The organism is Stenotrophomonas sp. YJH_SMC_29, assembly GCF_059371235.1.
Window position 1 is genome coordinate 1 of the sequence record NZ_JCAFUK010000015.1, and the last position, 56,006, is coordinate 56,006.

Annotated in this window: 53 protein-coding genes, 1 tRNA gene and 2 riboswitches (1 of these 56 running past the window's edge); of the genes, 24 read left to right on the plus strand and 30 right to left on the minus strand. The window is 68.0% G+C overall.

Annotation, left to right across the window (positions count from 1 at the left end; all coding sequences use genetic code 11):
- From AC5P9I_RS15655 to dtd, 5 genes are all read right to left on the minus strand, one after another.
- On the minus strand, positions 1-188 hold a 188-nt coding region (locus AC5P9I_RS15655), incomplete at its 3' end, for a helix-turn-helix transcriptional regulator (RefSeq protein ID WP_495217372.1).
- A gap of 622 nt (positions 189-810) precedes the next feature.
- On the minus strand, positions 811-2,001 hold the full coding sequence (locus AC5P9I_RS15660; protein WP_065183240.1) for a tyrosine-type recombinase/integrase: 1,191 nt from the start codon (positions 1,999-2,001) through the stop codon (positions 811-813).
- Positions 2,002-2,182: 181 nt separating this feature from the next.
- Positions 2,183-2,258: transfer RNA gene (locus tag AC5P9I_RS15665), tRNA-Ile, on the minus strand.
- A gap of 935 nt (positions 2,259-3,193) precedes the next feature.
- Positions 3,194-5,047 carry an RNA polymerase sigma factor RpoD gene (gene rpoD / locus AC5P9I_RS15670; protein ID WP_049470997.1) on the minus strand — a complete coding sequence of 618 codons (1,854 nt, stop codon included), beginning with the start codon at positions 5,045-5,047 and terminating at the stop codon, positions 3,194-3,196.
- Positions 5,048-5,138: 91 nt separating this feature from the next.
- Complete coding sequence (dtd, locus tag AC5P9I_RS15675) at positions 5,139-5,579, minus strand: D-aminoacyl-tRNA deacylase (RefSeq protein ID WP_049470994.1); 441 nt, start codon at positions 5,577-5,579, stop codon at positions 5,139-5,141.
- A 61-nt stretch (positions 5,580-5,640) separates the two neighbouring features.
- Between dtd and AC5P9I_RS15680 the strand changes: the two genes are divergently transcribed.
- From AC5P9I_RS15680 to AC5P9I_RS15695, 4 genes are all read left to right on the plus strand, one after another.
- Entirely contained in the window at positions 5,641-6,561 is a 921-nt protein-coding gene (locus AC5P9I_RS15680; RefSeq protein ID WP_049470992.1) for a lauroyl acyltransferase, read from the plus strand.
- A gap of 73 nt (positions 6,562-6,634) precedes the next feature.
- The gene (ribA, locus tag AC5P9I_RS15685; RefSeq protein WP_049470990.1) at positions 6,635-7,771 is read left to right on the plus strand and encodes a GTP cyclohydrolase II RibA; all 1,137 of its coding nucleotides are present in this window, start codon (positions 6,635-6,637) and stop codon (positions 7,769-7,771) included.
- Between the two features lie 75 nt (positions 7,772-7,846).
- Positions 7,847-8,347, plus strand: a complete 501-nt coding sequence (locus AC5P9I_RS15690) for a PH domain-containing protein (RefSeq protein ID WP_049470988.1) — start codon at positions 7,847-7,849, stop codon at positions 8,345-8,347.
- Positions 8,344-9,882: a PH domain-containing protein gene (locus AC5P9I_RS15695; protein ID WP_049470986.1), complete on the plus strand. Its 1,539-nt coding sequence runs from the start codon at positions 8,344-8,346 to the stop codon at positions 9,880-9,882. Before AC5P9I_RS15690 ends, AC5P9I_RS15695 begins: the two co-directional genes overlap by 4 nt.
- Positions 9,883-10,006: 124 nt before the next feature.
- Here the strand turns inward: AC5P9I_RS15695 and AC5P9I_RS15700 are convergent, their stop codons facing one another.
- Positions 10,007-11,065 carry a CDP-glycerol glycerophosphotransferase family protein gene (locus AC5P9I_RS15700; protein ID WP_049470984.1) on the minus strand — a complete coding sequence of 353 codons (1,059 nt, stop codon included), beginning with the start codon at positions 11,063-11,065 and terminating at the stop codon, positions 10,007-10,009.
- Between AC5P9I_RS15700 and AC5P9I_RS15705 the strand changes: the two genes are divergently transcribed.
- Positions 11,064-11,870, plus strand: a complete 807-nt coding sequence (locus AC5P9I_RS15705) for a glycosyltransferase family 2 protein (protein WP_049470982.1) — start codon at positions 11,064-11,066, stop codon at positions 11,868-11,870. The two genes, AC5P9I_RS15700 and AC5P9I_RS15705, sit on opposite strands and share 2 nt — an antisense overlap.
- Positions 11,871-11,900: 30 nt before the next feature.
- Here AC5P9I_RS15705 and AC5P9I_RS15710 read toward each other — a convergent pair whose 3' ends face one another.
- The 5 genes from AC5P9I_RS15710 to def all read right to left on the minus strand — a co-directional run bounded on the left by AC5P9I_RS15710 (position 11,901) and on the right by def (position 17,933).
- Positions 11,901-13,157 (minus strand): O-antigen ligase family protein, encoded by a 1,257-nt coding sequence (locus AC5P9I_RS15710; RefSeq protein WP_049470980.1) that lies wholly within the window; start codon positions 13,155-13,157, stop codon positions 11,901-11,903.
- A 152-nt stretch (positions 13,158-13,309) separates the two neighbouring features.
- Positions 13,310-15,019: an ArnT family glycosyltransferase gene (locus AC5P9I_RS15715; RefSeq protein WP_057493870.1), complete on the minus strand. Its 1,710-nt coding sequence runs from the start codon at positions 15,017-15,019 to the stop codon at positions 13,310-13,312.
- A gap of 22 nt (positions 15,020-15,041) precedes the next feature.
- The gene (gene rsmB / locus AC5P9I_RS15720; RefSeq protein ID WP_049470979.1) at positions 15,042-16,373 is read right to left on the minus strand and encodes a 16S rRNA (cytosine(967)-C(5))-methyltransferase RsmB; all 1,332 of its coding nucleotides are present in this window, start codon (positions 16,371-16,373) and stop codon (positions 15,042-15,044) included.
- A 3-nt stretch (positions 16,374-16,376) separates the two neighbouring features.
- Positions 16,377-17,300 carry a methionyl-tRNA formyltransferase gene (gene fmt, locus AC5P9I_RS15725; protein ID WP_049470977.1) on the minus strand — a complete coding sequence of 308 codons (924 nt, stop codon included), beginning with the start codon at positions 17,298-17,300 and terminating at the stop codon, positions 16,377-16,379.
- 120 nt (positions 17,301-17,420) lie between these two features.
- Positions 17,421-17,933, minus strand: a complete 513-nt coding sequence (def, locus tag AC5P9I_RS15730) for a peptide deformylase (protein WP_049470976.1) — start codon at positions 17,931-17,933, stop codon at positions 17,421-17,423.
- A gap of 126 nt (positions 17,934-18,059) precedes the next feature.
- Here def and AC5P9I_RS15735 point away from each other — a divergent pair, with 126 nt between their 5' ends.
- The 9 genes from AC5P9I_RS15735 (at position 18,060) to AC5P9I_RS15775 (ending at position 27,660) form a co-directional block, all read left to right on the plus strand.
- On the plus strand, positions 18,060-19,190 hold the full coding sequence (locus AC5P9I_RS15735) for a LysM peptidoglycan-binding domain-containing protein (RefSeq protein ID WP_049470975.1): 1,131 nt from the start codon (positions 18,060-18,062) through the stop codon (positions 19,188-19,190).
- A 153-nt stretch (positions 19,191-19,343) separates the two neighbouring features.
- Positions 19,344-20,471: a DNA-processing protein DprA gene (gene dprA / locus AC5P9I_RS15740; RefSeq protein WP_235644598.1), complete on the plus strand. Its 1,128-nt coding sequence runs from the start codon at positions 19,344-19,346 to the stop codon at positions 20,469-20,471.
- A 43-nt stretch (positions 20,472-20,514) separates the two neighbouring features.
- A complete protein-coding gene (locus AC5P9I_RS15745; RefSeq protein ID WP_005419622.1) occupies positions 20,515-20,988 on the plus strand; it encodes a DUF494 family protein in 474 nt (157 codons plus the stop codon).
- 39 nt (positions 20,989-21,027) lie between these two features.
- A complete protein-coding gene (locus AC5P9I_RS15750) occupies positions 21,028-21,780 on the plus strand; it encodes a pilin (RefSeq protein ID WP_049470973.1) in 753 nt (250 codons plus the stop codon).
- A 49-nt stretch (positions 21,781-21,829) separates the two neighbouring features.
- Positions 21,830-22,759 carry an RDD family protein gene (locus AC5P9I_RS15755; RefSeq protein ID WP_049470972.1) on the plus strand — a complete coding sequence of 310 codons (930 nt, stop codon included), beginning with the start codon at positions 21,830-21,832 and terminating at the stop codon, positions 22,757-22,759.
- A gap of 193 nt (positions 22,760-22,952) precedes the next feature.
- Positions 22,953-25,436: a DNA topoisomerase I gene (locus tag AC5P9I_RS15760; protein ID WP_088476043.1), complete on the plus strand. Its 2,484-nt coding sequence runs from the start codon at positions 22,953-22,955 to the stop codon at positions 25,434-25,436.
- 152 nt (positions 25,437-25,588) lie between these two features.
- A complete protein-coding gene (tsaC, locus tag AC5P9I_RS15765) occupies positions 25,589-26,179 on the plus strand; it encodes an L-threonylcarbamoyladenylate synthase type 1 TsaC (RefSeq protein WP_080355598.1) in 591 nt (196 codons plus the stop codon).
- Between the two features lie 43 nt (positions 26,180-26,222).
- A complete protein-coding gene (locus AC5P9I_RS15770) occupies positions 26,223-26,912 on the plus strand; it encodes a DUF4124 domain-containing protein (RefSeq protein ID WP_049470968.1) in 690 nt (229 codons plus the stop codon).
- Between the two features lie 34 nt (positions 26,913-26,946).
- Complete coding sequence (locus AC5P9I_RS15775; protein WP_049471039.1) at positions 26,947-27,660, plus strand: hypothetical protein; 714 nt, start codon at positions 26,947-26,949, stop codon at positions 27,658-27,660.
- Positions 27,661-27,753: 93 nt separating this feature from the next.
- Here AC5P9I_RS15775 and AC5P9I_RS15780 read toward each other — a convergent pair whose 3' ends face one another.
- Positions 27,754-28,530, minus strand: coding sequence for an SDR family oxidoreductase (locus AC5P9I_RS15780; RefSeq protein ID WP_049470967.1), 777 nt, complete (start codon positions 28,528-28,530; stop codon positions 27,754-27,756).
- A 111-nt stretch (positions 28,531-28,641) separates the two neighbouring features.
- On the opposite strand from AC5P9I_RS15780, the gene AC5P9I_RS15785 reads away from it, so the two are divergent.
- On the plus strand, positions 28,642-28,854 hold the full coding sequence (locus AC5P9I_RS15785; RefSeq protein ID WP_049470965.1) for a hypothetical protein: 213 nt from the start codon (positions 28,642-28,644) through the stop codon (positions 28,852-28,854).
- Positions 28,855-28,953: 99 nt separating this feature from the next.
- Here AC5P9I_RS15785 and sppA read toward each other — a convergent pair whose 3' ends face one another.
- The 4 genes from sppA to AC5P9I_RS15805 all read right to left on the minus strand — a co-directional run bounded on the left by sppA (position 28,954) and on the right by AC5P9I_RS15805 (position 34,150).
- A complete protein-coding gene (sppA, locus tag AC5P9I_RS15790) occupies positions 28,954-30,876 on the minus strand; it encodes a signal peptide peptidase SppA (protein WP_049470964.1) in 1,923 nt (640 codons plus the stop codon).
- 114 nt (positions 30,877-30,990) lie between these two features.
- Positions 30,991-32,355, minus strand: coding sequence for an MATE family efflux transporter (locus AC5P9I_RS15795; protein ID WP_235644599.1), 1,365 nt, complete (start codon positions 32,353-32,355; stop codon positions 30,991-30,993).
- Between the two features lie 207 nt (positions 32,356-32,562).
- Complete coding sequence (locus tag AC5P9I_RS15800; RefSeq protein ID WP_049470960.1) at positions 32,563-33,147, minus strand: DUF3106 domain-containing protein; 585 nt, start codon at positions 33,145-33,147, stop codon at positions 32,563-32,565.
- Positions 33,140-34,150 (minus strand): hypothetical protein, encoded by a 1,011-nt coding sequence (locus AC5P9I_RS15805; protein WP_049470958.1) that lies wholly within the window; start codon positions 34,148-34,150, stop codon positions 33,140-33,142. The genes AC5P9I_RS15800 and AC5P9I_RS15805 overlap by 8 nt, the downstream gene beginning before the upstream one ends.
- A gap of 412 nt (positions 34,151-34,562) precedes the next feature.
- Here AC5P9I_RS15805 and AC5P9I_RS15810 point away from each other — a divergent pair, with 412 nt between their 5' ends.
- Positions 34,563-36,740 (plus strand): primosomal protein N', encoded by a 2,178-nt coding sequence (locus AC5P9I_RS15810; protein ID WP_130768225.1) that lies wholly within the window; start codon positions 34,563-34,565, stop codon positions 36,738-36,740.
- 74 nt (positions 36,741-36,814) lie between these two features.
- On the opposite strand, the gene AC5P9I_RS15815 is transcribed toward AC5P9I_RS15810, so the two are convergent.
- Positions 36,815-37,435: a glutathione S-transferase family protein gene (locus AC5P9I_RS15815; RefSeq protein ID WP_049470955.1), complete on the minus strand. Its 621-nt coding sequence runs from the start codon at positions 37,433-37,435 to the stop codon at positions 36,815-36,817.
- Positions 37,436-37,546: 111 nt separating this feature from the next.
- Positions 37,547-38,326 (minus strand): NYN domain-containing protein, encoded by a 780-nt coding sequence (locus AC5P9I_RS15820; protein ID WP_049470953.1) that lies wholly within the window; start codon positions 38,324-38,326, stop codon positions 37,547-37,549.
- 123 nt (positions 38,327-38,449) lie between these two features.
- Between AC5P9I_RS15820 and AC5P9I_RS15825 the strand changes: the two genes are divergently transcribed.
- The gene (locus tag AC5P9I_RS15825; RefSeq protein WP_053505340.1) at positions 38,450-39,730 is read left to right on the plus strand and encodes an NAD(P)/FAD-dependent oxidoreductase; all 1,281 of its coding nucleotides are present in this window, start codon (positions 38,450-38,452) and stop codon (positions 39,728-39,730) included.
- A 98-nt stretch (positions 39,731-39,828) separates the two neighbouring features.
- On the opposite strand, the gene AC5P9I_RS15830 is transcribed toward AC5P9I_RS15825, so the two are convergent.
- From AC5P9I_RS15830 to AC5P9I_RS15840, 3 genes are all read right to left on the minus strand, one after another.
- A complete protein-coding gene (locus AC5P9I_RS15830) occupies positions 39,829-40,284 on the minus strand; it encodes a hypothetical protein (RefSeq protein ID WP_130768226.1) in 456 nt (151 codons plus the stop codon).
- Between the two features lie 3 nt (positions 40,285-40,287).
- Positions 40,288-40,719 (minus strand): nuclear transport factor 2 family protein, encoded by a 432-nt coding sequence (locus AC5P9I_RS15835; RefSeq protein WP_495217373.1) that lies wholly within the window; start codon positions 40,717-40,719, stop codon positions 40,288-40,290.
- 71 nt (positions 40,720-40,790) lie between these two features.
- Positions 40,791-41,066, minus strand: a complete 276-nt coding sequence (locus tag AC5P9I_RS15840; RefSeq protein ID WP_130768228.1) for a GIY-YIG nuclease family protein — start codon at positions 41,064-41,066, stop codon at positions 40,791-40,793.
- 40 nt (positions 41,067-41,106) lie between these two features.
- Positions 41,107-41,196: riboswitch (glycine riboswitch) on the plus strand.
- 13 nt (positions 41,197-41,209) lie between these two features.
- Positions 41,210-41,313, plus strand: a riboswitch (glycine riboswitch).
- A gap of 84 nt (positions 41,314-41,397) precedes the next feature.
- On the opposite strand from AC5P9I_RS15840, the gene AC5P9I_RS15845 reads away from it, so the two are divergent.
- On the plus strand, positions 41,398-42,015 hold the full coding sequence (locus AC5P9I_RS15845) for a trimeric intracellular cation channel family protein (RefSeq protein ID WP_005411215.1): 618 nt from the start codon (positions 41,398-41,400) through the stop codon (positions 42,013-42,015).
- A complete protein-coding gene (locus AC5P9I_RS15850; RefSeq protein ID WP_262103194.1) occupies positions 42,012-42,134 on the plus strand; it encodes a hypothetical protein in 123 nt (40 codons plus the stop codon). The genes AC5P9I_RS15845 and AC5P9I_RS15850 overlap by 4 nt, the downstream gene beginning before the upstream one ends.
- Positions 42,135-42,199: 65 nt before the next feature.
- On the opposite strand, the gene AC5P9I_RS15855 is transcribed toward AC5P9I_RS15850, so the two are convergent.
- The 6 genes from AC5P9I_RS15855 to AC5P9I_RS15880 all read right to left on the minus strand — a co-directional run bounded on the left by AC5P9I_RS15855 (position 42,200) and on the right by AC5P9I_RS15880 (position 47,352).
- Positions 42,200-43,273: a 3-deoxy-7-phosphoheptulonate synthase gene (locus AC5P9I_RS15855; RefSeq protein WP_235644611.1), complete on the minus strand. Its 1,074-nt coding sequence runs from the start codon at positions 43,271-43,273 to the stop codon at positions 42,200-42,202.
- Positions 43,274-43,568: 295 nt separating this feature from the next.
- Positions 43,569-43,826: a hypothetical protein gene (locus AC5P9I_RS15860; RefSeq protein ID WP_130768230.1), complete on the minus strand. Its 258-nt coding sequence runs from the start codon at positions 43,824-43,826 to the stop codon at positions 43,569-43,571.
- Positions 43,827-44,003: 177 nt separating this feature from the next.
- Complete coding sequence (locus AC5P9I_RS15865; RefSeq protein WP_130768231.1) at positions 44,004-44,744, minus strand: DNA alkylation repair protein; 741 nt, start codon at positions 44,742-44,744, stop codon at positions 44,004-44,006.
- Positions 44,741-45,241, minus strand: coding sequence for a MarR family winged helix-turn-helix transcriptional regulator (locus AC5P9I_RS15870; RefSeq protein WP_049470940.1), 501 nt, complete (start codon positions 45,239-45,241; stop codon positions 44,741-44,743). The genes AC5P9I_RS15865 and AC5P9I_RS15870 overlap by 4 nt, the downstream gene beginning before the upstream one ends.
- A gap of 72 nt (positions 45,242-45,313) precedes the next feature.
- Complete coding sequence (locus AC5P9I_RS15875) at positions 45,314-46,612, minus strand: sensor histidine kinase (protein ID WP_130768232.1); 1,299 nt, start codon at positions 46,610-46,612, stop codon at positions 45,314-45,316.
- A 32-nt stretch (positions 46,613-46,644) separates the two neighbouring features.
- Positions 46,645-47,352, minus strand: a complete 708-nt coding sequence (locus AC5P9I_RS15880; protein ID WP_049470937.1) for a response regulator — start codon at positions 47,350-47,352, stop codon at positions 46,645-46,647.
- A 107-nt stretch (positions 47,353-47,459) separates the two neighbouring features.
- On the opposite strand from AC5P9I_RS15880, the gene AC5P9I_RS15885 reads away from it, so the two are divergent.
- Together AC5P9I_RS15885 and AC5P9I_RS15890 are read left to right on the plus strand one after the other, a co-directional pair.
- Positions 47,460-48,383 (plus strand): pepsin/retropepsin-like aspartic protease family protein, encoded by a 924-nt coding sequence (locus AC5P9I_RS15885; RefSeq protein ID WP_130768233.1) that lies wholly within the window; start codon positions 47,460-47,462, stop codon positions 48,381-48,383.
- 67 nt (positions 48,384-48,450) lie between these two features.
- Complete coding sequence (locus AC5P9I_RS15890) at positions 48,451-49,614, plus strand: serine hydrolase domain-containing protein (RefSeq protein ID WP_049470933.1); 1,164 nt, start codon at positions 48,451-48,453, stop codon at positions 49,612-49,614.
- A 118-nt stretch (positions 49,615-49,732) separates the two neighbouring features.
- On the opposite strand, the gene AC5P9I_RS15895 is transcribed toward AC5P9I_RS15890, so the two are convergent.
- The 3 genes from AC5P9I_RS15895 to AC5P9I_RS15905 form a co-directional block, all read right to left on the minus strand.
- A complete protein-coding gene (locus AC5P9I_RS15895; protein WP_053505355.1) occupies positions 49,733-50,344 on the minus strand; it encodes a DUF6445 family protein in 612 nt (203 codons plus the stop codon).
- Positions 50,345-50,478: 134 nt separating this feature from the next.
- Positions 50,479-52,128 carry a chaperonin GroEL gene (groL, locus tag AC5P9I_RS15900; protein WP_005411226.1) on the minus strand — a complete coding sequence of 550 codons (1,650 nt, stop codon included), beginning with the start codon at positions 52,126-52,128 and terminating at the stop codon, positions 50,479-50,481.
- Between the two features lie 81 nt (positions 52,129-52,209).
- Positions 52,210-52,497, minus strand: coding sequence for a co-chaperone GroES (locus AC5P9I_RS15905; protein ID WP_005411227.1), 288 nt, complete (start codon positions 52,495-52,497; stop codon positions 52,210-52,212).
- Between the two features lie 312 nt (positions 52,498-52,809).
- Between AC5P9I_RS15905 and AC5P9I_RS15910 the strand changes: the two genes are divergently transcribed.
- From AC5P9I_RS15910 to AC5P9I_RS15920, 3 genes are all read left to right on the plus strand, one after another.
- A complete protein-coding gene (locus AC5P9I_RS15910; RefSeq protein ID WP_130768234.1) occupies positions 52,810-54,600 on the plus strand; it encodes an endonuclease in 1,791 nt (596 codons plus the stop codon).
- A gap of 68 nt (positions 54,601-54,668) precedes the next feature.
- Positions 54,669-55,007, plus strand: a complete 339-nt coding sequence (gene cutA, locus AC5P9I_RS15915) for a divalent-cation tolerance protein CutA (protein ID WP_049470927.1) — start codon at positions 54,669-54,671, stop codon at positions 55,005-55,007.
- Positions 55,004-56,006, plus strand: partial view of a protein-disulfide reductase DsbD domain-containing protein gene (locus tag AC5P9I_RS15920; RefSeq protein WP_130768235.1) — the beginning only. The gene runs 1,376 nt beyond the window's last position; the window shows 1,003 of its 2,379 coding nt (coding positions 1-1,003); the start codon lies at positions 55,004-55,006; the stop codon falls past the right edge of the window. The genes cutA and AC5P9I_RS15920 overlap by 4 nt, the downstream gene beginning before the upstream one ends.

A 56,006-nucleotide genomic window follows, 5' to 3' on the forward strand; every position in this document is an offset into this window, starting at 1 on the left:
GGGGAAAGGGGGATCGATGCGGGGAACCGGCCGCGCTTCATCAGCCAGTACAGGTGCGAGCGGGAAATGCCGGTGCGACTGAGCACTTCGGGCTTGCGCAGGAAGCGTTCACCGCGTGCGGCGTCAGGCCGGGAATGATCGGCAGGCTGACCAGGTGCGGTCGCCTGAGGGGCTGGGGAACCAAGCATGTGAAAGGTCGCGGGGCTGACGTTTCGTCAACCGCCGCCCTGTGTTGTGGGCTTGGTTAGAAGGCTAGAGACAGCTGCCGCTCAACTCACGCAGCTCGATGTGTAGGAAAGATTTTTACAGTATTTTGTAAAATTACACATGACGAATCCCCCTTGACGGCGAAACCTTGCGCCGTTCCAGCCAACTGGCGGGAGATGACAAGCGAGCGCAGCAGTCAGGCCGCTCGACTGGTTGCGCAGGACAAACGGACGCGCCTGGCAATCTGCTGATCCAGGCCAGTAGCGCAAAATGTGCGACGAGCGAACTATCGTCTACTGGCGGGTTGGGTCTGGTCATCGGCCGTCATGGCGACCGCTCGGCGACCTTCAAAGCAACCCGCTGGCCGGAAAGAGGCTGCGGCAGAGCCATTCAATCGGCGCGCGCCATCGACCCGCATGTGTCTAACACGGATCGATAGGGCGCCGATGTAACCAGCGTAACCAGCTGTAACCAGTGAATGCGGCGCTCCGACGATGGACGCAACCGAATGATTTACAAGACATTTCGCAGCGGTGTAACCAGTGTTACCGCTGTAACCAGAAAAAACAGTAAGTCAGAAATGAAAGATGGAAGAACAGGAGGTCAGCGGGAGGTCCTCAGCCCGTCCAGATAGTCCGCCCAGGCCTGCATCATTTTCGCCCGTTCGACCAGGTGAGCCGTACGGTTGTATGCCCGTCCGTTTGGATCACGCACGGCGTGTGCTAGCTGGTGCTCGATGTAGTCCGGACGGAAACCCAGCACCTCATCCAGCACAGTTCGCGCCATAGCGCGGAAGCCGTGCCCGGTCATCGTGTCAGAGTCGTAGCCAAGGCGACGTAGCGCTGCGTTGATCGTGTTCTCGCTCATCGGGCGCCCCTTGCCGCGCATACTGGGGAACACGAACTCTTTCCGTCCTGTCAGCGGGTGCACCGACCTAAGTATCGCTACAGACTGCGAAGCCAGAGGAACAACGTGCGATTGGCCAGTCTTGCTTGCCGTAAAGCGCCATTCGCAACTTTCAAGGTCGATATCCGCCCATCGCGCACGACGAAGCTCACCGGGACGCACGAAGACCAGGGGCGCCAGGCGCAATGCAGCCATGACAATCGGCGAACCTTGGTAGCCGTCCATTGAGCGCAACAGGTCAGCAATCAGTTTGGGCTCTGTCATGCTAGCGAAGTGGCGCGCCTCGGGTGGAGCAAGTGCGCCTTTCAGATCTTCTGCCACATTCCTGTCTGCGCGGCCTGTCGCTATCGCGTATCGGATTACTTGGCTGACCAGCATCCGCGCCCGATGTGCTGTTTCGACAGCCCCCCGCCCTTCGATCTTGCGCAGCGTCTCCAACAGTTCACGTGCTGTGATCGCTGCAATGGGTCGTTGGCCGATGTAGGGCGTCAGATCCTTTTCGATCAAGCGTGTCTCTCGCTTCACCGACCCGGCAGACAGCTTCTTGGCTCTCATCGCCAGATGTTCACGCGCCAGCGCCTCAAACGTGTTGGTGGCCAGTTCCAGGCTGGCCACCTTCTGCGCCTTGCGCTGCTCACCGGGATCAACACCTTCCGCCAACAGCTTTCGCACAGCAGCATGGCGCTCGCGCACAGATGCCAGGCTGACCTCTGGATAGGTGCCAAGCGACAGCGTGTTGCGCTTGCCGGTCACAGGACGCCGATAGTCCCAGCGCCACCATCTGGCGCCATCAGGTTTCAGCAGGAGGTACAGGCCTCCACCGTCTCGCAGCTTCTGCACGACAGCGGTTGGCTTGGTCTTGCGAATGGCGGTATCGGTCAATGACATGTTGGCGGTAGCTAAGTTGGCGGTAACAGGTATGTAGCGGGTGGAGGTTACCGCCAAAGATACCGCCAGAGAAGTCTGGATTCTGCTGGATCGCATAGGACGCAATCAGACGCAAAAAAGGCCGAAACACCTGATTTTTCAGGATATTTCAGCCTTCATAGGACGACATAGGATCATCAGTTGGTGGGCCCACCAGGATTCGAACCTGGAACCAAGGGATTATGAGTCCCCTGCTCTAACCGTTGAGCTATAGGCCCCGCGCAGCGTCACAGTGTAGTGGAGCCTGCGCTCGATCGGCTACCCGGCAGCAGCAAGAACCTCGGCAACGCGCCCCAACCGCCTCTCCGCCACTTCCGCAAACCACGCCTGCCGCCGCAGGTGTGCCTGAAACAATGCACCGTCCTTCTGGCCTCTTCAAGCGCCTTCTGGTTGTCGCCCCTGAATCCGGCAAGCAATCCAGCACTCGGCTGCGTCAGCAACGCCAGTGTTGCTCGGCGGGCGAATCCCAGGGGGTCATCGCGCTCATCACGCATTACATCGTCCCAGTCCAACAACGGCGAGAAGTTGCAGTCACGTGCATCCGATCCATCCCTGGCGCATGCATCGACAACCATCTTCAGTTCCATACGCACTCTCCTACGATTTGTCGAACCTGTTGCGCCTCCTGTTGAGAGAGGCGACCGGGTGCTTCAACACGGTCGTAGGGCCGCCCGCAGCTTTCCCCCATGCAGGGTCTTGTATGGCTGCGCGCCACCCGGCCAGAAACGCTTGGACTCACCGGGATGACGAGTGATGCGGTTTGACCTTGGATTGCCTGCTGTTGCGGCAGACAGTCCGCCTACGAAGGTGTGTTGAGCACCTGAAGGGGACTGTGTGGAAGCGAAGGTAGTGGCTTCAATTGGCGAATGCGACATGGTCCATACCAATCACACACAGCAGGAAGCTCACAGCATTGAGCCACTTGGGATTTACGCTGGATGGTCTCCTCCTTTGCAGCGCAGTCCTCAACAATTCTCAGGCCAGTTGCGTCACAAGGTGCGGCAAGCAACCGTCACTCGTTGAGAAGATCTTCCGGATACGTCATCGCGAACAGCAGCCGAGCATGGCTCGGCTCTACAGAAAGCGCAGGCATCCGGAAAAGAAAAACCCCGCACCAGGCGGGGTTTCTCAACGCTTCAACAACCGCTGGAAATCAATCGATATCCAGGAAGCTGCGCAGCTGCTCCGAGCGGCTCGGGTGACGCAGCTTGCGCAGCGCCTTCGCTTCGATCTGGCGGATGCGCTCGCGGGTCACGTCGAACTGCTTGCCGACCTCTTCCAGCGTGTGGTCGGTATTCATGTCGATGCCGAAGCGCATGCGCAGCACCTTGGCTTCCCTCGGGGTGAGGCCGGCCAGCACGTCGCGCACGGTTTCAGACAGGTTGATGTTGGTGGTGTTCTCGATCGGGGACTCCACGTTGGTGTCCTCGATGAAGTCGCCCAGATGGGAATCCTCGTCGTCGCCGATCGGGGTTTCCATCGAGATCGGCTCCTTGGCGATCTTCATCACCTTGCGGATCTTGTCTTCCGGCATGTCCATTTCCTTGGCCAGCTCCTCCGGCGTAGCCTCGCGGCCGTACTGCTGGAGCATCTGGCGGGAAATGCGGTTCAACTTGTTGATCGTCTCGATCATGTGCACCGGAATACGGATGGTGCGCGCCTGGTCGGCGATCGAGCGGGTGATCGCCTGGCGGATCCACCAGGTGGCGTAGGTCGAGAACTTGTAACCGCGGCGGTATTCGAACTTGTCCACCGCCTTCATCAGGCCGATGTTACCTTCCTGGATCAGGTCGAGGAACTGCAGGCCACGGTTGGTGTACTTCTTGGCGATCGAGATCACCAGGCGCAGGTTGGCCTCGACCATTTCCTTCTTGGCCTTGCGCGCCTTGGCTTCACCATAGGCCATGGCACGGCTGATTTCCTTCAGCTCTTCCAGGTCCAGCTGGGTCAGCTTCTCGATGTCGATCGTCGCCTGCTGTTCGGCAATGATCTGGTCCTTCACGTCGCGCAGGGCCGACGACCACTTCTGCTTGCGCTTCAGTGCATCTTCCACCCACTCCAGGTTGGTCTGGTTGCCTTCCCAGGAACGGATGAAGTCCTTGCGCGGCATGCGGGCGGTGACGGTGGCCAGGTTCAGCACGCGGCGCTCATGGGCCTTGATCGAGGCCATGGTGTCGCGCAGCTGCTTGGTCAGCACGTCGGTCAGCGGCAGCGGCAGCTTCAGGGTGACGAACACCGCCGACATCTCTTCGCGCAGGCGCGGCAGGTTCTTCTTGTCGCCCTTGGTCGCCGCCTTCTTGAAGGCATTGAAGGCGTCGCTCAGCGCCTGCATGCGTGCAGCGACTTCCTCCGGATCCGGACCGGTCGGTGCGGCTTCTTCCTCGCCACCCTCGACATCATCGTCCTCGTCTTCGTCGGCTTCGGCATCGGCATCGCTGCTGTCATCGGCAGCGGCCACCGGCGGCGCCGGCTCTTCGTCGACCAGATCGTTGAAGCCGACGATCACTTCGGCCAGACGCTTCTTGCCTTCCTTGTGGGCTTCGTAGTCGTTCAGCAGCGACTCGACCGAAACCGGGAACTGGCCGAGGGCGGCCTGGACCTGCGAAAGGCCTTCCTCGATACGCTTGGCGATGGCGATTTCGCCTTCGCGGGTCAGCAGCTCGACGGTGCCCATTTCGCGCATGTACATGCGCACCGGGTCGGTGGTACGGCCACCTTCGGTGTCGAGCGCGCTCAGCGCAGCGGCGGCTTCTTCGGCCGCGGTGTCATCGACTTCGCGGTTGCCGGTGTTGCCGTCGTTGAGAAGCAGGGTCTCCACATCCGGCGCAACTTCATGGACATCGATGCCCATGCCGTTGATCATGCCGATGATGTCCTCGATCTGTTCCGGGTCGACCATGTCGTCCGGCAGATGGTCATTGACTTCGGCGTAGGTCAGGTAGCCCTGTTCCAGGCCCTTGCTGATCAGTTGCTTGATTTCGGATTGGGCAGGACGTTCGTTGGCCATGTAGTGCTCGCGCCACCGGCTGGGTAGGAAATAGGGAACGTAGCATTATACCAGCCCGGGGCCCCGCCTGCCGGGCGGTGGTCCCGCAGGCTCAGGGCCGGAGAAGGAAGGTCACAGGACCGTCATTGACCAGGCTGACGACCATATGGGCACCAAACCGGCCCGTTTCCACCCCTGGCGCGTGATTTTCACGACAGATCCCGACAAATCGATTGAACCCGCGTTCAGCCTCGTCCGGCGGCGCGGCGGTGGTGAAGCTGGGCCGCATGCCCGATCGGGTGTCGGCGGCCAGGGTGAACTGGCTGACCAGCAGCAGGCCGCCGCCGGTATCACGCAGCGAGCGGTTCATCTTCCCGGCCTCGTCGGCGAACACCCGGTAGCCCAGCAGGCGCTCGGCCATGCGCTGCAGCTGGGCCTCGCCGTCGCCCGGCTCCATGCCGACCAGGGCCAGCAGGCCGGGCCCGATCTGCCCCACCACCTCCTGGTCGACATGGACAGCGGCCTGGCTGACGCGCTGGATCAGGATGAGCATGGTGGTTTCCGGATGAACAGGGCCGGCCACGATAGCAGCGCCCTTGGCTAAACTGGCGCCGATGAATCCGCACCGCAAAGCCCGGCTGGTCTACCGCGCCACCACCCTGTTCGCCCGCCTGCCCTGGCCGCTGCTGCGGGCGTTCGCGCACGCCCTGGCATGGACATGGGTCCGTCTCAATGCCCGGGAGAGCCGCGTTACCCGGCGCAACCTCGAACTGGCCTACCCGGAGCTGGACGGTCCCGCGCGCGACCGCCTGCACCGCGAGCTGCTGCGCTCGACCGCCCTGCAGGCGATCGAGACCCTGCGTCTGTGGAGCCGGAAGCCGGCCGACAACCTGCGCCTGCACCTGCAGCAGCGCCACGGCGAATCCCTGTACGACGCGGCCTTGGCCAGCGGCAAGGGCGTGATCGTGGCCGCCCCGCACTTCGGCAACTGGGAGCTGCTGAACCAGTGGCTGGCCTCGCGCGGGCAGATCGCCATCGTCTACAAGCCGCCGGAGGACGAAGCCAGCGACGCCTTCCTGCAGCTGGTGCGCGGCGGCCAGAACGTGCAGCAGGTGCGCGCCGAGGGCCCGGCCGTGCGCCAGTTGTTCAAGGTGCTCAAGGAGGGCGGCGCCACCGGCATCCTGCCTGACCAGCAGCCCAAGGCCGGCGATGGCGTATTCGTGCCGTTCTTCGGCGTGCAGGCGCTGACCATGACCCTGGTCAACCGCCTGGCCGAGCGCACCGGCGCCACCGTGCTGTATGGCTGGTGCGAGCGCATCGGGCCGGACATGGAATTCGCCCTGCACATCGAGCCGACCGACCCGGCCGTGGCCGACCCGGACCCGCAGGTGGCCGCCACCGCGCTCAATGCCGGCATCGAGCGCATCGCCCGTCGCGACCCGGCGCAGTACCAGTGGACCTACAAGCGCTACACGCTGCGGCCCCCGGGCAGCGGCGAGGAAGACCCGTACGCGACCGAAGAACATCCGCATTGACGGCTGTCCGGTCGCCTGCGACCGGCGGCCGCACCACGTTGAATACGACGCCGCTGCCCCCATAGAGACTGCGATGTCCGCCTCCCCCGGTCCTGCCATGACTGCTGCCTCTTCCCTGTTCGGCGACCCCGCCGCGATCCGCTGCGAACGCGCGGTGGCCGAACTGCGTGCCGGTCGCCCGGTGCTGCTCCACGACGGCCAGGGCCAGCGCCTGGCCGTGATCGCGCTGGACAGCGCCACGGCCAGCAGCTTCGCCGCGTTCGCCAGTGCTGCACGCCAACGCCATTACCTGTTCCTGACCGCCACCCGCGCCCGCGTGCTCGGCGTGGAGGCTCCGCAGGGCGCACGCCTGCCCCTGGCCGGCGTCGCCTTCGATGCCCTGCCCTCGCTGGGCTACCTGCGCGAACCCGGCCCGATGCCCGAAGACTGGAGTGCCGGCGACGCCTTCGATGCCGGCGCGGTGGAGCTGGCCCGCCTGGGCCTGCTGCTGCCGGCGATGGTGGCGGTGCGCCTGGATGCGGAGGACACGACCTTTGCGGGTGCGGCCGAAGTGGCGTTGTGCGACCTGGCCGAGGGCGCGGCACACGCCGCCCACGATTACGAACTGGTCGCCCGTTCGCCGGTGCCGCTGCGCGACGTCGGCATGACCACCTTCGCGGTGTTCCGCGGGGGCGTGGCCCAGCGCGACCAAGTCGCAATCATCGTCGGCGAACCGGACCTGTCGGCAGTGGTGCCGGTACGCGTGCACTCCTCGTGCCTGACCGGCGACCTGTTCGGTTCACTCAAGTGCGACTGCGGCGACCAGCTGCGGCGTGGCCTGCGCAAGCTGAAGGAACTGGGCGGCGGCGTGCTGCTGTACCTGGACCAGGAAGGCCGCGGCACCGGCATCGCGGCCAAGATGCGCGCCTACGGCTACCAGCACGACGGCCTGGACACCATCGATGCCGATGCGCAGCTGGGCTTCGGCGCCGACGAGCGCCGCTACGGCAGTGCGGTGGCGATGCTGCACGGCCTGGGCATTTCGCGCGTGGCCCTGCTCAGCAACAATCCGACCAAGGCACAGCGCCTGCGCAACGCCGGCATCGAGGTGCTGGACTGCATTCCGGTCACCGGCGAGATCACTGCCGAGAACGAGCACTACCTGCGTACCAAGGCCGATCGTGCAGGCCATCTGCTGGATGTTGACGCGCTGATCCAGGCTGCCCAGTAGCGCGGCCGACCTGCTACCGTCTGCGCGGTGCGGCCAGCGCCGCCACCGCCCGCCCTGCCGCCTGACGGAGCCTGCGTGACCGACGTCGCCCCTACCGCCCCACCCACCGATGCCTGGCAGTCGCTGCCGCAACGCGCCGCGCGCCTGGCCGCACTGGAAGGCGCATTCGGCGGCGCGTTCGTGCCGGGCCTGCCACTGGCCGCAGCTGGCTGGTTCTTCGATCTGCCCGGCGGCCTGTGGACCGCTGCGATCGGTCTGCTGGCGGGCATCGCCTTCGGCGCATGGCTCGGCCGCCGGCGACTGACCCGCACCCGCTGGCGGCTGGATGCCCAGGGCCTGGGCCTGCGCCGCGACCTGATGTGGCAGCTGGAAACCCGCATTCCCATTTCGCGCGTACAGCACCTGGACCTGCGCAGGGGCCCGTTGGAACGCCGCGCCGGCCTGGCCACGCTGATCGTGCACACCGCCGGTACCCGCATGAGCGCGGTGACTGTCAGCGGCCTGGATGAAGTCGATGCCGAACGCCTGCGCGACACGCTTTCGCACCAGCTGGACCAGGACGCCGACGCCCTGTGAGCCTGCCACCGCCCCTGCCCGCATCGCTGCCTGACGGTGGCGAAGACCATCGCCTGCACCCGTGGTCGTGGCTGTTCGTGCTGCTGATGCAACTGCGCCACTACTTCCTGCCGCTGGTGGCACTGCTGGTGTTCGGCCAGCGCGGCGACCGCGATCCGATGTGGGCACAGCTGATCCCGTTGTCGGCGATTGCCGCGCTGGTGCTGGTCTCGGTACTGCAGTACCTCAGCTACCGCTACCGCATCGGCAGCGACGCGATCACTGTGCGCAGCGGGCTGCTGGCGCGAAACCGCCGCGAGATTCCGTTCGCCCGCATCCACAACGTGGAAGTGCGGCAGAACCCGCTGCACCGCTTGTTCGGCGTGGCCGAGCTGCGCCTGGAGTCGGCTGGCGGCGTGCGTCCGGAAGCCGAAATGCGCGTGCTGAAGCTGGACCAGGCGCTGGCGCTGGAACGTCTCGTGCGCCAGCGTGGGCAGGCACCGCAGGCCGCCGACGCTGTCGCCACGCCTGCGGACACCGCGGCCGGCACCGAACACGTCCTGCTGCGCCTGTCGGGCTGGGACGTGGTGCGCATGGGCCTGCTTTCCAACCGCGGCTGGGCGCTGGCGGTCGCCGCCTTCGGCGTGCTGTTCCAGACCGTGCCGCGCCCGGTGATGGACGCGGCCATCCAGCGTGGCGGCCGCGAGGCATTCGGTTATGCCAGCCACCTGCACCCCGGCGTGGCCGGCGCTTTCCTGCTGCTGGCAGCGGGCCTGCTGCTGGGCTGGCTGGGGCTGCGCCTGCTGTCGGTGGTGCTGACCCTGCTGCGCTATCACGGCTTCACCCTCAGCGAGCAGGATCGCCGGCTGACCGTCTCGGCCGGCCTGCTCAGCCGCACCCGCAGCAGTGTTGCGCGACGCCGCATCCAGGCCTGGACGCTGCGCGAAACCACCCTGCATCGCTGGTTCGGACTGCGCCAGCTGCGCATCGACAGCGCCGCCGGCGGTCCCTCGCGCGACGAGGATCGCGCCCTGCGCGAGCTGGCGCCGTTGGCCCACCGCGAGCACTGCACGCAGCTGGTGCGGCACCTGCTGCCCCGGCTGCAGTGGCCGCCGGCGCAGTGGCAGTCCATCCCGCAGCGTGGATGGTGGCGGCTGTGCCTGGGCGCGCTGGTGCTGGTCCCCCTGCTGGCTGTCGCCGGCTATTGGCGCTGGGGAACGTGGGGCCTGCTGGTGCTGGCCTGGCTGCCGGTGGCGCTGCTGGTCGCGCACCGGCAGATGGCGCGCATGGGCTGGTACCTGGATGACCACTACGTAGCCGTGCGCGGCGGCTGGTGGAAGCGCTGGTGGCGCTGGGCCGAGCTGGACAAGGTGCAGGGCCTGCGCCTGCGGCGCTCACCGCTGGACAAGCTGCTGGGTACCAGCAGCCTGCAACTGGATACCGCCGGCGCGCATGGCGATGTGGCGCTCACCCTGCACTACCTGCCGCGGGCGCAGGCGCACCAGGTGATGGAGCAGCTGGCCGCAGCGCTGGCGCGGCGCACGCTGCGCTGGTAAGCAATACAGGCAGTGCCGGCCGCTGGCCGGCAACCGCAGACATTGCCGAGGTTGCCGGCCAGCGGCCGGCCCTACCGCGAGCGGAGTCGTGCATCCACGCATGGCGTGGATCCGCATCAACCCATCAGCGCTGCGACGGCCCCCAATAGCCCAGGTCCTTGCGGATCTGCAGGTCGCGCACCCAGCTGCCGAACGGCTTGCGTCGCAACGCGCCCATTTCACCGGACAGGAAATCCTCGGTGGCCGCGATCACCCGTTCGCTGGACAGGCCGTCACGGTAGGGGTGGATGGCGTCGGCATAACGCACGATCTCCGCCTGCAGCGCCGCGTCCGGATGCAGCGCGCGCTGCAGCATCGCCGGCAGCTGCAGCGGGTCGTCGAAGTCGATCATGTGCGGCTTGGGCACGCGGTTGCGGAAGGTCACCACCGGCTTGTGCTGGACGGTGAACTCCGAAACGATCGACGAGGTATCCGACACCAGCACATCGGCAGCGCGCTGTGCGGCCATCACCTGCTCCGGCTCGATGAAGCGCGCATGGGCACCGGCCAGCGCGCGGTAGCGTTCGAACAGGTCCGGTGGGCACTTCGGGTGCAGTGTCAGCAGCCAGTAGCGCTCACCGGCCGCGATGTCGGCCGCGATCTGCGCATGCAGGTGCGGGGCGGCACTCAGGCGCTCGGTGAACGTCGAACCGAACAGGATCACCGGGCGCCCGCCCGCTGCTGCGCGCAGCGCGGCGCTCTCGCCACCGTCATCGCGGAACAGCGGATCCAGCTTCGGCCAGCCGGTCTCGGCCACGGCGAAGTGGCCCTGCTGGGCCGCGATCTCACGGAACGGCGCGGTGGTGGCCGGGCCCTGCGTGCAGTACAGGTCGAACATCCCGCGCACCCGGAAATGGCCGCGCGCACTGTCGCGCTTCTCCACGTTGAAGCCATGGAACAGCTGCACCTTGGCCCCGGACAGGAAGGTCGGCACCCAGTTGGCGGCGCTGAACACCGCGCGCGGCCGCATCGCCAGCGCCTGTTTCAGGCCGATGCTGGGCACCCCTGGCAGCTGGCTGCCGGCCGCGCCGTCCTCGAACCAGGCCGCCACCTCCTGCCCAGAGGCGTGCAAGGCCTGCGCCAACGGGGCGAGAATAGGCAGCGCATAGCGCTCCGTCGCAAACAACAGGTACCCGGCCATCATGTCCTCCACGACCGCTCCCATCGAACGGCCTCGCGTCTCGGCCTGCATTATCGCGTTCAACGAGGCGGGCCGCATCGGCGACTGCCTGGCCTCGCTGGCCTTCTGCGATGAGATCGTCGTCGTCGACTCGTACTCCACCGATGCCACCGTGGCCATCGCCGAGGCCGCGGGCGCCCGGGTGCTGCAGCGCCCGTTCGACGGCTTCCGCAGCCAGAAGGACTACTGCGTCGGGCAGGCCCGCCACGACTGGGTGCTGTGCCTGGACGCCGATGAGCGGATCAGCCCGGAACTGCGCGCGGCCATCGAACAGGCCCGTGAAGCGGGCTTCGCCGGTCATGCCGGCTACCGCTTCGCGCGCCTGTCGGAGTACTTCGGCAGGTTCCTGCGCCATGGCAACGCCTACCCGGACCGGGTGATGCGCCTGTTCGACCGCCGCCGCGGCGGCTGGCGCGGCAAGCGCGAGATCCACGAGGCGGCCAGCGTCGATGGCAGCGTCGGCACCCTGCGCGGCGACCTGATCCACTATCCCTACCGCTCCTTGCAGCAGCAGCTGGCCAAGACCGAGAAGTACGCACGGATGATGGCCGAGCACGAATTCGCGCGCGGCAAACGGGCCACGCTGGGCAAGCTGGTGCTGGCGCCGGCCTGGCGGTTCTGGCGCGGCTTCCTGTTCCGTGGCGGCTTCCGCGACGGCTGGCACGGCCTGGTCTACGCCTATGTGCGCGCCAACTACGTGCGCCAGAAGACCATCATGCTGTGGATGCTGGGCAACGGCCAGGCCGTGGCTGACCCGCCGAACCCCTGATCGCCCGGCCCTGTGCGGGGCGCCGCTGGATCACGTCCCGCTGATTGCCCGGTGGCGCGCGCCCTCGACGATCGACAGGCCGGTCAGCAGGCCGACCAGGGTCACGTAGAAACTGGCGGTCATCTGGTGCGCGAACATCGACTGGGTCAGGCCGCACAGTGCGTAGGTGATCACCAGCATGATGCCGGCGGCGGCCGGGCCCCGGAAGGTTGATCGTCCGCTGCGGCGATGCAGGCGCACGAACAGCCAGAGCGGGATGCCATACACCGCCAGCAACAGCAGCAGGCCAGGTGCGCCCTGGGTCGCTGCCCATTCAGCGACATCGTTGTGTGCATGCCCCAGGTGGCAACGCAACTCTTCCGGGTTCTCGCGGCAGACCGGCACGCGCAGCATCGCGCTGTCGAAATGACCGATGCCCACCCCCACCAGCGGATGGTCGAGGAAGGTCTGCCAGGCCACCTGCAGGCGCTCCACGCGGGCCCCGGCGGACGAGTCGCTGTCGCCCAGCTCCATCCGCTGCACGTCACTGTGCAGCTCGCTCAGGCGGACCTGGTGGCGCAGTTCCGGTACCGACAGCAGCAGGGTCGCACCGATCGCCAGCATGCCGGCCAGCACCGACAGGCGCGCCGCGCCAGTGCGCCAGCGCAGGCTCAGCGCAAGCACCACCAGCAGTGCCAGCAGGGCGGCAAACACGCCGCGGCTGCCAGTCAGCACGATGGTGCCGCAGCCAGCGGCCATGCCAAGGATCACCAGCGACCAGCGCCGCGACGGGCGGCAGAACACCAGCAGCACCATCAGCACCATCACGATGTCGGCCAGTACGATGGCGTTGGTGAACAGGTCCGCGCGCGGGGCGCCGCCCAGCACCTGCCACAGCGACATCACGAAGGTGGCGAGCAGGCCGGTCAACGCGCCGTACCAGAGCCAGCGCAGGTTGGGACGCAGCGCGCACACCCACAGCGCGATCCACGGGATCACCACGAACCGCGATCGGTTGTCGACGTCACGCAGGCCCTGCTCGAACAGCAGCACCGACAGCAGGCCGAGCGCCAGCACCGCCAGCATCAGCCAGGCCAGCACTTTCACCGGTTGGCCCGCCATGCCGCGCGCGCGCCACAGCAGCTCCGGCGCCAGCAGGGTGCTGAGCAGCAGCAGCAGGCCGTACGGCAACAGGTTGATCGGCACGGTCAGCACCAGGGCCGGCAGGCAGAACAGGCCCAGCTGGGCCAGGCCGTGGGCCACCCCGTGACGCCCGCCGGCGGGAACGCCCAGCGGATCGCCGGCCATGAGGTTCAGGTTGTCCGGTGAAGCTGGCACGTCGGGAAGTATCGCTGCAATCGGCTGGAAGAACGGGAACGGCCGATGCAGGCCATCCCGGCCTGCTGTTTTACTGCCTTTGGCCACGCTTGGGCAGACTGGACAAGCAGGAAGGGGGCGGGCTAGTCATGTTCCTGCAGACGCCGTTCACGTTCCCGCTCCTCCGCGGTGACCACGCAGGGCACCTTCACCGCCGCTGCCGGCACCAGCCACCAGCGCCGGCGGTTGGCCACGCCAGCCAGTTCGGAGCGGTTGCGGTCGATGCACGACAGCATCGCGTATTCATGGACCAGCAGCCAACGGCGATCGGGCGCCAGCCGCTGCCAGCGCGTGGCCGCCAGGAGCTGCTCGTCCCAATCGGTCTCGAAACCGAAGGTCGCCGCAGGGCGATCGGCCAGCAGCAGATGCTGTTCCTTCCAGGCCACCAGTCCCAGCTCGGCATCGGGGGCCAGGCGCGCGCCGACCGTGCGCATCAGGCCGCGGGCGGAACTGGAATCGTTCAGCAACGGGTAGCCGACCAGGCTGTACAGCACCCAGACCATCGCCAGGGTCGATACCAGCGCATGCTGCCGGCGGCGGCCACAGGCCAGCAGGCTCAGGCCGCCCCACAAGCCCATCGCCAGGATCGTCCAGGCCAGTGCATTGACCGCCCCGGGCGCCAGCCCGCGGCTATGGGTCAGGCGCAGCTCGAAGGCCGGGTCGCCCACCACCGCCATCGCGCCGGCCACGGCCAGGCCCAGTGACAGCAGGCCGGTGAACAGCCCCACCACGGCCTGCACATCGCGCCGCTTCAGCAGCCCCGGCAGCAACGGCGCCAGCGCCAGGCAGAACATCGGCAGCGCCGGCAGGATGTAGACATCGCGCTTGCCATCGGGGATCGAGAAGAACAGCACCACCATCAGCCACCAGGCCAGCGGCAGCAGATAGCGCGCGTCGCGGCGGCGCAGCCGGCGGCGCCAGGCCGGAATCGCCCAGGGCAGCGCCAGGAAGGCCGGGATCCACATCAGCGGCATCGTCGCCAGGAAGTACCAGCCGGGCTGGTGGTGGTCCCACGAATGCGTATAGCGCCGCGCCGTCTGCTGGAACAGGATGTCGTCCATGTACGCGCGGTATTCGTCCGAGCCGGTGGCAAAGCCGGCCAGCAGCATCGGCGCCAGCCACAGCGATACCGCCAGCAGGAACGCCAGCGGCGCCAGCCAGAAGCGCACGTCGCGCGCATGCAGGCTTACCCGGGGCCACTGCAGCGCCGCGGCGATCGCCGCTGGCACGATCATCAGCAGCGCCAGCATGCCCACGCCCTTGGTGATCACGCCGATGCCGGCGAAGAACCAGCCCAGCCACCACCAGCGCCACGCCGGCCCCAGCAGCAGGTGGCGCAGCAGGCCATAGTTGGCCAGGGTGATGAACAGCAGCAGCAGGGGATCGATCTGTGCCTTCTTCGCCTGGAAGGTGAACTGCAGCGCGAACAGCAGCGCCCAGCCGGCATACAGCCCCACCCGCCGCGTCCACAGGCGCCGGCCCAGATCGACCACGCACCACAGCGTGCCCAGTGCCGCCAGCAGCGACGGCAGCAGGAACGCCACGCGCCACTGCCCGACCAGCCCATACAGCGTGGCCTGCCACCACATCAGCATCGGCGGCTTGTCCGAGTACAGCTCGGTGCCGCGGTGCGGGAACAGCCAGTGGCCGCTGTCGATCATCTGCTTGGCCACCAGCGCGAAGCGCGGTTCGTCCGATGGCCACGGATCACGAAGGCCCAGCCCGGCCCCCAGCACCAGCAGGGCCATCACCACCAACAACCACGTCTCGCGCGATGCGCGGGATCTCAGCATGGGACTCGCAACGTCAGCAGGGTCAGGCTGTTTTTAGCAGACGCGCGTAAAAGAATCCGTCAGCATCGCTGTCACCGGGCAGTCGCTGGCGCGCAATGCCTTCGCAGTCCAGGCCGAATCTGTCATCCAGCGGCTCTGCCACCGCGTCCGGATGCCATTTCAGGAAGGCCCTTACCTGATCGATGTTCTCGGCACGCAGGATCGAGCAGGTGGCGTACAGCAGCACGCCGCCCGGGCGCAGCATCGACCAGCAGGCCTCCAGCAGGCGGGCCTGCACGCCGACCAGCGCATCGATGTCCTCGGCGCGGCGATGGAACATCACGTCCGGCTGGCGACGGATCACGCCGGTGGCCGAACACGGAGCATCCAGCAGGATCGCGTCGAACGGCGTGCCATCCCACCAGGCACCGGGGTCGCTTGCATCGGCCACCCGGGTCTGCGCGCCTTCGCCCACGCCAGTGCGGGTGTAGGTGTCGCGCGCACGCGCGAGGCGGCGCGCATCGATATCCAGCGCCAGCAGGCGCAGGCCCGGGTCACGTTCCAGCAGGTGCGCCGACTTGCCACCGGGCGCCGCGCAGGCATCCAGCACGCGGGCGCCGGCCGCCGGCGCCAGTGCGTCGGCGGCACATTGCGCCGACAGGTCCTGCACCGACAACGCACCGTCGGCGAATCCCGGCAGCTGGTTCACCGCGATGGGCGCCGCCAGGCGCAGCGCGTCGGCGCTGAGCGGGCTGGCTTCGGCGGCAATACCGGCCTCGGCCAGCGTGGCCAGCGCCTTGTCACGCCCCCCCTGCTGGCGGTTGGCACGCAGCCACAGCGGCGCCGGCTGCAGGCTGGCAGCAAAGATCGCCCCGGCCTGCGCCGGCCAGTCACGCTCGATGGCATCGGCCAACCACGCCGGGAAGGCGTCACGCGCAGGCTGCTCCGGGAAACCCTCGCGCTGCGCGCGGCGCAGGATCGCGTTGACCAGCCCGGCCTGGCGCTCACGGCCCAGCGCGCGGGCGGCGTCGACCGTGGCCGACAGGGCCGCATGCGCCGGCAGTTCCAGCACGTCCAGCTGCGCGAAGCCCACCATCAGCAGCGTGCGCAGGTCGGCGTCGCGCGCCGACAGCGGCTTCTGCATCCACGACTGCAGGGCCGCGTCATAGGTACTGCGGCGGCGCAGGACCGCAAAGCACAGTGCTTCCAGCAGGGCGCGATCGCGGCTGTCGGCCAGCTTGGGCAGGGCCCAGGCCAATTCCGCCTTCAGCGAGCGGCCACGGGTGAACACCTGCGCCAGTACGCGTGCGGCCAGCATGCGGGTGGCCGCGCCCGGCGCCGCCTTGGCGACGGAGAAATCATTCTGCTTCGACACCGCTTATGCCCCCACGTGCAGGTCGCGGCGTGCATTGAGGTAGTCGGCGGCGGTGATCGCCTTGCCGCCTTCGCGCTGCAGCGTTCGCAGGCGCAGCACGCCCTGGCCGCAGGCAATGTCGATGCCGTCGCGGCTGGCCGCCAGCACGGTACCCGGCGCCTGGCCATGGGCCACGTCCAGCGCCACCGCGCCATGGATGCGCACGCGCTCGCCAGCCAGCGTGGCCTCGGCGATCGGCCACGGGTTGAAGGCGCGCACGGTGCGCGCCAGCGCGTCGGCGTCCTGCGCCCAGTCCAGCCGGGCCTCGGCCTTGTCCAGCTTGTGCGCGTAGGTCACGCCCTGCTCCGGCTGCGGCCGCGCGATCGGCTTGATGCCGGCACGCAGCAGGCCCAGGCCATCAGACAGCACCTGTGCACCCAGTTCGGCCAGCTTGTCATGCAGCTGGCCACCGGTATCGGTCGCCGCGATCGGCAACGGCTGGTGCAGCAGCACCGGGCCGGTGTCGAGCCCTGCCTCCATCTGCATCAGGCATACGCCGGTCGTGGGGTCACCGGCCTGGATCGCGCGCTGGATCGGCGCGGCACCACGCCAGCGCGGCAGCAACGACGCATGCACGTTCCAGCAGCCGTGGGTCGGGATCGCCAGCACGGCCCTGGGCAGGATCAGGCCGTAGGCGACCACCACCATCAGGTCCGGCTGCAGGTCACGCAGCTGCTGCTGGGCAGCCGGGTCCTTCAGCGATTCGGGCTGGTAGACCGGAATGCCGCGGGCCACCGCCTCGAGCTTGACCGGCGACGGCGCCAGGCCACGGCCACGGCCGGCCGGGCGGTCAGGCTGGGTATAGACGGCCACGACCTCGTGGTGGCGCGCCGCAGCGCGCAGCGACGACACCGCGAATTCCGGCGTACCGGCAAAGACAATCCTCATGGCTACCCCACTTGCAGGATGGATTCGTGCAGGAAAGAAAACGGCGCCGTCGGCCGGCGCCGTAGAGCCCGCGCGCGTCGCGCAGGCACGGGCCACCCGAAGGGCGGCCCGGATCGGCGATCACGCCACGTGCTTGCGCTGCTTGGCCAGCTTCTTGCGCACCATCTCGCGCTTGAGCGGCGACAGATAGTCGATGAACAGCTTGCCGTCCAGATGGTCCATCTCGTGCTGGATGCAGGTCGCCAGGACTTCACCCGCCTCCAGCTGCTGTTCCTGGCCGTTGCGGTCCAGGTACTTCACGGTGATGGTGTCGGCACGGGTCACGTCGGCGAAGATGCCCGGCACCGACAGGCAGCCTTCCTGGTACACCCGGCCTCCTTCCTTGGCGACGATTTCCGGGTTGATGAACACATGCGGTTCATTCTTTTCTTCGCTGACGTCGATGACCATGAAGCGCTTGTGCACGTCCACCTGGGTGGCGGCCAGGCCGATGCCGGGCGCGTCGTACATGGTCTGGAACATGTTGTCGATCAGTTCCTGGAAGGCCGGCGTGGTGACTTCGGCGGCTTCGATCAACGCAGCCTTGGTACGCAGGCGCGGATCGGGGAACTCGAGAATGGGGAGAAGGGCCATGGCTGTTTCCGGGTAGGGGGCCGGCACGCCGGCATACGTCGCAGATTCTAGCTCCAACGCTTGCCTTGCGCCCCGGTTTCTGGACTATAGTGCGTGGACCTGTTGGGGAATCAGGGCTTCACACCTATGTTGCTTCGTTTTCGTACGGTCGTCGCCGCGGCGATGCTGACCGTGGCTGCCTATGCTACCGCCGTGGAAGTGAATGGCGGGCACCCGGACACCTATGTGGTCCGAAAAGGGGATACGTTGTGGGATATCGCCGCGCGTTTCCTGCAGAAGCCTTGGCTGTGGCCGGAGATCTGGCAGGCCAATCCGCAGATCGCCAACCCGCACCTGATCTATCCCGGTGACGTGCTGAGCCTGGCCTACCTGGACCGGGTGACCGTGTCCCAGGCCGGTCCGCGCCAGGAGGCCCCGATCGACGCCATTCCGCTGGCCCAGGTCGAGCCGTTCCTGAAGCAGCTGAGCGTCGTCGACAGCGTCAAGCAGCTGCCCTACGTGGTCGGCCTGGAGGACAGCCGCCTGCGCGCTGCGGGCGGTGACACCGTCTACGTGCGCCTGGCCGATGCCCAGGTGGGCCAGCGCTGGGCCGTGGTACGCCCGACCGTGCGCTACGCCCAGCCCAAGCCGACCGAGGACCTGACCGCCAATGGCGACGTCACCCCGGGCAGCGGCAACCTGTGGAAGGCCTACAACGCGCCCAACGCGCGCCGTGGCGTGCTCGGCTACGAGCTGGCCCAGGTCGCCACCGGCACCATCACCCGGATCGCCGGCGGCCAGGTCGAGGCCTCCACGCTGGTGCTGGACAAGAACGTCGGCGGCCGCGAAGTGCGCGCCGGCGACCGCCTGGTGCCGATCGAGGCGCGGCCGTACGACCTGCAGTTCGTGCCCCACGTGCCCGCTGCCGGCGTCGAGGGCGTGGACGTGCGCGTGCTGGCCGTCACCGACATGTTCAACGCCGGTGGCCCGCGCGACGTGATCGCGATCTCGGCCGGCCGGGCCCAGGGCGTGGACAACGGCACCGTGTTCTCGCTGTGGCGCCCGGGCCGCCATGTAGCGCACCGCATGAAGTACCCGACCTCCTCGCGCATGGACGATTCGCTCAGCACCGGCGCCGGCCGGGTCTCGCTGCCGGACGAATATGCCGCGCATGCGATGGTGTTCCGTACCTTCGACAACGTCAGCTATGCGCTGGTGATGCAGGGCGTGAAGCCGGTGCAGGTGGGTTACAACGCGCTGCACCCGGACGCAAAGTAGAGTCGGCTGCTTTTCGTCCAGATGCGCGAAAACGCCCGCGCTGCGCGCGATGCTCGACTGACAGTCGACCCTGCAGGGCGCTCCGGCAAACCCTGACGGTCACATGCGAAGGCGCCCTAGGGCGCCTTCGTTGTATCCGGCCGATAGTAGGGGATGACCACGCATGCATATGAGGCGCTGCTGCGCCTGTTGATGGCGGGAGGCGCACTGGCGCCACGACGGGCCCTGCTGCAGGCCGCGGGCGATGCGCAGGCCGCCATCGCGCAGGGCAGCGCGAACTGGCGCGCGCACGGCTGCACGCCGGAGCAATGCGCCGCACTGGAACGTCCTGACCGCCGGGCCTGGACAGCCACCCTGCGCTGGCTGGAACAGGACAACCATGACCTGCTGCCCTGCACCGATCCGGCCTTTCCGCCATCGCTGCTGGAGGTGCCCAACCCGCCGCTGGCGCTGTTCGTCGCCGGTGATCCCTGCCTGGCCTGGCGCCCCTCGGTGGCGCTGGTCGGCAGCCGTTCCCCCACCCCGGGCGGGCGCGCACTGGCCGCGCGTTTTGCGGGCTGTTTCGTCGAGGCCGGCCTGGCCGTGACCAGTGGCCTGGCCGCAGGCATCGATGCGGCCGCGCACCAGGCCACGCTGGACGCCGGTGGCTGCACCGTGGCGGTGATCGGCACCGGCCCTGACCGCGCCTATCCGGACAGCCACGCCCGGCTGCAGGCGCGCATCGCCGCCGAGGGCGCGGTGCTCAGCGAATACCTGCCCGGCACGGCCGCCCGCCCCGGCCACTTCCCTGCACGCAACCGGCTGGTGGCCGGGCTGGCGCTGGCGACCGTGGTGGTCGAGGCCGCCCAGCGCTCGGGCGCGCTGATCACCGCGCGGCTGGCCGCCGAGGCAGGCCGCGAGGTCTGCGCACTGCCCGGATCGGTGCTGAACCCGCGCGCGGCGGGCTGCCACCGCCTGATCCGTGAAGGCGCCGCGCTGGTCGAGCGCCCCGAGGACGTCCTGGAACTGCTGGCGCCCGCCCTCCGCCAGCAGCTGCCGGGCTTGCAATCGCGCCTGTCCACCCCCACTGAACAGGCACCGCCGGCGCTCCTGCCGGCGCGCTGGGCCGACGACCCTGACTACCAGTGCTTGTGGCGGGCGCTGGACCACAACCCAAGCGGTATGGATTCACTGATCACGCGTTGTGGATTGACGGCGTCACAGGTGTCCTCCATGCTGCTGGCCATGGAACTGGCGGGAATCGTGGCGTGCGTACACGGCCGCTACTGTCGAACTCCCTAGTTTCTTCACCTCCACAGCGTCGCGCGACGCAGGCCGAGGGGCAATGAAAGAGAGCATCCTGGATGTACTGCTGTACCTGTTTGAACACTATTTCAGCGAAGATGCGGACCTGATCCGTGACCGCGATTCGCTCCAGAACGGCCTGATCCAGGCCGGTTTCAGCCCCACCGAGATCAACAAGGCGTTCGACTGGCTCGATGCCCTGGCCGCGCAGCGGCCGAGCGTGGCCCAGGCGCGGGTCGATGGTCCCGTGCGCATCTACCATGGTCCCGAGCTGGACAAGCTGGACGTGGAATGCCGTGGCTTCCTGCTGTACCTGGAGCAGCACGGCATCCTCGACGCCGACCAGCGCGAGCTGGTACTGGACCGGGCAATGGCCCTGGACCAGGACGAACTGGACCTGGACGACCTGAAGTGGGTCGTGCTGATGGTGCTGTTCAACCAGCCCGGCTCCGAAGCGGCCTATGCCTGGATGGAAACGCAGATGTTCATGGACGAGCCAGAACCCCTGCACTGACCGTACACTTGGGGGCATAGCGCATTCAGGAGCGTCCCCGTGAGCGAGTGGTTCCATGCAGAAGGCAACCGGCAGCAAGGCCCGCTGCCGGCGGAACAGTTGGTCGAGCTGTTCCGCAGCAACCAGATCTCCCTGGACACATTGGTCTGGCGTGACGGCCTGCCGCAATGGCAGCCGTTGCGCACTGTGGTCGATGAGCTGGGCCTGATCGTGCCGGCGCTGGACGTGGCCGCACCGGTCGCCGAGCCCGAGCCTGAACCGGCCGTACCCCCGCCGCCGCAGCCGCCGGTGCTGCCGCCGTCCACGCCCTATGCCACCCCGGCCCCGGCCGGCGTCCTGCCGCCCCCGAAAAAGAAGCTCTCCGGCTGCGCCCTGACCGCGATCATCGGCGGCGGGCTGCTGCTGGTACTGGTGCCGATCGTGGCCATCCTCGCGGCGATCGCACTGCCTGCCTACAACGACTACACCGTGCGCGCCAAGGTCGCCACCGCGGTCAATGCCCTGCAGCCACTGAAGGACCAGGTGCAGCATTTCGCCGATGATGAAGGCCGCTGCCCGGGTGCCAACGATGCCGGTTTCCCGGCCCCGGGCGACTTCACCCAGGCCGGCCTGTCGGCGGTGAACATCGGCCGCTTCAACAATGGCCACTGTGGCATCGAAGCCACGCTGGCCGTGCCCGGCAAGAGCCTCGATGGCGACCTGCTGTGGCTGGAATACGACCGCGACAGCGGCCGCTGGCAATGCAGCGGCGAGAGCGACGACAAGTACCTGCCGCCGTCGTGCCGCGGCTGAACCCCGCGCACGGCTGCACCTCCAAGGACGACCCAACAGGGAACATGCAATGACTGAGTGGTACTACGCCGAAGGACAGCAACGCCAGGGCCCGCTGCCGGTCCAGGAGATCCGCCAGCGCTTCCAGCGCGGCCAACTGAACCTGGACACCCTGGTCTGGCGCGAAGGCATGGCCCAGTGGGCGGCCTTGCGCCAGGTGGTCGATGAGCTCGGCCTGCAGACGCTCGCCGACGCCAGCACGGCCACCGCCAGTGGCGGCTTCGACCTGCGCGGCGACTACGCCGCCATCGACAACGGCACTGCACCGCTGCCGGGCACCGGCGCGCTCAGCAGCTCGCCCTACAGCGCCCCGGGCACCGCCGCTGCCGGTGGCCCGCAGCCGGTGGTGGGCGGGGAAGTGGTCTACGCCGGCTTCTGGAAGCGGGTGGCGGCCTACATGATCGACTACTTCGTGCTGGCCGTGCCGGGCGGCATCATCGGCGCCATCATCGGCGTGGTGCTCGGCGCCAGCATGGGCGCGGTGGGCAGCGGCGAAAGCTCCATCGAGATCGTCGCGCAGCTGGCCAGCGCCCTGATCAACCTGGTGATCGGCGTGGCCTACTACACCTGGTTCCATTCCTCGCAGGGCGGCGCCACGCTGGGCAAGATGGCGGTCGGCATCAAGGTCGTGCGCAGCAACGGCGAACGCCTGACCAGAGGCCGCGCCTTCGGTCGCTACTGGGCCATGCTGCTGAGCAGCTTCACTCTCGGCATCGGCTTCCTGATGGCAGCCTTCACCGAGCGCAAGCAGGGCCTGCACGACATGATCTGCGACACCCTGGTGGTCGACCGCTGGGCCTACACCGACCAGCCGCACCTGCAGCGCCGCGAGCTGGGCACGGTCACCATCGTGATCCTGGTGCTGACCGGCCTGCTGATGCTTGCGGGCCTGGCGCTGCTGGTCGCCGCGGTCGGCTTCATCGCCAAGATGGCCTCCTGAACGGCCATCCTCACGCCTGGCTGCTTGACAGCGGCTGGCCGGGCGTGATTCCTCTAATAAGGTGAAACCTGAACGCCCGGCACACTACCGGGCGTTCAGCGTATTGATTTGTCCGTGGCCGCTTCACTAATGCGGCCGTTTGCTCCACCCTAGCGGCCCCTCCCCTGCGGCTCGCCCCACAGACACTGCTGCCATGCCCAAGCACCTGCTCATCGTTGAATCGCCGGCCAAGGCCAAGACGATCAACAAATACCTCGGCAAGGACTACACCGTCCTGGCCTCGTATGGGCATGTGCGCGACCTGATTCCGAAGGAAGGCGCGGTCGACCCGGACAACGGGTTCGCCATGCACTACGACGTGATCGACAAGAATGAAAAGCATGTCGATGCGATTGCCAAGGCCGCCAAGGGCGCCGACGACATCCTGCTGGCGACCGACCCGGATCGCGAGGGTGAAGCGATCAGCTGGCATATCGCCGAGATCCTGAAGGAACGCGGGCTGGTCAAGGACAAGCCGATGCAGCGCGTGGTGTTCACCGAGATCACCCCGCGCGCGATCAAGGAAGCGATCAGCCAGCCGCGCGCGATCGCCAGCGACCTGGTCGATGCCCAGCAGGCGCGCCGCGCGCTGGACTACCTGGTCGGTTTCAACCTGTCGCCGGTCCTGTGGCGCAAGGTCCAGCGCGGCCTGTCCGCCGGCCGCGTGCAGAGCCCGGCGCTGCGCATGATCGTCGAGCGCGAGGAAGAGATCGAAGCGTTCATCGCCCGCGAATACTGGTCGATCGCCGCCGAGTGCGCCCACCCGTCGCAGCACTTCAACGCCAAGCTGGTCAAGCTGGACGGGCAGAAATTCGAGCAGTTCACCATCACCGACGGCGATACCGCCGAAGCCGCCCGCCTGCGCATCCAGCAGGCCGCGCAGGGCTCGCTGCATGTCACCGACGTTGCCAGCAAGGAGCGCAAGCGCCGCCCGGCGCCGCCGTTCACCACCTCCACCCTGCAGCAGGAAGCTTCGCGCAAGCTCGGTTTCACCACCCGCAAGACCATGCAGGTGGCGCAGAAGCTGTACGAAGGCGTGGCGATCGGTGACGAAGGCACCGTCGGCCTGATCTCGTACATGCGTACCGACTCGGTGAACCTGTCGCAGGACGCGCTGGCTGAAATCCGCGACGTGATCGCCCGTGACTACGGCATCGCCTCGCTGCCGGACCAGCCCAACACCTACCAGACCAAGTCGAAGAACGCCCAGGAAGCGCACGAAGCGGTGCGCCCGACATCGGCCCTGCGCACCCCGGCCCAGGTGGCGCGCTTCCTGACCGACGACGAGCGCCGCCTGTACGAACTGATCTGGAAGCGCGCCGTCGCCTGCCAGATGATCCCGGCCACGCTCAATACCGTCAGCGTCGACCTGTCCGCTGGCAGCGAGCACGTGTTCCGTGCCAGCGGCACCACGGTGGTGGTGCCCGGTTTCCTGGCCGTGTACGAGGAAGGCAAGGACAGCAAGAGCGCCGAGGACGAGGACGAGGGCCGCAAGCTGCCGGCGATGAAGCCCGGTGACCGCGTGCCGCTGGAACGCATCCAGGCCGAGCAGCATTTCACCCAGCCGCCGCCGCGCTACACCGAAGCGGCGCTGGTGAAGGCGCTGGAAGAGTACGGCATCGGCCGTCCGTCGACCTACGCGTCGATCATCCAGACCCTGCTGTTCCGCAAGTACGTGGAAATGGAAGGCCGCAGCTTCCGTCCGTCCGACGTCGGCCGCGCGGTGTCCAAGTTCCTGTCCAGCCACTTCACCCAGTACGTGGACTACGACTTCACCGCCAAGCTCGAAGACGAACTCGACGCCGTCTCGCGTGGCGAAGAAGAGTGGATCCCGCTGATGGCCCGCTTCTGGGAGCCGTTCAAGGAGCTGGTGGAAGACAAGAAGGAATCGGTGGACCGCGCCGAGGCCAGTGGCGCGCGCGAGCTCGGCACCGACCCGAAGACCGGCAAGCCGGTCAGCGTGCGGCTGGGCCGCTTCGGGCCCTATGCGGCCATCGGCAGCACGGCGGAGGACGCCGAGGAAAAGCCCAAGTTCGCCTCGCTGCGCCCGGGCCAGTCGATGCACACCATCTCGCTGGAAGACGCGCTGGAACTGTTCCTGATGCCGCGTGCGCTGGGCGAGGACAATGGCGAGCCGGTCAGCGTCGGCATCGGCCGCTTCGGTCCGTTCGCCAAGCGCGGCAGCACCTACGCCTCGCTGAAGAAGGAAGATGACCCGTACACCATCGACCTGGCCCGCGCCGTATTCCTGATCGAAGAGAAGGAAGAGATCGCGCGCAACCGGATCATCAAGGAGTTCGAAGGCAGCGACATCCAGGTGCTGAACGGCCGCTTCGGCCCGTACATCAGCGACGGCAGGATGAACGGCAAGATCCCCAAGGATCGCGAGCCGGCATCGCTGACCCTGGCCGAAGTGCAGCAGCTGATGGAAGAAACCGGCAAGCCGGTGCGCAAGGGCTTCGGTGCGAAGAAGGCCGCTGCGAAGAAGGCGCCGGCCAAGAAGGCGGCGGTGAAGAAGGAAGCGGCGCCGAAGAAGGCCGCGGCCAAGAAAGCGCCTGCCAAGAAGGCGGTAAAGAAGGCGGTAAAGAAGGCCGCCGCGAAGAAGGCCCCGGCCAAGAAGGCCGCTGCAAAGAAGTAGATGCACGCCATGCGTGGATGCTGTGTCACGCCATGCGTGGATGAGGGGTAGTGCCGGCCGCTGGCCGGCAACCCCAGAAGCATCAGACGCCGGCCAGCGGCCGGCACTACCGGGTGCCAGGGTCCACCCCTTCTGCACGCCGCAGGAGGATAATGAAGGCCCACGTCGGGCCGGTCGCCGCCATGAAAGAACTCACCCTGGACTCCGCTGTCGCCACGCTCCGCGCCGGTGGCGTGATCGCCTATCCGACCGAAGCGGTCTGGGGCCTGGGCTGCGACCCCTCGCATGAGGCGGCGGTGCACATGGTGCTGCGGCTGAAGCAGCGCCCGATCGAGAAGGGCATGATCCTGGTGGCCGCCGACCTGTCGCAGCTGGAGGGCTGGGTGCGCCTGCAGGCACTGCCCGACGCCCGCCAGCGCGCGGTGCTGGCCAGCTGGCCGGGTGCCAACACCTGGATCCTGCCGACCGGTCCGCGCGCCAAGCCCTGGGTCACCGGTGAGCACAGCGGCATCGCCGTGCGCATCAGTGCCCACCCGCTGGTGGCTGCACTGTGCCGCGCCTGGGGCGGTCCTCTGGTCTCCACCAGCGCCAACCTGGCCGGTGAGCCGCCGGCCCGCAGCCGTGCCGAACTCGATCCGCGCCTGCTGCGCCTGCTCGATGGCCTGCTCGACGGCGAAACCGGCGGCCTGGCCCAGCCGACCCCCATCCGCGACGCGCTCAGCGGCAACGTGCTGCGCTCCTGAGCGGGCGATTGCACTGCCGCGCACAATCGCGCACCCTGCCGCCATGAACCTGCCGCGCACCGCCCTGGGCCTGTGCCTGCTGCTGTCCTCGACCGCACTGGCCGCCGAGGACGTGCGCGTGTACCGCTGTGTCGCCAGCAATGGCGCCGTCGCCCTGCAGGACAGGCCGTGCAGCAGCGGCCGGCAGGAAGTCCGCGACCTGCAGCGGCCCCGTGATCCCGCGCCGCGGGTGGTGCGCAGTGACGCCCCTCCCGCAGCGCCCAGCGAGGCTCCGGTGATGCGCGATCGCGAAGTCCGCCACGTCTACATCCAGCCGCCACAGCCGTTGTACGAGTGCGTGAGCGACGACGGTCGCCGCTACACCAGCGACAGCAACGAGGGCAATCCGCGCTGGGTCCCATTGTGGACCAGCGTGTGGCTCCCGCACGGGCATCACGGCGCGGTCCATCCCGGTCCACGCCCGGGCTTCGGCACGCCGGTCGGTGCGCCGATCGGTGAAGGCGCCGGCTACCGGCCGCCTGCGGTGGGCGTCGGCGTGCAGGTGCCGGCCGGCAGCGTGCTGGTCCGTGACAGCTGCCATGCGCTGCCGCCGCAGGAAGTCTGCGCGCGCCTGCGTGACCGCCGCTGGGAACTGGATCGCCGCTACAACAGCGCGCTGCAGAGCGAGCGCACGGACATCAGCAACGAACAGCGTGGCATCGACGCGCGCCTGTCGCGGGACTGCGAACGCTGAGCGCGATGCCTGCCGGGGCATGTACGCTGTGCGCATGAAGAATCCGATCTGGCTGGCCCTGGGCCTGTTCGCCGGCAACGCGTTGGCCGACGACGGGGTGATCTACCGCTGCACCTCCAGCAGCAGCGATGTGCCCACCCTGCAACGCACGCCCTGCCCGACCGGCAGCAAGCAGCAGGTGGTGCGGGTGCCGGCCAGTGCTCCGCCGGCGCCGGCCTCAGCGGCACCCGTGCCGGCCGCGCCCGAACCGGCCGCGGCCACTGCGCCATCCGTTCCCGCACCCGCGCCTCGCCGCCCCGGTGAAGGGCGCACGATCATGGAAGCCGGCATGGTCGAACGCGAAGGCGGCGATCTGATACTCGACAGTGCAGCGCTGCCGCGCCAGGCCGATGCCGCGCCAGACAGCCATGCGCCGCCGAAGCCGCCGCTGCCACCGATCTTCCAGTGCACCGACAGCCAGGGCGGCGGCTACCTGCACGAGTACGAAGCCGCCCCCGGACGCTGCGAACTGATGACCGTACAGGGCCTGGGCGGCGCCACGCCGGTCAACGCCGCCGGCTGCGAGGTGGTGCGCGACCGCTGCGAGGCGCTGCCGGAAGCGCAGCGCTGCAGCAGTTGGCAGCAACGCTTCCGCGATGCGCGGGGGCGTGAGCGGTTCGCCTCGCCGGAAAACCGCGACACGGCACGTGGCGAGCGCGAACGACTGCAGGGTGTGCTGGAGGCCAGCAACTGCCCGGTACCGGGGTGACAACCATCCGGTCGTGCCGGCCGCTGGCCGGCAATCGCAGGATTTTCAGATGATTGCAGTTGCCGGCCAGCGGCCGGCACGACCACCGGAAGATCAGAACCCGTAGCGCAGGAAGCCGCCATCCACTGCGATGCACTCGCCGGTGACGTAGCTGGCCGCCGGCAGGCACAGGAAGCCGACGGCGGCGGCCACTTCCTCCGGCTCGCCGATACGGCGCATCGGCGTACGGTTGATCACTTCCTCGTAGTAGTCCGGGTCCGACAACGGGCCGGAGGTGCGCCGGGTGCGGATGTACCAGGGCGCCACCGCGTTGACCCGGATGCCGTCCTCGGCCCATTCGACCGCGAGGTTGCGGGTCATCTGGTGCATCGCCGCCTTGCTCATGCCGTAGACCACGCCACTGCGCACATGGGTCAGGCCGGAAACGCTGCCGACATTGACGATCGACGACGACGCGTGCCGGGCCAGCAGCGGGTGCGCGTAGCGCGACAGCTCGAAGGCCGAGAACAGGTTGGTCTCGAAGATCTGGCGCCATTCGTCCTCGGAATACTCCGTGGCCGCCTTGGTGACGTTGCCACCGGCGTTGTTGACCAGGATGTGCAGGCCATCGCTGTGGTCTTCCACCCAGTCCAGGATCTGCCGGCGGTCTTCGTCATCGGAGACATCGGCGGCCAGCGCGTGGACCTGCATCTGCGGATATACGTCCAGCAACTCGTCGCGCGCGGTCTCCAGCATGTCGATATCGCGGCCGACGATCATCAGGTCGGCACCGAACCCGGCCAGTTCATGCGCGATGGCCAGGCCGATGCCGGCACTGGCGCCGGTGATCAGGGCGGTCTGGCCGTCCAGGCGCCACCGTTGCTGGGTCATGTGTCCTCCGGGGCCGGGCCCACTGTGTTCCGATGCCACAAGGATACGCGCTCACGGCAGCCGCCTGCGGTAGATGCGACACTGCGCGCACGCCCATCACGGAGTGCCGCCATGCGCATCCTGATCCTGTCCACATCCCTGCTGGCCACCGTGCTGCTGTCGGCCTGCCAGCGTCCGCCCACGCCGAACCCGGAGAAGCCGCCGGAACCGCAGGCCATGGCACGCGCGATCCAGCAGCCGCTGGACCGCGCCAAGGGCGTGCAGAAGACTGTCGATGACGCCGCTGCGAGCGAGCGCAAGGCCGAGGCTGACGCGACGCAGTGACCTGTCGGGTCAGAGCCCTATGCGCTGCAGAGGGGTCCGGCCCCATCAACGAAAAACGCCCGGCCTGAGCCGGGCGTTTTCATTCACTACTGCTGCCGATCAGAACCCGCAGAAGCAGTACGCCAGCGCCTTCACCGGTGCACCGTTGCCCTTCTCGCGGGCGGCGTTCTCGACGAAGCGCAGCTGCGTATCCACGTCCGGCATCGTGCGGGCCAGCATCATCCGCGCCACGCCCGAATCGGCCAGCATCCACGCACCGGCCCGGCTGCCGGCGAACCCGCTGACGAACTGCGCGAACGGCGTGGCCGCCTTCTCGATGTAGCGCACGCGATAGGCATCGGCCTTGCCGAGCTTGGCGCGGCTGGCCGCGTCGGCCACGGCATCCTTCAGCCCGCCAAAGGCATCGACCAGGCCGCGTTCCTTGGCCTGTGCACCGCTCCACACGCGGCCGCGGGCGACCTCGTCCACCGCCTCGACCGGCTTCTTGCGGGCGTCGGCGACACGGCCGGTGAAGTCGGCGTAGCCCTTGTTGATCACCGTCTGGATGACCTGGCCCACCGCCGGGTCCATCGGCCGGGTAACGTCGAAGGCGCCGGCGAAACGGGTGGTGCCGACACCGTCGGTGTGCACGCCGATCTTGTCCAGCGCGCGGCTGAAGTTCGGCACCATGCCGAAGATGCCGATCGAACCGGTGATGGTCGACGGATCGGCATAGATGCGATCGGCGTTCATGCTGATCCAGTAGCCACCGGAGGCGGCCAGGTCGCCCATCGACACCACCACCGGCTTGCCAGCGGCCTGCAGGGCCACCACTTCACGACGGATCTGCTCGGAGGCGAACACTTCACCACCGGGCGAATCCACCCGCAGCACCACCGACTTCACGTTCTCGTCGTCACGCGCGGCACGCAGCAGCGCCGAGGTCGACTCGCCACCGATGCGGCCGGCCGGCAGGTCACCACCGCTGATCTCGCCGGACGCCACCACCACCGCCACCTGCGGACGCGAGTCCACCGGGTTGCGACGGGCGTCGAGCAGGGCCAGGTAACGGCCGAAGTCGACGTTGCGGAAACCGCCGTCGGCATCGTCGTCGGCGACGCCGCGCTCGATCATCAGATCCTCGAATTCCTCGCGGGTCTTCAGCGCGGTCACCAGCTTCTGCTGCAGCGCGAACTTGGCCAGGTCGCCACCGGCGGCGGCAATGCCTTCCGGCAGCGTGTCGATGCCGGCGGCCAGCTGTGCCGGATCCAGGCGGCGGGCCTTGGCGATGTCGCCCAGGTAACGCTGCCAGACGTCGTTCATCCAGAACAGGTCGGCTTCCTTGGAGGCCGGTGACGCCGCGTCGAGCACGTACGGCTCGGCCGCGGACTTGTACTCGCCCACCTTGAACAGGTGCACGTCCACGCCCAGCTTGTCCTGCAGGCCGGTGCGGAAATACTGGCGGTAGCGGCCGAGGCCCTCGAGCACGACCGAGCCCATCGGGTCCAGGTAGACCTCGTCGGCCTGCGCGGCCAGCAGGTACTGCGACTGGCCCATGCTCTCGCTGTAGGCCACCAGCTGCTTGCCGGACGCGCGCAGGTCCTGCAGCGCGGCGGCCACCTCACGCAACGAGGCGAAGCCGGACGGCTGCAGCTTGTCCAGTTCCAGCACCACGCGCTCGATCTTCTTGTCTTCCTTGGCCGACTCGATCACCCGCAGCAGGTCGCGCAGCTGGATCTCTTCGGCACCGTTGTCACCCACCGCCTTGGCCAGCGCGCGGCTGACCGGATCGGCGCTGAACTGCTCGACCAGGCGGCCTTCGGGCGCGATCACCAGCGTGGTGCGGTCCTGCAGCGACTTGCTGGCACCGGCGCCCATGCCGGCGGCGATGACGAACATCACCAGCAGCAGGAACAGCAGGCCGAAGAACACCAGGTTGAGGATCAACCGGCGGGTGAAGTTCATGACGTCCCACAGCCCGATGAAGAAACTGGCGACGGGATTGCGACGCGCCGGGGGCAGCGGGGGCACGGGTTGATTCATGGAACGCTCCGGATGGCTTCTTGCCGTGGTACCAGCATAGCCGGTGCCGCGTGATGCGGCATCGGACACAAGTCAGGGGATCGCCCGCCATGGGTGGGCAGGCGGGCGGGACGATCAGGACAGCATCGACTGGCCGATGCGCAGGCTGCTGCGGCGCAGGCGCCAGCCCATCAGGATGGCAGCGGCAGTCAGGCCGACGATCAGGCCGATCCACATGCCCTGCGGGCCCATGCCCAGCCCCAGGCCGAGCCCGGCGCCGAGCGGCATGCCCAGGCCCCAGTACGCGAACATGGCGATGAACATCGGCACGCGGGTGTCCTTCAGGCCGCGCAGCGCACCGGCTGACAGTACCTGGATGCCGTCCGGGAACTGGAAGGTGGCCGCGTACAGCAGCAGGGTCGAGGCCAGCCCGGCCACCGCCAGGTCGTTGGTGTACACGCCGACGATGGCGTCGTGGCCGAACAGCAGCACCGCCGCCGACAGCGTCTGCGTGCCCATGATGATCGCGTAACCGGCCCAGGCCGCGCGTCGCACGCCGAAGCCATCGCCACGGCCGACCGCATGGCCGACGCGCACGGTGGTGGCCTCGGCCACGCCCATCGGAATCATGAAGCACAGCTGCGCGACGTTGATCGCGATCTGGTGCGCCGCCGCTTCATTGGCACCCAGGCGACCGATCAGCAACGCGGTGACGATGAACAAGCCACCTTCCATCAGCACGGTGATGCCGATCGGCAGGCCGGTGCGCAGCAGCTCCCAGATCGCCTTCCAGCGCGGCCCTTCGAAATGCGAGAACAGCTGCAGGTGGGCAAAGCGCTTGGTGCGCCACAGATAGAGGGCAAACGCGGTGGCCTGCAGCCACATCATCACCGCCGAAGCGACGCCCAGGCCTTCCGCACCCAGTTCCGGGAAACCGAGCTTGCCGTTGGCCAGCACGTAGCCCATCGGCGCCAGCACCAGCAGGCCGCCGAAGCCGAGCAGCATGGTCGGCAACGTCCAGTGCATGCCTTCGCTCAGGTAACGCATGCAGAAGTACAGGGTCAGCGCGGGCCCGCCCCAGCGCACCGCGTGCAGGAACGCGGTCGCCCCCGGCACGATGTCCGGCGCGATGCCGAACGACGGCAGCAGCGGTGGCACCACGGTGAGGAAGGTGAACATGATCAGCCCCAGCCCCAGCGCCAGCCACAGTGCCTGGCGGAACAGCGGGCCGATCTCGCGCTCGCGGCCAGCGCCGTGCAGCTGCGACACCGAGGCGGTGAGCGAGATCAGGGTGCCGATCGGAATCAGCATCGGCAGCCACAGCAGCGCCGTGCCGATGGTGACTGCGGCAAGGGTGGCCGTGGCGTGGTGGCCGGCAATCACGTTGTCGACGAAGGAGATCAGACCGGTGGACACATGGCCCAGCACGAGCGGCAGGGCGAGCAGACCGGTGGCGCCGACTTCCTTGCTGAAGCGCGGCGTGGAGGTTGCAGTAGACATAAGGTGCTTGACGCGAACTGCGGTTGCGCGCGAAGGGCACAGGCACCGGGTTGCGGGCGCCCATCTTACGCGGGCAGCGCCTGCATTCCCATGACATGGCGTGAATGCCGGGTTGCGGCTGCCCCAAGCAAAAAGGGGACGGAGGGGATTAAGTCGCATTCGGCACTGACTGGCCTGATACGACTTAATCCCCTCCATCCCCTTTTTCTACTGGCCGGCCTGGCGCTTGAGCCAGCTGTCGCGTTCGGCGGCGGGTACCGCGAGGAAGGCGCTGCGTACCGCATCGCGTTCCTGCGGCGGCGTGCGCTGCGCGACCAGGGTCAGCTGGGCCAGCTGCGCCGGGCTGAGTTGGCGCAGCACGGCCAGCGCCGACTCGCGTTGCTCCGGCGGCACGAATCCGAACAGTCCGTGCAGCTTGGGGAATTCCAGGCCCAGCTGCGGGCCCAGCCGCCATCCGTCGCGGAACGCCTGGTCCTGTGCCTGGAACTGCTGCCGCATGCGCTGCTGTTGATCGGCCGGCAGCGCATTGAAGCGCGCGGCGGCCTGGCGGATGCGCTCGCGCTCGGCTTCCGGCAATGCGCGCCAGGCGGCGTAGTCGGCGCGGCGCTGGCGCTGCTGCTGCGCATCCAGCTGGGCGAACTCCGCAGGGGCTGGAGTAGCAGCGGCCGACGCCGGCGTGGCCGGCGAACTGCCCGGGACCGGTGGCGGCAACGGCACGCTCAACGACTGCGGTGCGGCGGACAGGGATAGCGGCAGGGCCAGCAGCAGGCTGGCGAACATGGACTTATTCATCGGCGGCAGCGGTTTCCAGCGCGGCACTGGCCGGCTCCGGCCGGCTTGGCCTGGACTGCGATTCGTCCACCGGCAGCGGGCCGCCGGCGGCGGTCCACGCATACAGGTCGGCATCGGCGACCAGCGGGTAGTCACGATCGGCCAGCATCGCTGCGTCGTCATGGGCTTGGGCCTGGGTCGCGTCCGGCGTGGCATTGACCTTGCTCGGCGGCAGCGCTTCCACGGTCACTGGACCGGCTTCGCCCACGACGCCCTCCGGCAGCGGCGCATCACTGCCGATGGAATGCCCCTGCAGGTAGCGCCACCCCAGCGCCGCGGCCAGCAGCACTGCCACGGTCGCCAGCAGGATCAGCGGACCGCGCCAGCGCGGCTTGGCACTCGCCCGACGGCGCTTGACGTTGGCGTGGGCGGTGGCCCGCTCGTCGCGCTGGGGAGCGCGCCAGCTGGACGTCGGCGCCTCGTTGTGCGCGACGGGTGCGGCCGGCTGCTGGAGCTGCTGCAGGCGCGTGGCCGGCAGTTCACGGATACGCGCCTGCACCTGCTCGGCCAGCTGGCGCCAGGCCGCGGCGTCGGGCTGGCCATGGGCATCACGCGGGCACGCGTCGGCCAGCAGGTGCTGGTAGCCGGCCTCGTCCTGGTCGAGCACGCGCATGGCAATGCCCTCGTCGAGGCTGCCGCCCACCCGCAGCAGCAGCGCCAGGCGCGGCAGCGGCGCCATCCCGCCCAGCGCGGCCAACGGCGCGGCCCACTGCCCGCCCACCGGTTCGCGCAGTGCCTGGCGTTGCCCCAGCAGGGTCCAGAAGCGGGTCGGCCACTGCGCCATCGGCAGGTCGCTGGCAACGGCCGCGAACGCGCGCATCACCGCGACCAGGGTCTGCTCGGCACGGGCGGCGTCGCCGCACTGCAGTTCAGCCACCACCAGGGCGCGGCGCTCGACGCCACGCAGGAACGCCGACAGCGCGCCGGCCGCGGTCGAGGAAACAGGGGCGGGCACAGCCGTCATCGGTCACTCCAGAGGTCTGCCGGCATGATAGCGGCAGGCAATCGACGCCCGTAGGACTTGCGCCCACCGGCACTTCGTGCTGCAGGTTGTGCACAGCACCACGCGGGTTTCGGGGAAAACTGCGGCATCCGCCTGAATTCACTCTGTTTCAGCTTTGTTTCACACATAAGTTGTTGATTTTGATTGTTTTTGCCGTGTGGCGATTTTTTGACCAACCTGAGCGTGAGGCCGTCGCCATCGGCCTCCTGCGCGTCCGCTGGCCGGTAACGCACAACGTTATCCACAGAACATGTGGATAAGACTGAATCTCCAATGGACACCGATATTTAGGTGACATTTATGATTCAAGGGACGCCGTCCGGTCGCCCCGTCCGCTGCCATCCGCGCGCGCATGGCCCGGTACACTGGCCCGATGCTTTCACCGATTCCGACCCTGCAGGTCGCCCTGCCCGTCCCGCTGCCGCGCCTGTTCGACTACCTGCCACCGGAAGGCGATGGCCCTGCGATTGCGGTCGGCTGCCGCCTGAAAGTGCCGTTCGGCAACCGGGAGCTGGTCGGTGTCGTGACCGGCCACGGACAGACGGACGACGGGCAGGGGCTGCGCCAGGCCCTGGCGTGGTGCGACCCGCAGCCGTTGCTGCAGGGCGAGCTGTGGCAAAGCCTGCAATGGCTGGCGCGCTACACCCACGCGCCGCTGGGCGAGGTCGTCAGCACCGCCCTGCCCGGTCCGCTGCGGCATGGTGAGGCCCTGCCCGACACCCACCATTGGGGCTGGCAGCTGACAACCGAGGGCCATGCCCAGCGCGCGACGCTGCGCGCCGGCAGCCGGCCGCGGCAATTGGCCGAACTGCTGGCCGACGCCATCGTCGATGAAGACGTGCTGGGCGAACGCATGGAGGATTGGCGCACTGCCGCACGCAGCCTGGCCAAGCGCGCCCTGGCCGAGCGCGTCGCGCTGGCAGTGGCGCCCCAACACGCGCAGCCGCTGCCGGGCCCTACCCTCAACCCGGACCAGGCCGCCGCCGTGGCCGCGATCACCGCCGCCGAAGGCTTCCAGCCGTTCCTGCTCGATGGCGTGACCGGCAGCGGCAAGACCGAGGTCTACCTGCAGGCGATCATCCATTGCCTGGCGCACGGCAGGCAGGCGCTGGTGCTGGTACCGGAAATCGGCCTCACCCCACAGACCCTGGCCCGCTTCCGTGGTCGCCTCGGCATTGCGGTGCATGCGCTGCATTCGGGCTTGAACGACAACGAGCGCGCGCGCGTCTGGGCAGCGGCCTCTCGCGGCGAAGCGCGGGTCATCGTCGGCACCCGCTCGGCGGTGTTCACGCCGTTGCCGCAGGCCGGCCTGTTGATCGTCGACGAGGAACACGACGGCAGCTACAAGCAGCAGGATGGCATCCGCTACCACGCGCGCGATTTCGCCCTGGTCCGGGCCAAGGCGCTGGGCATTCCGGTACTGCTCGGCAGCGCCACGCCCTCGCTGGAAACCCTGCACAACGCCTACGCAGGCCGCTACACCCACCTGCGCCTGAAGCAGCGTGCCGGCGATGCGCGGCCACCGCGCGTACGTATCCTCGACGTACGCAAGCGGCCGCTGCATGACGGCCTCTCGGCCGATGTGCTGGCCGGCATCGGCGAGCACCTGCAGCGTGGCCAGCAGGTGCTGGTGTTCAAGAACCGCCGCGGCTACGCGCCGGTGCTGCTGTGCCATGACTGCGGCTGGACTGCGCCGTGCCAGCGCTGCGACGCGCCGATGACCGTGCATGGCGGGGGCCGGCGCCTGCAATGCCACCACTGCGGCGCGCGGCAGCCGGCACCGCTGGCGTGCCCGGCCTGCGGCAGCCTGGCGCTGCAGCCGCAGGGCATCGGCACCGAACGCCTGGAAGAGCACCTCACCGCCGCCTTCGCCGACTTCCCGGTGGTGCGCATCGACCGCGGCACCACCTCGCGACGCGACGCGCTGGAACAGCAGCTGGCAAAACTGGGCGACCAACCCGGCATCCTGGTCGGCACGCAGATCCTGGCCAAGGGCCACGACCTGCCCAAGCTGACCCTGGTGGTGGTGGTGGGCATCGACGAAGGACTGTTCTCGGCCGATTTCCGCGCCAGCGAGAAACTCGCCCAGCAGCTGATCCAGGTGGCCGGTCGCGCCGGGCGTGCACGTGACCCCGGCGAGGTCTGGCTGCAGACCCACCACCCCGGGCATCCACTGCTGGAAACCCTGGTCAGCGGTGGCTACCACCCGTTTGCGCAGGCCGAGTTGAACCAGCGCCAGGCGGCCGGGTTCCCGCCATTCGCGCATCTGGCGCTGATGCGTGCTGAAGCGCAGCAGGTCGAGCATGCCAACGCATTCCTGCTGGCCGCGCGGCAGCTGCTGGGCGAACAGGACGTGGTCGAGGCCTACGGGCCGATGCCCGCACCGATGCCACGCCGCGCCGGCTACCAGCGCACGCAGCTGCTGCTGTCGGCCCTGCAGCGACCGCCCCTGCATGGCGTGCTTTCGCAACTGGTACCGCAGCTGTACGCGCTGCCGGAAGCCCGCAAGGTGCGCTGGTCGCTGGATGTGGATCCGACGGATCTGTATTGAGGGGTCAGAGCCCCTTGGTTATCGGGGCCGGATCCCTTTCCGCAGGAAAGGGCTCTGACCCCGAACGCCTTCGCTTACGTCAGCGGCGACATCACGCCGCGCTGGTAAGCTGGTCGCTCGCGCAGGCGCGCATACCACTCGGCCAGGTGCGGCAGGTCCGGGCGCTGGATCGGCAGTTCATACCAGGCGTACACCAGCGAGCCGAGCGGAATGTCGCCCATCGCGAACGTCCCGCCCGACAGCCATGGCTGCGTGGCCAGGGTGGCATCGGCCATCGCCAGGTAGTCACCGGCACGGACGATGGCCGCGTTGATGCGCGCTTCGTCACGGTCGGCCGGCGCGGTGCGCATGATGCCCCAGACCAGGTCGCTGTACAGCGGCGCCATCCGCGAAGTGCTCCAGTCCATCCACTTTTCGGCCTGCGCGCGCTCCATCGGGTCCTCGGCGTACAGCGTGCCCAGCGCATAGCGCGCGCTCAGGTAACGCACGATGGTGTTCGATTCCCACAGCGGCAGGCCGTGGTCCTCGATCACCGGCACCAGGCCGTTGGGATTCATCGCCTGGTACTCCGGCGTCTGCGTGCCGCCGTGGCTGCCGCCGACTTCGATGGATTCGTACGGCAGGCCGATCTCCTCGGCACACCACAGCACCTTGCGGACGTTGCTGGAATTGCGACGGCCCCAGATCTTCAACATGCGGGTTTTCCTTGCTGGCAATGCGAGCGGCAACGATACGCCTGATCGGTGGGTGATGTGCGTGCCGGGTGCGGGATCTGGCATCTGCAGCATGCCGGCCAGCGGCCGGCACTACCGGTTCTTTTTCGGCAGCGCGCGTACGTAGGACGACTTGCCATCCTTCTTCAGCTCGAACAGGCCGATGGCCGCCAGCAGGTCGCTGAGCTTGCCGTAGCCATAATTGCGCGGATCGAACGAGGCCTGGTTGCCGATCTGGCTGCCGACCGGCCCCAGGTGCGACCAGCCATCCTCGCCCTCGGCCGCAGACACCGCGCGGCGCAGCATCTTCACCAGCCGCGTGTCGCTGCGCATCTCCGCGCCGCTTTTGCGCGGGCGTGCATCGTCATTGGCGACGGGCTCGTTGGATGCCTGTTCGCTCGATGCCTGCTCGGCATCCGGCACACTGGCGTGGGTCTGGCCCAGCGCTTCCAGGTAGGTGAACTTCGAGCATGCGTTGACGAAGGGTTCGGGCGTTTTCTTTTCGCCGAAGCCATACACCTTCACGCCATCGGTCAGCAGGCGCATCACCATCGGGGTGAAATCGGCATCGCTGGAGACGATGGCGAAGCCATCAAGGTTGCGCGCGTACAGCAGGTCCATGGCATCGATCACCATCGCCATATCCGAGGCATTCTTGCCCTTGCTGTAGGCGAACTGCTGGATGGGGCGGATCGCATACTCATGCAGTACCGCTTCCCACCCCTTCAGTCGCGGGCTTTTCCAGTTGCCATAGGCGCGGCGCACATTGGCCACGCCGTAGCGCGCGACTTCGGCCAGGACCTCGTCGATCTTCGAGGCCGGCGCGTTGTCGGCGTCGATCAACAGGGCGATGCGCTTTTCCGGTTCGCTCATGGGCTCCTCACGGGCCGTTGCCTGAACCCGAGTATCGCCGATCCGGGCGGTCGCTGACGTGACAGGTGGCCGCCGTGCGAAGATGCCAGGCGCTTCCCCCAATGCCCCCACTGGAGTGAGTCGATGAGTCGCGAGCGCGTTCCCCACCTGGTCGTTGTCGGCGGCGGTTTTGCCGGTCTCTGGGCCACCCGTGCCTTGGCCCGCGAACGCATACGCATCACCCTGGTCGACCGCCGCAACCATCACCTGTTCCAGCCGCTGCTGTACCAGGTGGCCACCGCCGGCCTGTCCGCACCGGATATCGCTGCACCCCTGCGCCACATCCTCGGCCACCAGCGCAATGTGGAAGTCCGCCTCGGCGAAGTGGTGGCCATCGACAAGCAGGCCCGGCAGATCCGCATGGCCGATGGCAGCACGCTGGACTACGACAGCCTGCTGCTGGCCACCGGCGCCACCCACGCCTACTTCGGCAACGATCAGTGGGCCGACGATGCGCCCGGGCTGAAGACGCTGGACGATGCCATCGCACTGCGCCGCAAGCTGCTGCTGGCATTCGAGCGTGCCGAGGCCGAACCGGACCCTGCAAGGAAGGCGGCGTGGTTGAGTTTCGCCATCGTCGGCGGCGGCCCGACCGGTGTGGAACTGGCCGGCACCCTGGCCGAGATTGCACGCCACACGCTGCGCAATGAGTTCCGTCATATCGATCCGGCCAGTGCCAAGGTGCGGCTGGTGGAGGCCGGCCCACGCGTGCTGTCCTCGTTCCCGGAAGTGCTGTCGCTGAAGGCGCGCCGGCAGCTGGAAAAGCTGGGCGTGGAAGTGCTGACCGGGACCCCGGTGAGCAACATCGACAGCCAGGGTTTCACGCTCGGTGACCAGTTCGTGCCGGCGCGCACCGTGGTCTGGGCCGCCGGCGTGGCGGCGTCACCGCTGGCGCGCACGCTGGACGTGCCGCTGGATCGCGCCGGGCGCGTGCCGGTACAACCGGACCTGACCCTGCCCGATCACCCGGAGCTGTTCGTGGCCGGCGATCTGGCCGCACTGAGCCAGGCCGACGGCAAGCCGGTTCCCGGCGTGGCGCCCGCCGCCAAGCAGATGGGCAAGTACGTGGCCGAGGTGGTCCGCGCACGCCTGCACGGCACGCCCGCACCCGGCCCGTTCAAGTACGCCGACTACGGCAACCTGGCCACCATCGGCCGCATGGCCGCGATCGTGCACCTGGGACGGCTGCAACTGTCCGGCGTGCTGGCCTGGTGGTTCTGGCTGGCCGCGCACGTGTTCTTCCTGATCGGCTTCCGCAACCGCATCGTGGTGCTGCTGAACTGGGCCGTGGCGTACTGGAGCTACCAGCGCAGTGCGCGCATCATCTTCGGTGATGACCAGGAAGACCGTCGCCCCCGACGGTAGTGCCGGCCGCTGGCCGGCTGCGGCGCGGTCGGTTCCCTTTCCGCAGGAAAGGGCACTGACCCCGTCAACACCCTCCACGCATGGCGTGGCTCTAGGCTCTACTTGCTCATCGGGCCACCGGGGACCCGCCGTTTCGACCAGGTCCGGCAGAAATCCTCCTTTCTCGCAGTATCGGCAATCTGCGCGGTACTCCAATGCCGGGTGATCCAGATCGTCAATGCGGTACTGCTGAGATGCCAGCGCAGCATGCCGCGCTGTGGTTGCCGCCACAGGTGGCGCCGGGCAATCCAGAAGGCCTCCCGCTCCACTTCAGGCACCTTCTTCTTCATTCCGTCCTTGTCGAAGAACTGGGCAGTGAAGTGCCAGGGATTCATCGGCTGGTATCCCGCCCGTGGTTCACCGCTGCATGCGGCCACACCACTGGGCACGCGGTCCGCCGGCTTCGGCCGACCATCCACCAGCGCCAGCCCGAGCAGATACAGCAGGCCAGGCAGAAGCGCGACACCCGCGACCAGGACGACGACGGAGATCCATGCGTTGCCGGCGGCACGCATCGCTCACTGCGCCTTCGGTTTCGGGTACCACAGCGCGTTGACGATGACCCAGCGCTGGCCGAAGCGCCCCATGTGGAAGTAGTCGACGAACCACGGGGTTTCCAGCCGCGCCGAGGCCGCGTTGCCGGTCACGTCCAGCACCGTGCAGCGGCGATCCCATTGATCCTTCGGGGTCTTCAACGCGCCCTGCTTCGTCAACGAGACCAGTTCTTCCTTCGACATCCGGCGCAGGCCCAGGCGTTCGTCGGGTGTATCGCCGAGGACCGCGCGCTTGGCCAGGTCCGGATGCAAGGAGTGGGCGACCCGCTGCGGGTTGGCCTCCAGCTGGCCATCGACGTAGTCGTGGCAGGTGGCTTCGATGGCCGCGAGGGTGGCCGGGTCGGCGGCAGGGCTCGTTGCTGCGGAAAGAGCGAACAGCAGGGCGATCGTCGACATCCGGGTCTCCAACTCTGGGCGCGGGGCGATCATCGCATGGGCCGGGTAGCCCATCCACGCAGGGCGTGGATCTACAGAAGCGTCTCGACCGGTTCCTGCAGCCAGGCCAGCTTGCGCTCGCGGGGCTGCTGCTTGAGCTGCCACTCGGCGCGTGAGGCGGCGGCCCGGTCCGGGTACTCGCGCACGGCCAGCACGCGCAGCGGTGGCCGGGCCCGGGTATAGCGTGCGCCCTTGCCGGCCTGGTGGGCGGCGAAACGCGCGTCCACGTCGGTGCTGATGCCGGCGTAATAGCTGCCATCGCGGCATTCGAGCAGGTACAGGAACCACGGGCGGAGGGACGGGGCCATGCCCGGATTATGCCGTGCTGCACTGCAGCGGATATACTGGCGCCCGAATGCAGGAGAGAGGCGCCGCGCTGGCGCCCGCCGAAGGCGCAGGCTCCCATGATCGCTCAGGCCGGTGGGCTGGAATCCCACCAACCATGCATTCGACTCGCCGAGCTGGAGAGAGGTCACCGGGCACGCCCGGGACGATCCGCCGAAGGGGCACGCGGCCCATGCCGCTGAACTCTCAGGCAAAAGGACAGCGGGAGCGGCACCGGTCATCGTCATCCCGTCATTGCGCAGGCAGTGGCGGTCGTCGCGCATGGCCGGCCCCACCGCGCCCGGAGTCTGTCCCATGCTGCTGTCCATCATCTACCTGATTGCCATTTCCGCCGAAGCCATGACCGGCGCACTGTCCGCCGGCCGCCGCCGCATGGACCTGTTCGGCGTGGTCATGATCGCCTGCGTCACCGCCCTCGGTGGTGGATCCCTGCGCGACATCCTGCTCGGCCACTACCCGCTGGGCTGGGTGAAGCATCCGGAGTACCTGGGCTTCACCGTATGCGCGGCGCTGATCGCCACCTGGGTCGCACGCTGGATGCACCACTTCCGCCGCACGTTCCTGGTGCTCGACGGACTGGGCCTGATCGCCTTCACCCTGATCGGCTGCTCGATCGCGCGCGAAGCCGGCCATGCGATGCCGATCGTGCTGATCGCCGGCATGCTGACCGGCGCGTTCGGCGGCGTGCTGCGCGACATCCTCTGCAACGAGGTGCCGCTGATCTTCCAGAAGGAGCTGTACGCGATCATCGCGCTGCTGACCGGCGCGGCGTACCTGTTGCTGCTGCACTGGGGCGTGGCCGACGCCACCGCGATCCTGTGCTGCCTGGGCGGCGGCTTCGCGCTGCGCCTGCTGGCCATCCACTACCGCTGGGAAATGCCGAAGTTCGTGTACCACGACGAAGTGCATTGAGGATCGTGTTCGCCGGGACCCGCACCACCCCGGCGATGGACCTGGCGCTGTCGCTCATGCGCAGCGCCAGGCGCATCACCGGTGCAGACGGGCCGGTCTCCAACTCCGACCGGCCCTGATCGCGGCCGCACCCCCGCAGGCGCTGGCCGCCATCCACACACGTGCCGCACTCAAGCGGCTTCCATCAGGCGGCTTCGGACACCTTCACTTCACGACGGGCGCGCACGGCCGCAGCCAGCCGCTCCAGCACCGTCACCGTGGTATCCCAGTCGATGCAGCCATCGGTGATGCTCTGCCCGTAGACCAGCGGCTGGCCTTCCACCAGTTCCTGGCGGCCACCGATCAGATGGCTCTCGATCATCACGCCGACGATGCGCTGTTCGCCCTCTTCCAGCTGAGCGGCGATGTCGTCGATCACCTTCGGCTGGTTTTCCGGGTTCTTCAGGCTGTTGGCATGGCTGGCATCGATCATCAGCCGGGTCGGCAGCTTGGCCTTGGCCAGCACCTGGCAGGCCTCGCCGACGCTGCCTGCGTCATAGTTCGGCTGCTTGCCGCCGCGCAGGATCACGTGGCAATCCGGGTTGCCGGTGGTCGACACGATGGCGGTGCCGCCCTGCTTGGTGACCGACAGGAAGTGATGCGGATTGGACGCCGCCCCCACCGCGTCAGCGGCGATCTTGACGTTGCCATCGGTGCCGTTCTTGAAGCCGACCGGGCACGACAGCCCCGAGGCAAGCTCACGATGCACCTGGCTTTCGGTGGTACGCGCGCCGATCGCGCCCCACGCCACCAGGTCGGCGATGTACTGCGGCGAGATCACGTCGAGGAACTCGACACCGGCCGGCAGGCCGAGCTTGTTGATGTCGCGCAGCAGGCCTCGGGCGATGCGCAGGCCCTTGTCGATCCTGAAGCTGCCGTCCAGGTCCGGATCATTGATCAGACCCTTCCAGCCCACCGTGGTGCGCGGCTTCTCGAAGTAGACGCGCATGACGATTTCCAGTTCGCCGGCCAGTGCATCGCGCAGCGGCTTGAGGCGCTGGGCGTACTCGATGGCGGCGTTGGGATCATGGATCGAGCACGGGCCCACCACCACGGCCAGGCGGTCGTCACGGCCGTGCAGGATCTGGTGCAGGGCCGCGCGCGAGGCGCTGACGGTGTCGGAAGCTTCATCGTCACAGGGCAGCATCGCCAGCAGCTGGGCGGGCGGTGTCAGCGGTTCGATGGTGCGGATACGCAGGTCGTCGGTGTGCGGGGGCATTGGGGGAGATCTCCGGAACGTTGGGGGTCCCCAGCGTGGCGACATGAAAAAAGCCGCCAGGTTCGCTGGCGGCTTTCGGGAATGCGTCTGAAGCTTTCTTCAGGGTGAGCGCAGTCCTTCCTCCGCCAGTGGCTTCGGAAAGTAATACCAGTAAAAGCGGGTAGCGGCTGCGTTCATGGGATCTATTGATAGCACAGCTTTTGCGCAGTGCAAAATGTTTCATCCGCAACTGGGGACGTGGTTCAGCGAGGTGGGCTCCAGCGCTGCCTCCGTGGCGGCAGCCACGCAACGTCGGTCATTTGCCATGCACTTCCACGTCCAGCAGCAGGCCTTCGTGGATGTCCGCCCAGCGATCCAGGACGCGGTCCAGCTCCTGCCTGGCCTCGTCCAGCTGCTCGGGGTTGAGCAGGGAGCGCGTTGTATAGAGATCGGAGACCAACCGCCGCAGGGTCGCTTCCGGGATGGCCACCGACGGCCCTTCCAGCCCCGGCAACTGCAATGCCGGGCTGTCGCCAAGCGGGCCGAACAGCGTGACCTGGAGCGTGCTCTGCATGATCAACTCCCCTGCGGATGGACATGGGCAATGCCCTGTTTACCGCGTCCGGGTGACCGGCGCATGTGCCATGCGCGTCCGGGGTGCAGGCGGGGGTGGCGGTATAGCGCTCGATGAAGGTGTGCGACATGCTGCTTCTTCCTTGAAGGTCCGGGGGGTGCCGGCCAGCGGCCGGCACTACCGGAGCGAGCGCAGTGCACGCTTGCGGATGTAGGCATTGGCGTCGCTGTGGTGTTCGTACTGCCAGCGCGCGCACAACGCACGCAGCCACTGCGGCTGCGTCTTGCCGGCGTCGTTGAGCCAGTTGCCCACGGAGTCCTGCACGTAGCGCTCCGGGTCGTTGGCCAGCGCTTCCAGCAGCGGCAATGCATGTTCCGGGTGCCGCTTGAGCAGCGCGATATGCGTGGCCCACACGCCGCGCGGGCGCAGCGCTTCGCAGGCGAAGCGGCGCAGGTACGGCGATGCTTCCTGCGTCCATGGCTGCAGGTACGCCAGCGCCTGCAGGGGTGCGGCAACAATGTCGGCACGCAGCGCCAGCCACGCCCATTCGCGCACGCCGAAGTGCGGGTCGTCAGCCAGCGGACGCATCGCCTGCAGCTTGGCCGGCAGCGTCGCGCCGGCATCGCTGCCGATCAGGTAGCAGGCCCAGCCGCGCACCGTGTCTGAGACATGCGCCTGCCAACGCGCAGGATCCCCCTGCCCGGCTTCGTGCAGCAACCGCGCCGCCAGCGCCATGCGCTGGGTGATGCCCTTGCCTGAGGCATCGCGCATGCATTGCAGCGCTTCCGGCTCAAGGGCAGGCGCCACCACCTGCAGCAGCGCGGCGAAATCCACGGCCAGGCATTCGGCCAGATGGGTGGCAGCGGCGCTGCCACTGTTGAGTGCACGCAGCCTTTGCGCAGGAACGGGCGTGCTCATGCTGCGGATTCCCGCCCAGCGTCCGTGTGCTGCCAGACCTTGTGCAGCAGCTGCGACAACTGCTGCTGTTCACCCGCGTCCAGGCCGTTGAACAGGCCGCTGATCCAGTGCGTGTGCTGCTCGAACAGCGATTCGGCCAAGCGCTTTCCCGGTGCAGTCAACACGATCTGCACACGGCGGCCATCCCCGTCATCGCTGCGACGCTGCAGCAGGCCTTCACGCTGCAGGCCATCGAGCAGGCCGCTGATGGTGGCGCGGGTCACCCCGGCATGCTCGGCCAGCAGGTGCGGCGGCAGTGCGCCACCGGCCCCGTGCAACAGGAACAGCACGATGAAGCGGCCCTCGCTGAGCCCATGCGGTGCCAGCCGCGCGGCGCAGTCGCGATCGATCGACGAGGACAACGAGAGCAGCTGGAAGCACAGGTGCAGCGGCGCGATGTTGGCGTGGCCGCGTCGCTGCGCTTCTGCCAGAAGAGCGCGGTGCTTGGCTTCGATCATCTGGCGTCCGCATGTGGTTAGGTGCCTAACTATATTGCAGGATGGCTGAGCCAGGCAAATCGGATGTGAATTTCAGCCAGTGCTTCCCAGCAGCAGGCGTGCGATCAGCCCACCGCCCTCACGGTGCAGCAGCTGCAGTTGGCCGGCATGTCGCCTGGCCACGTTGGCGGCCACGGCCAGCCCCAGCCCGGCCCCGCCGGTGGTGCGGCTGCGCGAGCTCTCGCTGCGCTGGAAGGGTTGCAGCAGGCGTGCGCGGTCGGCCTCGGCGATGCCGGGGCCACGGTCCATCACATCCAGCTGCACGTCCTGGCCGGCCAGGGCCACCTGCAGCTCCACGGCCCCCGCGTAGCGCGCGGCGTTGTCGATGAGATTGTCGACCGCGCGCCGCAGCAGCAGTGCATCGCCGTACCACGGCAACGTGTCCGGGCCCTGCAGCACGATGTCCACCCCGCGCAGCAGCGCCGCCTGCACGCAGTCCTCGAGCAGGGCCGCCAGATCCAGCGCGCGCATCTGCGGCGGCTGCAGTTCGCCACGTGCGTAGTCGAGCACCTGCTCGATCATCGCGTCCATGCGCTCGATGTCCGCCACCATCCGCGCCGCCTGGGGCGCGGGCGCGAACTCGGCGCGCAGGCGCAGACCGGTCAGGGGTGTGCGCAGGTCGTGCGCCACTGCTGCCAGCATGTGGGTCATCTCCTGCGCCTGCGCGCGCAGGCGTTGGCGACCGGTGCTGATCGCGGCGGCCAGCACCTGTACTTCGCGTGGGCCATCATCGGGCAACGGCACTTCGGCCTGCAGGTCGGCACGCGCACTGGCTTCGGCCAGGCGGCGCAGCGGCCGCCCCAGCCGTATCGACGCCCATGCCGCCAGCGGCGCCAGCAACACCGCGCCGCCCAACAGCGCGAGCATCACCTGCCGGCGCCAGGCGGCCAGATCGCTGTGATCGCTGCCGACCACCTGCCAACGTCCATCGGCCTGGCGCACGCCCAGTTCGAACGGCGGCCACTGCATGGCGGTCAATACCGCCGACTGCGCCTTCAGTACACCGGCCCGAGCGGTCGCATCGAGCACCGCGCCGCCCTCGATGACCTGCACGTCGGGCGCCTTGCCCTGCCCGCTCCAGACCCAGCGCACGTCCTTCGCCGGCAGTCCCATCTGCAACGCCGCCAACTGCGTGAGCCAGCCGCTGGCGCTGCCCTGCGGGGGCCCGTCCTGGCGGGCCAGATGCAGGCCCAGCGGCGCGGCCTCCCGTTCGCCGCGCAGCACCTGCATGGCCTGGTCCAGCCGCATCGGCGGTGGCGCGGGACGGGGCATCCAGCCGACCACCGCCACGCTGACCAGGGTCGCCAGCAGCAAGCTGGCCAGGGCCAGCATCGCGATCCAGCGTGCAGTGGACCACCGGCCGCTCACAGCACCTGTACCGCGGCATCGAAGCGGTAGCCTTCACCGCGCGAGGTCTGCACCAGGGCTTCGGCACCCGGCGCGGCCTGCCCCAGCTTGCGGCGCAGCCGGCTGACCGCCAGGTCGACTGCGCGATCGACCGTGTCGCTGGATTCGCCGCGGCTGAGCTGCAGCAGCTGCTCGCGGCCGAGCACCCGCCCGGGCCGCTCGGCCAGCGCCAGCAGCAGGCTGAATTCACCGCGGCTGAGCACCAGTTCGCTTCCATCCGGCGCCAGCAGGCGCCGTTGTTCGGGCAGCAGCCGCCAACCGGCAAACCGCAGCTCGCTGGGCACCTGGGCGCGCAGCTTGTGCTGGCGACGCAGCAACGCGCGCACCCGCGCCAGCAGCTCACGGGGATCGAACGGCTTGGCCAGGTAGTCATCGGCGCCCATCTCCAGGCCGATGACCCGATCGGGTGCGCTGCCCATCGCAGACAGCATCAGGATCGGAATGGCCCGCGCCTGCAACCGCCGGCAGACCGAAAGCCCATCTTCGCCGGGCATCATCCAGTCCAGGATGATCACGTCCGGGCGTTCGACCTGCAGCAGCACGTCCAGCGCAGTGGCGTCCGCCGCCACGCGCACCTGGTAGCCGTGCAGCAGCAGGCAATCGGCGATGGCGTCGCGGATGCTGGCGTCGTCATCGACGACGATGACACGGGCAGAAGTACTCATGCAGACAGTATCGGGCAGGTCTGTATCAGGACGGTATCAACACTGATATTCCTGCGATACGCCGCAGCGCGCCAATGGTCGCCCCATGATCACTGCGGAGCCTTCCCTTGCGCCTCATCCTTCTCTCCCTGCTTGCTGCCGCGCTGCCCGCGTGGGCATCCGACGCCCCCGAGCACGTCCTGCCGATGTGGATGCAGGGCGGCCACCCGGCGGTGGCCGTCTCGCTGGACGGACGCGCGGAACCGCTGCGCTTTGTGGTCGACAGTGCCGCCGGGGCAACCCTGGTCGATGCACGCGTGGTCCGGCGCTATGGCCTGGACGATGCGCAAGCGGCCGTGTCGCAGGCCCAGGGTGCCAGCGCGAACGCGGCCCGGCTGCAGCGCATGCGCAGCACGGCGTGGCAACTGGGAAGCTGGCAATTGAATGCCAGTGGCATGCAGGTCGATCTGTCCTCCCTGGCGAAAGACGATGACCCGGCGATCGACGGCTTGATCGGCAATGATCTGACCGGGCGCTGGGACACCCGCTGGGATTTCGGCCGCGAGCAGCTGGCGCTGTGGACGCCCGGGCGGTTGAACCTGGAGGGACCGGGCTGCCAGCCCAATGCACTGCCCGGGCGCAGCGCTGGCCTGCACCAGTTCGGCTTCATCATGCTGACGCTGGGCACGCCGGGCGTTGAGGCGGTCGCCGTGGTCGATACCGGCGCGGCACAGACCGTACTCAATGCCGAAGCCGCCCGCGCACTGGGGCTGCGCACCGACGGCAGCGATGCACGGGTGCGCCTGCGTGCAAAGGGCACCGAAGGCCTGGGTGGCGGTGCGCAGGCCACCTGGCTGTACACCCTGCCCGGCATGAACGGCGGCGGCTGGCAGCACCCTTCGATGGAGGTCCGGATCAGCGAACTGCCGGTGTTCAAGGCGATCGGCCTGGAGGCACGACCGGCGCTGATCCTCGGTGCCGATGCGATGCGCGGCGGCCAGGTGGACATCGGTGCGGGGGCGGCGCGGATCTGCCTGCGCCGGCCCGGCTGACCTCCGGCCCATGACGGTGGGACCTGGCTGGCGTAGCATCCGCCCGGTCCCGCCAGGAGTTCCACGCATGCGCCGTGCAGTCCTGATGTTGCTGACGCTGCTCCCGCTGGCCGTGCTGGCCGCGCCGCCTCCACTGCCCTCGCCCGCCCGCATCGATGCCGAAGCACAGCGCCTGATGCGGGCCGCCCATGCGCGCGGCATGGCACTGGCCGTGGTCGATGGCGGCAAGGTCGTGCATGTGGCCGCCTATGGTGAACGCAACGCCACGGGCGAGCCGTTGCGCACCGACACCGTGATGTACGCCGCGTCATTGACCAAGATGGCCTTTGGTCACCTGGTCGCGCAGTTGGCGCAGGACACGCCGATCCAGCTGGACGCCAGCATTGCCACCGCACTGGACAAACCGCTTCCGGCGTATCCGCCCGAACCGAAGAAGTACGCCGACTACAGCGTGCTGGCCGGCGATGCGCGCTGGCGCCAGCTCACGCCGCGCCTGCTGCTCAATCACGCCAGCGGTTTCGCCAACTTCGGCTTTCTCGAACCGGATGGCCGGCTGAAGTTCCACTTCAACCCGGGCGCCCGCTACGGGTATTCCGGCGACGGACTGATCCTGCTGCAGTTCGTGATCGAACGCGGGCGGCTGGGCCAGGACGTGGGGACGCTGATGCAGGAGCGCATCTTCGACCGCTTCGGCATGACGCGCACCAGCATGACGTGGCGCGCGGACTTCGCCGGCAACCTGGCCGACGGCTGGACCGCCGAAGGCGATACGGTGCCGCACGATGAACGCAGCCGCGTGCGTGCGGCCGGTTCGATGGACACCACGATCGCCGACATGGCCCGCTTCGCCGCCGGCTACGTGCGCGGCGACGGGCTGTCGGCTTCAATGCGCAGGGAGCTGGTGCGGCCGCAGCTGCCGATCACCACCGCCAGCCAGTTTCCCACGCTGCAGCCAGAGCTGCCTGCGGCCCGGCAGCACAAGGGTCTGGCCGCCGGCCTGGGCGTGGTGACGTTCCGCGGCCCGCAGGGCGCAGGGTTCTACAAGGGCGGCCACGACGATGCGGTGGGCAACACGCTGGTGTGCGTGGAGCGGCACCAGCGCTGCGTGGTCATCCTGGGCAACGATGTGCGGGCCGAGGCCACCTTCCCGGCACTGGTGGCGTTCGTGCTGGGCGATACGGGCGTGCCGTGGCAGTGGGAGTACGGCGCGTCGAAGGCCTTCGTCGAATGAGGGTGCGATGACGCCTGCGTATCGCGTGCGGCTGGACGGGCGCATCCACGCATGGCGTGGATCTACCAGCGAAACCGTGCACTTGTAGATCCACGCCATGCGTGGATGCCTGCTCCGCTCAGCGCGCCTGCTCGAAGAACATCAGGTACACCAGCCGGCCATTCTCCGGGCGGTCGCCGAATGCCGGGCCGGCGGTGTGCCAGAACCAGGGCCGCAGCAGCACCAGCCGGTTGAAGCGCATCGGGATGCGCATGGTCATTTCCCACTGGCTGTCGTCGTTGCTGTCGCGCTCGATGATGTCGCGATGCATGTCGCCGCCGTTGGCATACCCCAGCGCTGCCAGTTCTGCCGCATCCAGGGCCATGCGCTCGGTGCCTGTACGCCGGTGGCGGAAGAACTCGGTGCCACCCTCGCAGTGCTCGGCCGCACTCAGGTAGAGGATGCCCGACCAGTGCGAGTGATCGGCGTGCACTTTCGCGCGGCCGACATCGCTGGCCAGGGTCAGCCGGAACTTGCCGTGCGACTGCAGCGGATTGACCGGCCGCAGCGGTTCGTTGACCAGCCGTGACGCCGCCTCGGCCAGGCCGTCCAGTTCCAGCCGCTGCAGAGAGTTGCGACCGGGAAATGCGCCGTCCTGTACCGGATAGGTCAGGCCCAGCGCCGCCTGGCGCAGGGCGTGCGCGTCGGCCGGTGCAAGGAAGTCGTCAACGACGATGAACGAGGTAGGCATGGCCACCGAGCGTAGCGATGCACTGCGGCGGCGGCAACCGCGCAACGAAAAACCCCGCCTTGCGGCGGGGTTCTTCTTTTGCAACGGGAAGGGATGCCGGCCCAGGGCCGGCACCCGATGCCAGGGGCGTGGACTTAGAAGTCCATGCCGCCCATGCCACCCATGCCGCCCATGCCACCGGCGCCACCCATGGCCGGCTCGTCCTTCTTCGGAGCTTCGGCAACCATGGCTTCGGTGGTGATCATCAGGCCGGCGATCGAGGCCGCGTTCTGCAGGGCCGAACGGGTCACCTTGGTCGGGTCCAGGATGCCGAACTGCAGCATGTCGCCGAACTCGCCGGTGGCCGCGTTGTAGCCGAAGCTGCCGGTGCCTTCCTTGACCTTGTTGATGATGACCGACGGCTCGTCGCCGGCGTTGGCCACGATCTCGCGCAGCGGGGCTTCCATCGCGCGCAGGGCGATCTGGATGCCGTGGTTCTGGTCTTCGTTGGCACCCTTCAGGCCGGCCAGCGCGGTGATCGCGCGCACCAGCGCCACGCCGCCGCCCGGGACCACGCCTTCTTCAACGGCTGCACGGGTGGCGTGCAGGGCGTCGTCGACGCGATCCTTCTTTTCCTTCATTTCGATTTCGGTCGAGGCGCCGACCTTGATCACGGCAACGCCGCCGGCCAGCTTGGCCACGCGTTCCTGCAGCTTCTCGCGGTCGTAATCCGAAGAGGTGTCCTGGATCTGGGTCTTGATCTGCGCCACGCGTGCATCAACGTTGGCCTTGTCGCCGACGCCGTCGATGATGGTGGTGTTCTCCTTGGAGACCTGCACCTTCTTGGCGCGGCCCAGGTCCTTGATGGTGGCCTTTTCCAGCGACAGGCCGACTTCTTCGGAGATCACGGTGCCGCCGGTCAGCACGGCCATGTCTTCCAGCATCGCCTTGCGACGGTCGCCGAAGCCCGGCGCCTTGACGGCCACGACCTTGACGATGCCGCGGATGGTGTTGACCACCAGGGTCGCCAGCGCTTCGCCTTCGACTTCCTCGGCCACGATCAGCAGCGGCTTGCCGGCCTTGGCGACGCCTTCCAGCACCGGCAGCAGGTCACGGACGTTGGAGATCTTCTTGTCGTGCAGCAGGATGAACGGGTCATCCAGGTCAGCGGTCTGCGACTGCTGGTTGTTGATGAAGTACGGCGACAGGTAGCCGCGGTCGAACTGCATGCCCTTGACCACGTCCAGCTCGTTGTCCAGGCCCGAGCCTTCTTCAACGGTGATCACGCCTTCCTTGCCGACTTCCTTCATCGCGTCAGCGATGATCTGGCCGATCGACTCGTCCGAGTTGGCCGAGATGGTACCGACCTGGGCGATCGCCTTGTCGTCGGCGGTCGGCTTGGAGATGTTCTTCAGCTCGGCGACGGCGGCCGAAACGGCCTTGTCGATACCGCGCTTGAGGTCCATCGGGTTCATGCCGGCGGCAACGGCCTTGGCGCCTTCGCGGATCAGGGCCTGGGCCAGCACGGTAGCGGTGGTGGTGCCGTCGCCGGCGTCGTCGTTGGTGCGCGACGCGACTTCCTTCACCATCTGCGCGCCCATGTTCTCGAACTTGTCAGCCAGTTCGATTTCCTTGGCGACGGAGACGCCGTCCTTGGTGATGGTCGGGGCGCCGAAGCTCTTTTCCAGCACGACGTTGCGGCCCTTCGGGCCCAGGGTGGCCTTGACGGCATTGGCGAGAACGTTGACGCCGCGCACCATGCGCGAACGGGCGTCTTCACCGAAACGAATATCCTTGGCAGCCATTGCATTTACCTCATTGGTAGCGCCGGACGATGCCCGGCGGCTGGGATTTGGGGGTCAGGTTGAAACAGGTCGCGCGGAGGCTCAACCGATGACGGCGAGCACGTCGTCTTCGCGCAGGACCTTGTACTCGACGCCTTCGCTCTTGTACGAGCTGCCGGCGTACTGGCCGTAGATGACCTTGTCGCCGACCTTCAGCGACGGCGCGCGCACGTTGCCGTTGTCCAGCGGCTTGCCCGGGCCGACGGCCACGACCTCACCCTTGGTGGACTTTTCCTTGGCCGAGTCGGGGATGACGATGCCACCGGCGGAGATTTCGTCGGCTTCGATCGGCTTGACCACAACGCGGTCGTGCAGCGGCTTGATGCTCATAGGAGACCTCTTAAGTGATTGATTGGTCTAAAAAAGTCCGGCGATGTTAGCACTCACCCCAGGCGAGTGCCAGAACCGCACGTGAAGAAACCCGACAACGTCGGGAGCAGGGCAGAGATGGAGCCCCGCGCCCTCCTTTCAAGGGTGGCATCAAAAAAATTTTTCCCGCCCGTGTCGCTTGGCGCTGGTCGGGATCCCGCCAATTTCGGTGACAAGCGTCGCACTGTCAGATATCTGACGTTCATTTACGACAAAGTGTCACTGGATCGGCCTTAGGCTCGACCGGGCATTCCCAATCACAAGGAGGAGTCGATGCGATTGCTGTCACCGCTTGCCGCGGCCTGCCTGCTGGCCCTGGCCGCTGCGCCGGCCCAGGCCGAGGTCTTCATCAATGAACTGCACTACGACGACAGCACCGCCGCCGGTGACGTCGGCGAAGCGATCGAGGTCGTGGCCACCGCCGGCGAGGACCTGTCCGGCTACCGCCTGTACCTGTACAACGGTTCCAACGCATCGGCGGCCGTGGTCTACGCCAACACGCCGGTCCCGGCCGGCACCGCCGCCAGCTGCGGCAGCGCGACCATCGCCGTGGTCAACTACCCGACCAACGGCATCCAGAACGGCCCGAACGATGGCATCGCGCTGGTCGATGCCAGCGGCAAGGTGGTCCAGTTCCTCAGCTACGAGGGCACCATCACCGCGTCCGGCGGCCCCGCCGCGGGGATGACCAGCCAGAACATCCCGGTGGCCGAGACCAACAGCACGGCACCGGGCACGTCGCTGCAGCTGACCGGCAGCGGCAGCCAGTACGCCCACTTCACCTGGGCCGAATCGGCCGGCCAGACGTTCGGCACCTGCAACAACGGACAGACCTTCAGCGGCGGCGGCACCCCGGGCCCCAACACGCCGCCGTCGGTGTCCACCACCACCCCGGCGCAGGGCAGCAGCACCTTCCCGGCCGCCGCCGACCTGGAAGTGGTGTTCAGCGAAACGGTGAACCTGGCCAGCGGCGCCTTCGCCCTGAGCTGCGGTACCTCCGGCAGCGTGCCGCTGACCTTCCCGGCCAGCGGCCGCAGCGTGAAGCTGTCCACCAACACCGCGCTGGTGGCCGGTGAAGCCTGCCGCTTCGACATCCGCGCCGCGCGCATCACCGACCTGCAGGGCGCTCACCCGGCCGCCGACAGCCGCATTGCCTTCACCGTGGCCAGCACCGGCGGCAATCCGGACCCGGGCAACCCCGGCGTGCCGGCCGGCTATTACTCCAAGGTCAACACCAGCAGCCCCAGCCAGCTGCGCTGTTCGCTGCACGCCACGATCAAGGGCCATACCGCCTATCCGTACAGCGGCTCGGGCACCAGCACCTGGACCATCCTGGAAATCGCCGACGAGGATCCGAACAATTCCGGCAGGATCCTGGATGCGTATCGCAACCACAGCTACGCCAAGGTGACCGATCGCGCCGGCAGCGGCAGTGGCCTGAAGTACAACCGCGAGCACACCTGGCCGAACTCGCTGGGCTTTGCCACCACCACCGGTGACAAGGGCCTGCCGTACGCGCCGTATACCGACACCCACATGCTGTACCTGACCGATGCGCAGTGGAACGCCGATCGTGGCAACAAGCCGTTCGGCAAGTGCGACGCCAGCTGCGGCGAGCGCGCCACCGAGGCCAACAACGGCCAGGGTGGCGGCAGCGGTGGCTATCCGGGCAACTCCAACTGGGTGCGCACGCCGGACGGCAACACCGGCACCTTCGAGGTGTGGGGCAAGCGCAAGGGCGACATGGCGCGTGCGGTGATGTACATGGCGATCCGCTACGAGGGCGGCAAGGATGCGGCGACCGGCCAGTCCGAGCCGGACCTGGAGCTGACCGACGACCGCAGCAAGATCGTCAAGACCAGCAGCTCACCGGCCTACATGGGCCTGCTGTCGACCCTGATCGACTGGCACCTGTCCGACCCGCCGGATGATGCCGAGCGTGCGCGCAATGACGTGGTCTACAGCTTCCAGGGCAACCGCAACCCGTTCATCGACCACCCCGAGTGGGCCACCCCGGCCCTGTTCACCTCGGCCAAGCCGGCCACCTGCCAGCTGGCCAACTGACCGCGCAACGCAGCGGTCCACGGCCGCCGCCGGGCCCTGGCCCGGTGGCGGCCCTATACTCGACGGTCATGTCGACCGTCGATCCCGTCCTGCTGCTGTTGACCACCTGCCCGGACCGGGCCAGTGCCGAGCGCATCGCGCACGCGCTGGTCGGCGAGCGCCTGGCCGCGTGCGTGACCCGCCTCGATGGCGCGCAGTCGACCTACCGCTGGCAGGGCGAGGTGACCACCGACGCCGAGCTGCAGTTGCTGGTGAAAACCACCGCGAGCCGCGTCGATGACGCGATTGCCCGGATCGTCGAATTGCATCCGTATGAACTCCCGGAGTGCATCGCGGTCGAAGCCCGGGCCGGCCTGCCGGCGTATCTGGATTGGATCCGGGCACAGACCCGGGAGGACACTGATTGAAGACTCTGTTTGCGCGTGGCGCCGCCCTGTGCGCCCTGTTGTGGCTCTCGCTGCCCGCCTTCGCCCTGGATGAGAAGGACCTGCTGCCGGTGGACCAGGCGTTCGCGCTGACCGCGACCGCCCCCGAACGTGGCCAGGTGCAACTGCAGTTCAAGATCGCGCCGGGCTATTACCTCTATCGCCACCGCACCAGCGTCAAGGCCGACCCCGCCTTCAATGCCGGCGCGCTGCAGATGCCCAAGGGCGACCGCCACCACGACGATTTCTTCGGCGAGGTCGAAACCTATCGCGAGCGCCTGCAGGCCACCCTGCCCGGCACGCCGACCGAGGCCTCCGGCACCATCAGCCTGGAAGTGCGATACCAGGGCTGTGCCGATGCCGGTGTCTGCTACCCGCCGCAGAAGCGCGTGGTGCAGGTCACCCTGCCCGGCGCCGGTGCCGCGTCCGTGCCCCCTGCCGCGCGTACCGGTGCGGCGAACCCGTTCAACAACCCGCTGGCCGGTGCCGGCAACAGCGGCGGCCTGCGCCTGCCGGGTGCGGCCAGCAACAGCCAGGCGCTGCCGCTGCCGTCGGAACAGGCATTCGGCTTCGATGCCATCGCCAGCGATGGCAACACCCTGCTGCTGCGCTTCAGCCCGGCGCCGGGCTATTACCTGTACCGCGACCGCACCTCGCTGAAGCTGGAAGGCAGCGCCGGCGTGCTCGCCGACACCCCACGCTGGCCGGCCGCGCAGTCGCATCGCGACGAGCACTTCGGCGATGTCTCGGTCTACTTCAACCAGGTGGAAGTGCCGCTGCCGCTGCGCCGCACCGTCACCGACGCGGTCGACAGCACCCTGGTGGTGACCTTCCAGGGCTGCCAGACCGATGGCATCTGCTACCCGCCGATGACCCGCCGGGTCAAGCTGTCGATTCCGGCCGGCAAGCTCAGCACGGGCAGCGATCCGGCGCCAGCACGCACTGCGATGGTCAGCCCGCTGCCGGCCGCCGGTGCGCCGC

Coding starts and splice junctions, on each gene's coding strand:
- AC5P9I_RS15660 (WP_065183240.1), bottom strand. CDS start 2,001: ATGTCATTGACCGATACCGCCATTCGCAAGACCAAGCCAACCGCTGTC.
- rpoD (WP_049470997.1), bottom strand. CDS start 5,047: ATGGCCAACGAACGTCCTGCCCAATCCGAAATCAAGCAACTGATCAGC.
- dtd (WP_049470994.1), bottom strand. CDS start 5,579: ATGCTCATCCTGATCCAGCGCGTCAGCCAGGCCGCTGTCCATGTCGAC.
- AC5P9I_RS15680 (WP_049470992.1), top strand. CDS start 5,641: ATGAATCCGCACCGCAAAGCCCGGCTGGTCTACCGCGCCACCACCCTG.
- ribA (WP_049470990.1), top strand. CDS start 6,635: ATGTCCGCCTCCCCCGGTCCTGCCATGACTGCTGCCTCTTCCCTGTTC.
- AC5P9I_RS15705 (WP_049470982.1), top strand. CDS start 11,064: ATGTCCTCCACGACCGCTCCCATCGAACGGCCTCGCGTCTCGGCCTGC.
- AC5P9I_RS15700 (WP_049470984.1), bottom strand. CDS start 11,065: ATGATGGCCGGGTACCTGTTGTTTGCGACGGAGCGCTATGCGCTGCCT.
- AC5P9I_RS15710 (WP_049470980.1), bottom strand. CDS start 13,157: ATGGCCGGCGATCCGCTGGGCGTTCCCGCCGGCGGGCGTCACGGGGTG.
- AC5P9I_RS15715 (WP_057493870.1), bottom strand. CDS start 15,019: ATGCTGAGATCCCGCGCATCGCGCGAGACGTGGTTGTTGGTGGTGATG.
- fmt (WP_049470977.1), bottom strand. CDS start 17,300: ATGAGGATTGTCTTTGCCGGTACGCCGGAATTCGCGGTGTCGTCGCTG.
- def (WP_049470976.1), bottom strand. CDS start 17,933: ATGGCCCTTCTCCCCATTCTCGAGTTCCCCGATCCGCGCCTGCGTACC.
- AC5P9I_RS15735 (WP_049470975.1), top strand. CDS start 18,060: ATGTTGCTTCGTTTTCGTACGGTCGTCGCCGCGGCGATGCTGACCGTG.
- dprA (WP_235644598.1), top strand. CDS start 19,344: ATGACCACGCATGCATATGAGGCGCTGCTGCGCCTGTTGATGGCGGGA.
- AC5P9I_RS15745 (WP_005419622.1), top strand. CDS start 20,515: ATGAAAGAGAGCATCCTGGATGTACTGCTGTACCTGTTTGAACACTAT.
- AC5P9I_RS15755 (WP_049470972.1), top strand. CDS start 21,830: ATGACTGAGTGGTACTACGCCGAAGGACAGCAACGCCAGGGCCCGCTG.
- AC5P9I_RS15760 (WP_088476043.1), top strand. CDS start 22,953: ATGCCCAAGCACCTGCTCATCGTTGAATCGCCGGCCAAGGCCAAGACG.
- tsaC (WP_080355598.1), top strand. CDS start 25,589: ATGAAGGCCCACGTCGGGCCGGTCGCCGCCATGAAAGAACTCACCCTG.
- AC5P9I_RS15770 (WP_049470968.1), top strand. CDS start 26,223: ATGAACCTGCCGCGCACCGCCCTGGGCCTGTGCCTGCTGCTGTCCTCG.
- AC5P9I_RS15775 (WP_049471039.1), top strand. CDS start 26,947: ATGAAGAATCCGATCTGGCTGGCCCTGGGCCTGTTCGCCGGCAACGCG.
- AC5P9I_RS15780 (WP_049470967.1), bottom strand. CDS start 28,530: ATGACCCAGCAACGGTGGCGCCTGGACGGCCAGACCGCCCTGATCACC.
- AC5P9I_RS15785 (WP_049470965.1), top strand. CDS start 28,642: ATGCGCATCCTGATCCTGTCCACATCCCTGCTGGCCACCGTGCTGCTG.
- sppA (WP_049470964.1), bottom strand. CDS start 30,876: ATGAATCAACCCGTGCCCCCGCTGCCCCCGGCGCGTCGCAATCCCGTC.
- AC5P9I_RS15795 (WP_235644599.1), bottom strand. CDS start 32,355: ATGTCTACTGCAACCTCCACGCCGCGCTTCAGCAAGGAAGTCGGCGCC.
- AC5P9I_RS15800 (WP_049470960.1), bottom strand. CDS start 33,147: ATGAATAAGTCCATGTTCGCCAGCCTGCTGCTGGCCCTGCCGCTATCC.
- AC5P9I_RS15805 (WP_049470958.1), bottom strand. CDS start 34,150: ATGACGGCTGTGCCCGCCCCTGTTTCCTCGACCGCGGCCGGCGCGCTG.
- AC5P9I_RS15810 (WP_130768225.1), top strand. CDS start 34,563: ATGCTTTCACCGATTCCGACCCTGCAGGTCGCCCTGCCCGTCCCGCTG.
- AC5P9I_RS15815 (WP_049470955.1), bottom strand. CDS start 37,435: ATGTTGAAGATCTGGGGCCGTCGCAATTCCAGCAACGTCCGCAAGGTG.
- AC5P9I_RS15820 (WP_049470953.1), bottom strand. CDS start 38,326: ATGAGCGAACCGGAAAAGCGCATCGCCCTGTTGATCGACGCCGACAAC.
- AC5P9I_RS15825 (WP_053505340.1), top strand. CDS start 38,450: ATGAGTCGCGAGCGCGTTCCCCACCTGGTCGTTGTCGGCGGCGGTTTT.
- AC5P9I_RS15830 (WP_130768226.1), bottom strand. CDS start 40,284: ATGCGTGCCGCCGGCAACGCATGGATCTCCGTCGTCGTCCTGGTCGCG.
- AC5P9I_RS15835 (WP_495217373.1), bottom strand. CDS start 40,719: ATGTCGACGATCGCCCTGCTGTTCGCTCTTTCCGCAGCAACGAGCCCT.
- AC5P9I_RS15840 (WP_130768228.1), bottom strand. CDS start 41,066: ATGGCCCCGTCCCTCCGCCCGTGGTTCCTGTACCTGCTCGAATGCCGC.
- AC5P9I_RS15845 (WP_005411215.1), top strand. CDS start 41,398: ATGCTGCTGTCCATCATCTACCTGATTGCCATTTCCGCCGAAGCCATG.
- AC5P9I_RS15855 (WP_235644611.1), bottom strand. CDS start 43,273: ATGCCCCCGCACACCGACGACCTGCGTATCCGCACCATCGAACCGCTG.
- AC5P9I_RS15860 (WP_130768230.1), bottom strand. CDS start 43,826: ATGCAGAGCACGCTCCAGGTCACGCTGTTCGGCCCGCTTGGCGACAGC.
- AC5P9I_RS15865 (WP_130768231.1), bottom strand. CDS start 44,744: ATGAGCACGCCCGTTCCTGCGCAAAGGCTGCGTGCACTCAACAGTGGC.
- AC5P9I_RS15870 (WP_049470940.1), bottom strand. CDS start 45,241: ATGATCGAAGCCAAGCACCGCGCTCTTCTGGCAGAAGCGCAGCGACGC.
- AC5P9I_RS15875 (WP_130768232.1), bottom strand. CDS start 46,612: ATGCTGGCCCTGGCCAGCTTGCTGCTGGCGACCCTGGTCAGCGTGGCG.
- AC5P9I_RS15880 (WP_049470937.1), bottom strand. CDS start 47,352: ATGAGTACTTCTGCCCGTGTCATCGTCGTCGATGACGACGCCAGCATC.
- AC5P9I_RS15890 (WP_049470933.1), top strand. CDS start 48,451: ATGCGCCGTGCAGTCCTGATGTTGCTGACGCTGCTCCCGCTGGCCGTG.
- AC5P9I_RS15895 (WP_053505355.1), bottom strand. CDS start 50,344: ATGCCTACCTCGTTCATCGTCGTTGACGACTTCCTTGCACCGGCCGAC.
- groL (WP_005411226.1), bottom strand. CDS start 52,128: ATGGCTGCCAAGGATATTCGTTTCGGTGAAGACGCCCGTTCGCGCATG.
- AC5P9I_RS15905 (WP_005411227.1), bottom strand. CDS start 52,497: ATGAGCATCAAGCCGCTGCACGACCGCGTTGTGGTCAAGCCGATCGAA.
- AC5P9I_RS15910 (WP_130768234.1), top strand. CDS start 52,810: ATGCGATTGCTGTCACCGCTTGCCGCGGCCTGCCTGCTGGCCCTGGCC.
- cutA (WP_049470927.1), top strand. CDS start 54,669: ATGTCGACCGTCGATCCCGTCCTGCTGCTGTTGACCACCTGCCCGGAC.